This window comes from Paenisporosarcina sp. HGH0030, from assembly GCF_000411295.1.
In the GTDB taxonomy this organism is placed as follows: domain Bacteria; phylum Bacillota; class Bacilli; order Bacillales_A; family Planococcaceae; genus Paenisporosarcina.
In genome coordinates this window covers 1,035,645-1,093,315 of the sequence record NZ_KE150421.1, presented here as the reverse complement: position 1 = coordinate 1,093,315, position 57,671 = coordinate 1,035,645, and the positions used below count along the sequence as shown (strand labels likewise).

The window sequence follows — 57,671 nt, the reverse complement described above, 5'->3', positions numbered from 1 at the left end:
TCGAGAAAGTAGCTACTCCTGACCAAAAAACGATTGAGCAAGTAGCGAGCTTCCTGAATCTAGATGCTCAACAATGTATCAAAACGTTGGTGTTTAACGTGGATGGGGAATTAGTATTGGTTCTCGCTCGCGGAGATCACGAAATCAATGATATAAAAGTTAAAAATACATTGCAGGCAAAAGTGGTAGAGTTTGCATCTGAAGAAGAGGTGCAAAACTTGCTTCAATGTGAAGTTGGGTCTCTAGGTCCTGTAAAAATTCCATTAGGTGTAAAAGTCATTGCTGATCATGCTGTAGCGTCGATTCGTAATGGCGTATGTGGAGCAAATGTTGCTGGATTCCATTTAACGAATGTTAATCCAGAACGTGATTTTGCAGTAGACCAGTATGAAGATTTACGTTTCATCATGGAAGGCGACGCTTCTCCTGACGGCAATGGAACAATCGTTTTCGCTAAAGGAATTGAAGTAGGACACGTCTTTAAACTTGGTACAACCTACTCTGAACCGATGAACGGAACTTTCCTTGATGATAATGGCCGTTCACAGCCTTATATTATGGGGTGTTACGGTATTGGGGTTTCCCGTGTCATGGCTGCTGTTGCGGAACAGTTCCAAGATGATAAAGGATTTATCTGGCCAAGTGCAATCGCGCCATATAATGTACATTTAGTGCCTGTAAATACAAAGGACGAAGCACAAGTTGCTCTTTCTGATGAATTATATAATTTAATGAAATCATATCGCTACGATGTGTTATATGATGACCGTGCTGAACGTGCGGGTGTGAAATTTGCCGATTCAGATTTAATCGGTTTACCGATCCGAATAACAGTCGGTAAAAAAGCAGCCGAAGGTTTAGTCGAAGTGAAAATAAGAAAAACTGGCGAAGCATTTGAATGGAAAAAAGAAGAGGTAGTTGACCATCTTCAAGCTTTCTTTTCGTCATTAAACGATTAATCAAAAGGAAGACCTTGAAATCGGGTCTTCCTTTCTTTTTCTTATGAAAGAAAGGAGGCATAGAGTATGAGTAACGAACAAGATGCCAAAAAAAGGTTACAACTATTATTACAACAATTGGAACTTACCGCTGATGAATACATGACTCATTTTGAATCGGCTTCCCTAAGTCGTATGACGGTACATAAAAAAGAGCGTGTATGGCGTTTTACTATAGAAGTTGAGAAACTATTGCCTTATAACATGTTTCAACTATTCAATATGCGGTTACGTGAAAAGTTTGCTGGCATTGCGGATATAAAATTATCACTTACTTGTGAATCACCTCATGTCGATGCTGAGTTAATCGCTTCTTACTGGCCGTTTGTATTGCAGGAAATTGATGATATGTCGCCTCCTCTACGAAATCTTCTACATGCACAAATTCCATCTTTCAATGGTCAGACCGTCCATTTTACGTGTGCACAGGAAATTGAATTCCGTACACTGAAAGGCAAATATGCGTCTAAAATTGCTGATGTCTATGCTTCGTATGGTTTCCCAATCTTACCGATTGATTTTAAATTTATCGAACAAGAGGCAGAACTGGCAGAAGCACAGCAAGCGTTTATGGAGCAACGAAGAATCGAAGAAGAAGAGCTGGGCAAGAAAGCATTGGCTGATATGCAGAAACGTGAAAAAGATCGTGCATCAAATCCTGGGGTAACCTTGAATGGCCCCTTCCAACTGGGTACCCCGATTAAAGCGGACGAGCCAATTATGGAAATCAAGCAAATTCAGGATGAAGAAAGACGCATCACGATTGAAGGCTTTGTTTTTGATGTTGAGGTAAAAGAACTTCGAAGCGGCCGCTCATTATTAACAGTCAAAGTTACAGATTACACAGACTCGATTCTTGTTAAAATGTTTTCCCGGGACAAAGAAGATGCAGAGCTTATGGGTCTGCTGAAAAAAGGGACATGGCTAAAAGTCCGTGGTTCAGTACAGAACGATACATTCGTTCGAGACTTGATCATAATGGCACAGGATATTATGGAAATTAAAGTGGATTCCAGAAAAGATACTGCTCCAGAAGATGAAAAAAGGATTGAACTTCATTTACACACACCAATGAGTCAGATGGACGCGGTCTCTTCTGTAGATGCCTTGGTAAGTCAGGCAGCCAAATGGGGACACCCCGCTGTCGCAATTACGGATCATGCTGTTGTTCAATCCTTCCCGGATGCTTATGCAGCCGGAAAAAAACATGGTATTAAAATCATTTATGGATTGGAAATCTACATGGTCAATGACGGAGTAAACATTGCCTATGAAGAGGAGCATCGAGCACTAGCGGATGCAACCTATGTCGTATTCGACGTTGAAACGACAGGCCTTTCTGCGGTATACGATACCATTATTGAGCTTGCAGCTGTGAAAATCAAAGATGGTCAAGTCATCGACAAATTCGAAAGCTTTGCAAATCCGCATCATCCATTGTCTGCTACTACCATCGATTTGACGGGTATCACCGATGATATGGTGCGTGATGCACCGGATATTGAAGACGTCATCAAGCGCTTCCACGATTGGATCGGCGATAGCATCATGGTTGCACATAATGCGTCATTCGATATGGGTTTCCTGTACGTAGGCTATAAGAAAGTCGGTCTGGAACAAACGGTCCATCCTGTCATCGATACGTTGGAATTATCACGTTTCCTTCATCCGGAAATGAAAAACCATCGATTAAACACGATGGCCAAAAAGTTCAATATCGAGCTCACCCAGCATCATCGGGCAATCTATGATACGGAAGCCACGGGCTACTTACTGTTGAACTTGTTGAAAGAAGCTGAACAAAAAGGGATTCACTATCACGACGAGTTCAACCATCAAACAGGTAATGGAGAGTCGTACAAGAGAGCGCGTCCATCTCACTGCACGCTTCTTGCCACGGATGAAGACGGATTGAAAAACTTGTTTAAACTAGTCTCGTATTCCCATATGAACACATTTTTCCGGGTTCCGAGGATCCCGCGTTCCGTTCTAGTCAAGCATCGTAAAGGGCTGTTGATTGGTTCCGGGTGTGATAAAGGGGAAGTATTCGAAGGGTTAATGCAGAAATCTCCTGAAGAAGTCGAGGGAATTGCAAAATTCTATGATTACTTGGAAGTCCATCCGAAAGAAGTTTACGCACATTTAATTGAACTCGAGCTTGTGAGAGATGAATGGAATCTTGAAGACATCATTCGAAAAATGATTAAACTGGGCAAAAAAATTGCACGTCCGGTAGTCGCAACTGGAAATGTCCATTATGTAAACGAGAACGATGCGATTTTTAGACAGATTCTAATTGGAGGGCAAGGTGGAGCCAATCCACTGAACCGCCACAAGTTACCGAAAGTTCATTTCCGTACTACAAATGAAATGTTGGACGCTTTCGCCTTCCTGGGTGAAGAAACCGCGAAACAAATTGTTGTGGAGAACAGCCATAAAATTTCGGAGAGAATCGGAGACATCAAACCGATTAAAGATGATTTGTATACGCCGAAAATCGAAGGTTCTGATGAAGAAGTTCGAGAATTGAGCTATGCGATGGCAAGACAGATTTACGGAGATTCATTGCCGGAAATTGTGGAAGCCCGTATTGAAAAAGAACTTACTTCCATTATTGGACACGGATTTGCAGTTATTTATTTGATTTCTCATAAGCTAGTAAAGAAATCTTTGGATGACGGCTACTTAGTAGGTTCCCGTGGTTCCGTTGGATCTTCTCTTGTAGCGACGTTAATGGAAATTACGGAAGTGAATCCATTGCCGCCACATTATGTATGTCCTTCATGCCAGCATGCTGAATTCTTTGATGATGGATCTGTCAGTTCAGGCTTTGATTTGCCAAACAAAGTCTGCCCGCATTGTGAAATACCTTACAAAAAAGATGGTCAAGATATTCCTTTCGAAACGTTTCTTGGATTTAAAGGGGATAAAGTACCCGATATCGATTTGAACTTTAGTGGAGAATATCAGCCGATTGCACATAACTACACGAAAGTACTTTTTGGTGAAGACAATGTTTATCGTGCAGGTACGATTGGAACGGTTGCTGAGAAAACAGCATACGGCTACGTACGTGGTTATGCGAATGATCACAACTTAACAATACGTGGCGCTGAAATCGACCGACTTGTTCAAGGGTGTACTGGAGTTAAACGTTCGACAGGACAACATCCAGGGGGAATCATTGTTGTCCCGGATTACATGGATATTTTCGATTTTTCACCGATTCAGTTCCCTGCTGATGCACAGGACTCCGAGTGGAAAACAACTCACTTTGACTTCCATTCCATCCATGATAACTTATTGAAACTTGATATCCTGGGACACGATGATCCGACAGCTATCCGGATGTTACAGGACTTGTCTGGCATCGATCCAAAAACGATTCCAACGGATGACCCTGAAGTAATGAAGATTTTCAGTGGAACGGAGTCACTTGGAGTAACACAGGAACAAATTGGCTGTAAGACGGGTACACTCGGGATTCCTGAGTTTGGTACACGTTTTGTTCGTCAAATGTTGGAAGAAACGAAACCATCCACTTTCTCTGAACTTGTTCAAATCTCAGGACTATCTCATGGTACTGACGTGTGGCTTGGAAATGCACAGGAACTTATTCAAAATGGGACTTGTCAGCTTTCGGATGTAATTGGTTGCCGGGATGATATCATGGTGTATTTAATTTACCAGGGTCTTGAACCGTCTCTGGCATTTAAAATTATGGAATCTGTGCGTAAAGGGAAAGGGTTAACTCCGGAATTTGAAGAAGACATGAAGGCAAATGGCGTTCCTGCATGGTATATCGAAGCGTGTAAAAAGATTAAGTACATGTTCCCGAAAGCCCATGCAGCCGCTTATGTATTAATGGCTGTTCGAATTGCATATTTCAAAGTACATTTCCCGATCCTTTACTACGCAGCATATTTCACAGTACGCGCAGCAGATTTTGACTTGCACGCTATGACGAAAGGTTCTGCATCGATCCGTGCAAAAATTGATGAGATTAATGCCAAAGGATTGGATGCCGCTCCGAAAGAAAAAAGCTTGTTGACGGTTCTGGAAATTGCCTTGGAGATGTGTGAACGTGGTTACCACTTTAAAAAAGTGGATCTCTACGAATCAAAGGCGGCTGAATTTGTCATTGATGGCAAAGGATTGATTCCACCTTTCGATGCGATTCCTGGACTCGGAACAAACGTAGCCAAAACGATTGTGGAAGCACGGAAAAATGGCGAGTTCCTATCGAAAGAAGATTTAGGACAACGTGGACGTGTTTCCAAAACATTGATTGAATACATGGATCAACTTGGTTGTCTCGAAGGCATGCCAGATGCGAATCAATTGTCGCTATTCTAGGCCTGATTTGCACTGCGAGCATTCGTATGGTATCATTTGTATAACAAGTTGTTGATAGATTTACGGCAAAAGAGTGGGATTTCCCGCTCTTTTCTGTTTGTTATGTCGAAAATAAGTTGCAGCGGGAGGCATATATGAGCAAAATATTAACCGAAGTAGAAAAGCTTGTGACGCCCATTGTTGAAGAGTTGAATTTGGAGCTCGTTGATACGGAGTTCGTAAAAGAAGGTCGTAATTGGTTTTTACGTATTTATGTAGATACTCCTCAAGGTGGCATTGACATTGAGCATTGTGCGCTTGTAAGCGAACGTATCAGCGAAGTGTTGGATGCAAAGGATCCAATTGAGCAAAACTACTTTTTAGAAGTTTCTTCACCTGGGGCAGAACGTCCATTGAACAAAGAGAGTGACTTCGAACGTGCAGTTGGTCAATTCATTCATGTGAAAACATATGAACTGGTGAATGGCCTGAAAGAAAAAGAGTTTGAAGGCTTTTTGACTGCTTATAGCGAACAAGGCTTAGAAATGGAAGTTCGAATTAAAACTAGAAAAATTAAAGTTCAACTTACAAAAGAGAAAATTGCATTCGCGCGTTTAGCGATTAATTTCTCTGCATAATGTGAATGTAGGAGTGAAAAATAATGGCAAATGAGTTGCTGGATGCTTTAATAGCTCTTGAAAAACAAAAAGGAATTTCACGAGATGTACTAATTGAAGCGATTGAAGCGGCGCTTGTTACAGCGTATAAACGCAATTTTAATCAAGCACAAAACGTACGTGTTGATTTGAATCTGGATAATGGTTCGATGAAGGTTTACTCACGCAAGGATGTAATGGAAGAAGTGTTGGATGACCGACTACATATTTCATTAGAAGACGCGAAACAAGTAAATCCTGCGTTTGAACTGGGAGATATTGTAGAACAAGAAGTAACACCTAGAAACTTCGGACGTATCGCGGCACAGACTGCTAAACAAGTGGTTACACAACGTGTTCGTGAAGCAGAACGTGGATTGATTTATGAAGAGTATGTTGATCGCGAAGAAGATATCGTAAATGGTGTTGTTGAGCGTCTGGATGCTCGTAATATTTATGTAGGACTTGGTAAAGTTGAAGCGGTATTACCGGTGAATGAACAAATTCAAACTGAAACATACCGTCCGCATGAGCGCATTAAAGTGTATATCACGAAAGTAGAACGTACAACTCGTGGACCACAAGTATTTGTATCTCGTACACACCCTGGATTACTTCGTCGTCTATTTGAAATGGAAGTTCCTGAAATATACGATGGCATCGTAGAAATAAAATCAATCGCTCGTGAAGCTGGCGATCGATCGAAAATATCAGTTGTTGCCCATAATGATGATGTAGATCCAGTAGGTTCTTGCGTAGGTGCAAAAGGTTCTCGCGTTCAAACAATCGTTAATGAGTTGAATGGTGAAAAGATTGATATTGTGGAATGGTCTGAAGATCCAGTGGTATTTGTTGCCAATGCACTTAGCCCATCTAAAGTATTAGATGTTCAAGTCCATGAAGAAGAGAAATCTACAACAGTGGTAGTACCTGACTATCAATTATCTTTAGCCATTGGTAAACGTGGACAAAATGCACGTCTAGCAGCTAAATTGACTGGATGGAAAATCGATATCAAGAGTGAAACAGATGCTCGCGAATTAGGTATTTACCCATCTGCCCATGCTTCTGAAAACTTCGACCTTGAAGATGAAGAGTATGAAGAAAATATCGATGACAATTTTGATTTATATAAAGATGACGAAGAATAAGCGAAGAGGGTGAATTTTGATGTCTAGTCAAAAGAAAATACCTTTACGAAAATGCGTGGCAACAGGCGAAATGTTTCCTAAAAAAGAAATGATTCGAGTTGTACGATCAAAAGAAGGCGAAGTTTCAGTCGATCTAACTGGCAAAAAGTCTGGTCGTGGAGCGTATGTCTCCAAAACCAAGCAGGCAGTAGAAATCGCTAAAAAACGCAAAGTGCTGGATAGTCAATTGGAAGCAAAAATACCAGAAAGCATTTTTGAAGAATTGTTAACTGTGATTGAAAGAGAGCAAATTATATGAATACACAGCAACGAATCTTACAATTGATTGGTCTGGCAGTGCGTGCAAGAATGTTGATATCTGGAGAAGAGCTTGTAGTCAAAGATATTCGTACTAACCGTGCGAAACTCGTTATCATCTCTTCAGATGCATCAGACAATACGATGAAAAAAATTCAAGATAAATGCAACACATACAACGTTGAGTTACATGTTTTCGGTGATCGTTCTGATCTCGGACATGCTACAGGAAAAGAGGCCCGCGTGGTACTCGCAATTACTGACGACGGTTTCGCTAAAAAACTGTCCGGACTTCTCAACGAATTTAACCGGGGGTGACCAAATGACCAAATTACGCGTCCATGAATATGCAAAGCAAATAAATAAAACGAGTAAAGAAGTTATTGAGCAATTAAGTAAGTTGAACGTACAAGTGACGAATCATATGTCGACATTAGAAGGCGACGCAGTTTCGAAGTTGGACTCTGTCTACAAGAAACCGTCTGCTCCTGCTCATAAAACTGCACCACAAAGCAACAATCGTCCACAGGGTTCAGGTTCTCAAAACAGCCGTCCCCAAAGTTCTGGTTATCAAGGAAATCGCCCACAGGGTTCAGGTTCACAAGGCAGCCGTCCACAGGGTTCAGGTTCACAAGGCAACCGTCCACAAAGTGACCGTCCTCAAGGCAATCGTCCACAAGGGTCTGGTTCACAAGGCAGCCGCCCACAAGGTAGTGGATATCAAGGGAATCGCCCACAAGGGGATCGTCCAGCTGGAAGTGGTTATCAAGGAAATAAACCAAGTACACCAGCTAAACCATCATCTGGTCAAAGCCGTGGGATGACGAATACACCTTCTCGTGACAAGCAAAAACCTGCAGCAACTGCTACAGGGGACAGCCGTAAACAAGATCAAGGTGCACAATCAAAAGAAAAGAAAGTCTTCGGACAAAACCGTCCTGCAGGTTCAGGATTTGGTGGACGTCCAGGTGGCGGCGGAAATCACCGTCCAGGCACTGGTAATCGCGCTGGAAGAAACAAAGGGAAACAAAACCGTCAACCTGTTGCTCCTCCAGTACCAAGAAAAGAAAAAGAATTACCTGAAAAAATCACATTCTATGAATCATTGACAGTGGCTGAACTGGCAAAAAAATTAGGCAGAGAGCCATCTGAAATTATCAAAAAATTATTCTTGCTTGGCGTGATGGCAACAATCAACCAAGAATTGGATAAAGATGCAATTGAATTGATCTGTACCGATTATGGTGTTGAAGTAGAAGAAGAAATCCGCGTTGATATTTCGGATTTAGAAGGCTATTTCGAAGGTGAAGCAGAAGAACAAGGCGTTCAAAAAGAACGTCCACCAGTTGTAACAATTATGGGTCACGTTGACCATGGTAAAACAACACTTCTAGATTCTATCCGTAATACAAAAGTGACAGCTGGCGAAGCTGGCGGGATTACACAACATATTGGTGCATACCAAGTTGTTGAAAACGGCAAGAAAATCACTTTCCTGGATACTCCTGGTCACGCGGCTTTCACAACAATGCGTGCTCGTGGTGCCAAAGTAACCGATATTACCATTTTAGTAGTTGCAGCAGATGACGGTGTAATGCCTCAAACGATTGAAGCAATCAATCATGCCAAGGCGGCTGAAGTGCCAATTATCGTTGCTGTGAATAAAATGGATAAACCATCTGCTAATCCTGAACGTGTAATGCAAGAATTGACTGAACATGGTTTAGTATCTGAAGAATGGGGCGGCGATACAATTTTCGCACCAATCTCAGCACTAAAAGGTGAGGGAATTGACAACTTACTTGAAATGGTTTTATTAGTTTCAGAAGTTGCAGAACTAAAAGCGGATTCTAAACGTCGTGCAATTGGAACAGTAATTGAAGCTCAACTTGATAAAGGTCGCGGTTCAGTTGCTACACTTCTAGTGCAAGATGGAACGCTTAAAGTTGGAGACCCAATCGTAGTCGGTCATACTTTCGGTCGCGTACGTGCAATGGTCAATGATTTAGGTCGTCGTGTGAAAGAAGCAGGTCCAAGTACACCTGTTGAAATTACAGGATTGAATGATGTGCCTCAAGCTGGTGACCGTTTTGTAGTATTCGAAGATGAGAAAACAGCACGTCAAGTAGGGGAATCACGTGCATCCACTGCGCTTCAAGCTCAACGCTCTGAAAAAACACGTGTGACGCTTGATAACTTATTTGACCAAATGAAACAAGGTGAAATGAAAGAATTAAATCTGATTGTGAAAGCAGACGTACAAGGATCTGTTGAAGCAATGGCCGCATCTCTGATGAAGCTTGACGTTGAAGGCGTTAATGTTCGCATCATCCATACTGGTGCTGGTGCAATTACTGAATCAGATATTTCACTTGCTGCAGCTTCCAATGCAATTGTTATTGGTTTCAACGTACGACCTGATACCAATGCAAAACGTGCAGCTGAGGCTGAAGGCGTAGACATTCGTCTGCACCGTGTAATTTATAAAGTAATTGAGGAAATTGAAGCGGCAATGACTGGCTTACTTGATCCTGAATTCCAAGAAAAAATTATCGGTCAGGCTGAAGTTCGTGAAACGTTCAAAGTTACGAAAATCGGTACGATTGCCGGAAGTTATGTAACAGAAGGTAAAATCAGCCGAGATAGTGGCGTTCGTGTCATTCGTGACAGCATCGTTGTATTTGAAGGTGAGTTAGAGTCACTAAAACGCTTCAAAGATGATGTAAAAGAAGTCGCTCGTGGGTATGAATGTGGGATCACTGTGAAAAACTACAATGATGTTAAAGAAGGCGACATTATTGAAGCATTCGTAATGGAAGAAATTAAACGCAAATGATTGCCTACGCGGAATGCGAGTTCATCATTCCGACGTCGCACTCGTTAAAAGAGAAGCGCGCTGTTCTACAGCGCATGCTTACTCGAACGAAGCAAAAGTTTAACGTATCTATTTCTGAAGTAGATCATCAAGATAAATGGCAAAGAACGCGTATTGCGATTGTTTGTGTAGCTTCATCAATTGATGCAAGCGACCGTGAGTTGACCCACGCCATACATTACTTGGAGTCAAATCCAGAATGGGAACGAACGGAAACCATCCGTGAACATTTATAGATAGAACAGAGGTGAAGCCATCATGGCGAATCGCTCAAATCGAGTAGCAGAACAAATGAAGAAAGAATTAGGCGAAATTATTGCTCGTAGACTTAAAGATCCCCGCATTGGGTTTGTCACTGTAACTGATGTAGAAGTTACTGGTGATTTACAACAAGCGACGGTCTATATTACTGTTCTAGGTGACGATAGAAAACGTCAAGAAACATTAAAAGGTTTAGCTAAAGCTAAAGGATTTATCCGTACTGAAATTGGCCAACGAATTCGATTACGTAAGACACCTGAACTTATGTTTGAATTTGACGAGTCATCTGCTTACGGAAACAAAATTGACACTTTACTTAAACAGATTAATGATACAACTGAAGAAACTGAGTAACAAAAAGAAGTCTGCTTTTTATAAGCAGGCTTTTTCTAAATTACATAATTAAAGGAGTGGGAACGAATGCAAAACGGCATTCTTCCGCTATGGAAAGAACAAGGGATGACGTCACACGATTGCGTCTTTAAGTTACGAAAAATTTTAAAAATGAAACGCATCGGTCATACAGGAACTCTCGATCCAAGTGTGGAAGGAGTCTTGCCCATTTGTTTAGGGGAATCAACCAAAGTAGCGGAGTATCTTACAAATGCAGGGAAAATATACGAAGCAGAAGTGACAATTGGTACTGCAACAACCACAGAGGACGCAGACGGTGAAGTGGTAGAGGCGGATGAATCCAACAAGCATTTCTCACGACAGCAAATCCTTGATTCTTTACTTTCCTTGACTGGTACGATTGAGCAAACGCCACCGATGTACTCGGCAGTAAAAGTGAATGGAAAGAAACTATATGAATATGCTAGAGCCGGCCAATCCGTTGAACGACCTAGCAGACAAGTAAAGATTTATGAACTATCTCTGCTTAGTGAAGAGGATATTTTTTCTGGAGAACTTGTTACCTTCAATATTCGCGTATCATGCAGCAAAGGTACGTATATACGAACGCTGGCTGTACAAATTGGTGAAAAACTAGGCTATCCAGCACATATGTCAAAACTAGTTCGCACGGCTTCTGGTACATTCACCGCTGAAGATTGTCTGACGCTGAATCAAGTACAGGAACTGGTCGAAAATAACATATTGACTGAGAAATTGTATGACTTGGATTATGCACTTCAAGATATGCCGAAATTTGAAGTACCACCGTTTTTGATGAAATCGGTTCAGAATGGTCAGGTATTGGATGCCATTGATGCACTGAAGAATCATGACCGTATTGTCTTTACCGTGGAGGAAAAGGCTGTTGCTGTTTATGTCAACCATCCGACCAAAGAAGGCAAGATGAAACCAGAAAAAATGTTTAATCGATTAGGAGGAGATACAGAATGAACATTGTGCACTTATCATATCCACATCACCTCAATGATTCAGTAATATCTGGTCCTTTTTCTTTAGCGATTGGCTTTTTTGATGGCGTTCATTTAGGTCATCGAGAAGTGATTGGACATGCTCAGAAAATCGCAACTGAACGGGGACTTAAATTAGCGGTCATGACGTTCGACCCGCATCCTTCCATTGTTCTAGGTAAGCGTAATGAGAAAGTATTTTATATAACGCCCTTGGATCAAAAAATGGAATTGCTTGAATCCATGGGGGTCGATACAGCATTCGTTGTTCGTTTCACTTCAGATTTCGCTCAGCTGACTCCAGAAAAATTCGTTCAAACGTTCATTCGTCAATTGCATATAAAACACGTCACCGCAGGTTTTGATTTTACATTCGGTGCATTCGGAAAAGGTGATATGAATGTGATGACTCAATTGGCGAATGATGATTTTGACGTTTCGGTTGTGGAGAAAAAATCGGATGAACAGGAAAAAATCAGTTCCACACGAATTCGCCAAGCCTTGACCGAGGGAGATATGGAAAAAGTCCATGAATTACTTGGCAGACCATTCCAAATTCCAGGTGTCGTTGTTCATGGGGATAAACGAGGTCGTACAATCGGTTTTCCAACAGCGAATATACAGGCAAAAGAAGGGTCGTACATTCCAGCAACGGGTGTTTACGCCGTGCGCATGTTCATTCAAGACGAATGGGTGGATGGCGTTTGTAATGTAGGATATAAACCGACTTTTAAAAACCCGGATGAAAAAAAATTAACGATTGAAGTCCATTTGTTTAATTTTGATAAGAACATCTATGGAGAAGAAGTATCCTTGGATTGGTATCATCATATCCGGGATGAACGCAAATTTGATGGTATCGACTCCTTGAAACAACAAATTGAAAAGGATAAACAAACGGCCATTTCGTTTTTTCAAGAGTTGAAGTAACAGTTGCATATCCATCTAAACTGTGCTACTATTTTTAAGTGCATAGAGATATGCTTAACCGTTGCTTGGCAAGGCGATTCACCAACGCTTGCTCGGTAATTGGGGATATTATGAGAGTATTGGAGGTGAACCGGATGGCAATTACACAAGAACGTAAAAATGAACTTATCGCTGAGTATCGTACTCATGAAAGCGACACTGGTTCTGCAGACATTCAAATCGCTGTGTTAACAGAAGAGATTAATAACTTGAACGAGCATTTGCGTACACACAAGAAAGATCACCACTCACGTCGTGGCCTATTCAAAATGGTAGGACGTCGTCGTAACTTGTTAAAATACTTACGTGAAAACGAAGTATCACGTTACCGTGACTTGATCGCTAAACTTGGTTTACGTCGATAAGATGCATTTTAGTGAAAGCGGGATTCGTCCCGCTTTTTCTTTATGTTCAAAAAGATTTCTTTGTATAGAACCAACTCTCAATGACAATTTTATAATTTATCGCATGATAAACGCTTTTTTGATACACTACTAATGATACATACAACTAAATTTAATAGGATTTTTAGTACGAGAGGAGTTCATTCAATGACAGAAAAACAAATTTTTAATTTCGAATGGGCAGGTCGTCCATTGCAAGTAGAAGTAGGCAAATATGCAAAACAAGCTAACGGTGCTGTTATGGTCCGTTACGGAGATTCTACAGTTCTTTCAACAGCTACTGCTTCAAAACATCCTAAGCCATTAGATTTCTTCCCACTTACATGTAACTATGAAGAGCGTCTTTACGCAGCAGGGAAAATTCCAGGTGGTTTCATTAAACGTGAAGGACGCCCATCAGAAAACGCAGTATTGACGAGTCGCCTAATTGACCGTCCAATCCGTCCGTTATTCCCTGATGGATTCCGTAATGAAGTTCAAGTTATTTCAATCGTTATGTCTAAAGATCAAGATTGCACGACTGAAATGGCTGCGATGTTAGGATCTTCTTTAGCATTATCTGTTTCTGATATTCCTTTCGATGGCCCGATTGCAGGCGTACAAGTAGGATTGATTGAGGGTCAATTTATCATTAACCCTAATCAAGCACAATTGGCAGTTAGTACAATTGATTTAATTGTTGCTGGTACAAAAGAGGCAATCAACATGGTTGAGGCAGGGGCACTTGAAGTTCCTGAGGAAGTAATGTTGGAAGCGATTATGTTCGGTCATGAAGAAATCAAAAAATTAATCGCGTTCCAAGAAGAAGTAGTCGCGGTTATGGGTAAAGAGAAAACGGACATCAAACTTTACGAGCTTGATGCTGAACTTTCTGCCGAAATTAGTGAAATGTGCGAAACAAAATTAAACAGTGCCATTCAAGTTTATGAAAAACATGCTCGCGAATTAGCAATCACTGAAGTTAAAGAAGAAGTTGTAGCGATCTACGTTGAACGTGAAGCTGATGAAGCAACACTAAAACAAGTTCGCCAAATTTTAGATAAAATGGTGAAAGAAGAAGTTCGCCGTTTAATTACAGAAGATAAAGTTCGTCCCGATGGCCGTAAATTAGATGAGATCCGTCCATTATCATCTGAGACAGGGATTTTGCCTCGTACTCATGGTTCTGGATTGTTTACTCGTGGGCAAACGCAAGCACTTAGTATTGCTACTTTAGGTGCATTAGGCGATGTTCAAATCATCGATGGTTTAGGAATCGAAGAATCGAAACGTTTCATGCATCATTATAATTTCCCTCAATTCAGTGTTGGGGAAACAGGACCTATCCGTGGACCAGGTCGTCGCGAAATCGGTCATGGTGCTTTAGGTGAGCGTGCACTTGTTGCTGTTATTCCTGATGAAAAAGATTTCCCATACACAATTCGTTTAGTTTCTGAGGTATTGGAATCAAACGGTTCTACTTCTCAAGCAAGTATTTGTGCATCAACTCTTGCCATGATGGATGCGGGTGTTCCAATTAAAGCACCAGTTGCAGGTATTGCTATGGGTCTTATCAAGCGCGGTGAGCATTATTCTGTTCTTTCGGATATTCAAGGAATGGAAGATCACTTAGGTGATATGGACTTCAAAGTAGCCGGTACTGCTAAAGGTGTTACGGCACTTCAAATGGATATTAAAATTGATGGCTTGTCTCGCAGCATTTTAGAAGAGGCATTGACACAAGCAAAAATCGGCCGTATGCATATTTTAGATAGTATGATGGCAACAATCTCTGAACCACGCACGAATTTGTCTCAATATGCACCGAAAATTATCATGATAAAAATCAATCCTGATAAGATCCGTGACGTTATTGGACCGGGTGGTAAGCAAATCAACAAAATCATCGATGAAACTGGCGTGAAAATCGATACAGAGCAAGATGGTACGATTTACATTTCTTCAATTGACCAGGAAATGAATGCACGTGCAAAAGAAATCATTGAAAATATCGTGCGCGAAGCAGCTGTTGGTGAATACTATATGGCTAAAGTGAAACGTATTGAAAAATTCGGTGCATTCCTAGAAATCTTCCCTGGTAAAGATGGACTACTTCATATTTCTGAAATCCAGGAAGAACGTACGAAAGCAGTTGAAGATGTTTTAAAACTTGGCGATGAAATGTTCGTCAAAGTTATTGAAATTGATAACCAAGGTCGCGTGAACTTGTCGCGTAAAATTGTCGTAAAAGAAGAAAAAGAAGCGGCAGAAAAAGAGGAAGCATAATATAAGAATAGCGAGAAACGTCACGTAATCCTGACAGGCGTTTGGAGCTTATATATAGCTAAACTTGAAAAAAGAAAACAACTGAAAAAAAGTTTATTCTTTCTTAATAGTAAACAAAGAAAAAAGGTTGCCAATCAGTGAATGGCAACCTTTTTTCTAAAGTTTGGGGGCTTTTAGTGTGTTACAAAAAAGAACAAGTCAAAACGGTGTGCGTATTGTCTATGAACACATCCCACATGTCCGATCAGTTGCTGTCGGAGTATGGGTTGATGTTGGATCTAGACATGAAAAACCTGAAGAAAATGGCTTAACTCATTTTATCGAACATATGCTTTTTAAAGGAACTGCTACTCGGTCTGCTCGTCAGATTGCTGAAGAGTTCGATCGTATTGGTGGTCATGTCAATGCATTTACATCAAAAGAACAAACCTGCTATTATGCAAAAGTATTAGACCATCATGCGAAGCATGCCATTTCGGTATTGGCAGATATGTTTTTCCATTCTCAGTTTGATGAACAGGAATTAGAGAAAGAACGCCAAGTGGTATTAGAAGAAATACTGATGGTAGAAGATACACCTGATGATGATGTCCATGAACAATTATGGAATGTGATGTATCCCAACCAGACGCTAGGTGCATCGATTTTGGGGACTAAAGAATCACTCGAAACGTTCAACAAAGATTCAATCCATCAATTTATGGATCATCATTATCGACCTGAACATATTGTGATTTCTATCGCGGGGAATATTCCGGATGGCTTGATCGATTACACTGATTCCTTATTCGGTCAATTCAGATCAAGTACTGCAATGTCTGCTCGTCCATCGTTTGACACACCAGTTTTCCAACCGGGTGAATCACGTAAATCACGCGAAACGGAACAAGGGCATATATGTCTTGGCTATCCTGGACTAAGCGTGAAAGATAAGCATATTTATGATCTTGTTGTATTGAATAATATTCTGGGTGGAAATATGTCTTCCCGTCTGTTCCAGGAAGTCCGTGAAGAAAAAGCGTTGGCTTACTCCATCTATTCGTATCATTCTTCATATGAAGATGCAGGATCCGTTGCTATTTATGGAGGGACTTCCAGCAATCAATTGCAGAAACTCCAGGAAACCATTTATGAAACCATTCAAAAAGTGGTGGATGAAGGGGTTACCGATACAGAAGTGAACAATGCAAAAGAGCAATTAAAAGGAAATTTAATGCTCGGTTTAGAGAGCACGAACGCTCGAATGAATCGCAATGGGAAAAATGAATTAATTTTCAATGAACATAAAACGTATGATGAAGTATTGGAGTCGATTGATGAAGTGCATATCCATCAAGTACAGAAACTCGTAACGGATATTTTTACCATTCAACCAGCCATCTCAATCATTACACCAAAAGACTAATCCTTTGTAATTGTCTCAGACTGTAGACAAACTCTTATTTTTGAGTTTGTTTGCAGTCTTTTTAATTTGATTTAGATATGAAATATGTAGGGAATTTACTAAAACCCGTGCTCTACATTGCTGCACTGCTTCGTAGGAAAGATTAGACCCAATCAACCTTTGGTCCTAATCTTTCCTGCAGACTAACTCCCGAGCCGCTTCGAGCTTAAGCTCTCCAGGGTCTCGAAAGTCAGTTTTTCGGCGGGAGTGTCACAATTCCCTTTAGAGATGCTGATACAATTGACTGATTGCCAATCATTGAAACTTATCATTCATTAAGTACGTATCCATTTTTACACTACCTTCTTAAATTACTAAAACCAGTTAGTTTAACAAGGAATATGAGAGTGTATTTTCTTTTAGGGGTTGAGAACTTGTTAAAAAGGAAATATGGTGACCGTTCAGGATGGAAGAGAGTAACAAAAAGAGAATATATACAATCTTTTCTTGATACCGAAGAGTTTCAAGGATATGTTACTTTACTAAAAGTTCATCGTGTTTCAGAGCCGTTATTTGTTAAATACGGTGAAAGAAATGTTTGTATTGTTAATGACGGTTATAGTTGGCTACAACATTTCCCAAGTGGAAAAAGCCATTCATTAACAACGATGTTCGATTCTAAAGGCGAGGTTGTTCAGTGGTATATTGATATCTGTCAAAGCAATGGTTGTGAAAATGATATACCTTGGTTGGACGACTTATTTCTAGATATTGTTGTACTACCATCAGGAGAAATTATTCAGTTAGATGCTGATGAACTCGAAGATGCGTTAGCTGTCGGAATAATTGATAACACTTTATACAATAGTGCATGTTACGAAGCAGATAGAATTAATAATTTGATTAAGTCCAATAAATTTGTGTTGATGACCCTGGCAAAAGAACATAGAGCATTACTTCTTGAGAAAAGTAGCAAACCAGTTTGACTTAAAAAACTAAGGGTGCGTATCAAAAAACTGACATTAAAATTTAGGCTCTATTTAAGACTGAAATATCAACAATTGTTGAGGGGTGGACGAAGTGACTTAGTCACAGTCCACCCCTCTTTGTCCTTAACACCTTCCACGGTAGAAGTTGGTTTAACATGACCTTCTTCACATTTCTTGATGTCTAGCTCCGAAGGCCAGACCGCACCTAAGCTTGGGCCCACAGGATGTGGGTCATGAAGGCGTAGCGACACGATGTCGCGCTTTCGCCTTCCCTCCTAAACCTCTTTCGAAAGCAAGCTTTCGAATCGGCCCTTCCAGCGCCGGCGTCGGTCTAAATTGGCCATCTTCACATTTCGTGATGTCTAGCTCCAAGCGCCAGCTCGCACCTCCGCTTCAGAACCTCATTCGGAAACGGGTTTCCGATTCGTTTCTTCCACCGTCGGAGTCGAGCTAAAGTAGCGCTTTCTGCTTTTCGTGTGAACATGTGGTCTTTTTTTGCATATATTTAAGGAGATGAACATGGAGGAGGAGTCATATGTTGCTATCAGAATTGGCGGTAAAAGAATTAATCCAAGTTGAAGACGGCAAACGATTTGGATTGCTTGCTGATACTGAATTACTATTTGAGCCAACGAGTGGAAAAATCATTGGATTTCTCGTATTAAAAGAACAAGGCAATCGGCCCTTTAAATCGAAATCAACCAGTCAAAATGTCTACATTGCTTGGGAAGATATCGTCCTTATCGGTGAACATCGGATACTCTTCACTAAGACGTCTCATCTACATGCGGATCAATCCATATGACGAACCGAAAATGGTGTGTCATAGGTACGGATCCTCGCATGGAAAAGCTTGCTACTTTGTTGAAAAACATTGACGAGCAAGTATTATATATCCCATCCAAAGCATGGAGTTATCAAGTGGAACGGGATTTGTTGTCTTTTCAACCAGAAATCATGGTCTTACCTATTCAGCCACTTGAAATTGTAACCGATACAATTGGAATGGAATTTTTTCAAAACGTAAAAAAATGTTTCATCGGAAAATTATCTCCAGAGTGGACACGCTTTTTTGAAGCAAGTGAACTGAATACAGTAGCCTACCTTGAAGATGAACAATTTATTTGGTTGAATGCAAAGTTAACGGCAGAAGGATTTATTGCTGCCTATTATCTAGAAGAACATGAAACCGTTGCAGGCAAACAATTTATGATATCCGGTTTCGGGCGAGTAGCAAAATTGCTGGCGACACAGCTTAAACGGATGGATGCACATCCACTGATAGTCGTACGCTCACCAGTCCAATTGGCTGAAGCTCAGGCGATGGGCTACGAAGTGAAAAAATTAGAAAAAGGAATTTCCTGTGATCAGGCAATATTCATCAACACAATTCCTGCGAAATGGTTAACAGAAGATTATCAATCGTTACTAAAAACCAGCAAACGGTTTTATGATATTGCTTCCGCTCCTGGCTGCTTAGAATTGGAGGGCGATTATGCTGAATGCTATCGCCTCTGTACTTCTTTGCCAGGGCAATTTTTGAAAGAAGATGCATCAAAAATATTGTTTAAATGTTTGACAGAATCAGCTAAAGATATCTAAGGAGGAACGGTGTGCTAACAGGTAAAAGAATAGGGTTCGGTATAACAGCATCACATTGTACGTATGAAGAAGTAGTTCCGAAAATCACTATTTTGAGAGAACAGGGTGCAGTGGTTGTACCAGTCGTTTCACATTCCGTGCTAGTAGCTGCCACTCGCTTTGGCACAGGGGATGAATGGGTAAGAAAAATAGAGGATGCTGCTGGGGCAAAAGTAATTTCCACTATTGCCGATGCAGAACCACTCGGACCAAAAGCGCCACTTGATTGCATGGTCATTGCACCAATAACGGGCAATTCAATCAGTCGCTTAGCTAATGCAATAACGGATTCACCTGTTTTGATGGCTGCCAAAGCAACCATGCGAATCGGTCGACCTGTCGTCCTTGGCATTTCAACTAATGATGCACTTGGATTAAATGGCGTAAACGTCATGAGATTAATAAATGCCAAACACATTTACTTCATTCCATTCGGTCAGGATGATCCATATAAAAAACCAAACTCCCTCATCTCCGATTTCAATCAGATTCTACCAACGATTGTCAAAGCTCTAGAACATCAACAACTTCAACCCTTATTAATCCAACACGGGCAATCGGATTAATTTTCATGCACAATCACGCAAGTTTATGATACAATACCGTCATTATGACCAATTAGTTGGCTAGAGGGAGTGAGTGTCATGGCTAAAAGCTACACAGTAGCTGTTGTCGGTGCAACCGGTGCAGTTGGAGAGAAAATGATGGAACAACTCGTAAAACGAAATTTTCCAATTCAACATATAAAGTTCCTGGCTTCAAAACGTTCAGCCGGAAAAAACATTGAATTCAAAGGGAAATCTTATACGATTGAAGAAGCGACACCTGAGGCATTTGAGGGTGTTGATATTGCATTATTCAGCGCAGGAGGATCAGTTTCGAAAGTCCTTGCGCCAGAAGCGGCTAAACGTGGGGCAGTCGTTATCGACAACACAAGTGCATTCCGAATGGATAAAGATATTCCACTCGTCGTGCCTGAAGTGAATCGTCAAGATCTTAAATTGCACAATGGCATCATAGCCAATCCAAACTGTTCGACGATTCAAATGGTTTGTGCATTGCAACCAATTAAAGAAGCGTTTGGTTTGAATAATGTGATCGTTTCCACGTATCAAGCTGTTTCAGGTGCTGGAGCTGTTGCAATTAATGAGCTCGAAGCCCAAAGTGCTACATTTGGGGAAACTAAAAATGCAGTGGCTCAAGTATTGCCAGTTAAAAGTGCTGAGACACATTATCCAATCGCGTTCAATGCTATTCCTCAAATTGATACATTTGATGATAATGGCTTTACACTGGAAGAAATGAAAATGATTAATGAAACGAAGAAAATCATGCATGCTCCGGATTTATCGGTTGCAGCTACATGTGTACGATTGCCGGTTGTATCTGGCCACTCTGAGTCTGTCTTTATTGAAGTCGATAAAGAGGGCGTAAGCGTTGCTGATATAAGGTCCATTTTAGAAGCTGCAAAAGGTATTGAAGTACTTGATAATCCTGCGAAACAACAATACCCTATGCCTTTGTTTGCAGAAGGTCAAGATGCAGTTTTCGTTGGTCGCATTCGAAAAGATCTGTCAAATGACAAAGGGTTCCACATGTGGATTGTTGCAGATAATTTATTAAAAGGTGCAGCATTGAACTCAATCCAAATAGCTGAAGCAATGATTGAAGACGGAATTATTTAAAAGGGGAGATTCTTATGAATATCGGTCGCGTATCTACTGCGATGGTCACACCATTCTTACCAGATGGCTCCATACATTTTGAAATGGTCGCAAAACTTATCGAATATTTAATCGCAACTGGCACAGACTCGATTGTGGTCTGTGGAACAACGGGAGAATCTCCTACATTAACGAATCAAGAAAAAGCAGACTTAATCCGTTTTACTGTAGAATCAGTTAACAAACGAATCCCAGTCTATGCAGGTACTGGTAGCAATAGCACGAGAGCATCAATCGAACTGACCAAAATAGCTGAAGAAGCCGGAGTGGATGGCATTATGCTCGTTACTCCGTATTACAATAAGCCGGATCAACGAGGGATGTATGAGCATTTTAAAACGATCGCGAATGAAACGAAATTGCCTGTACTTCTTTATAATATACCGGGTCGTTCAGTAGTTAATATGTTGCCAGATACGGTTCTGGCATTAAGTAAGATTTCAAACATCCAAGCAATCAAAGAGGCTGGCGGGAATTTGGAGCAAATGTCTGATATTATTTCAGAATGCCAGGCAGATTTCGCAGTTTATAGTGGGGATGATGGATTAACTTTGCCATTGCTTTCAATCGGAGGTGCAGGTGTAGTGTCTGTAGCTTCTCATATTGTAGGCGAAGATATGCAAAAGTTAATTCGTGCTTTTGAAGAAGGCAGACACACTGATGCAGCGGAAATACACCATGCGATGTTACCACTCATTCGTGCACTCTTTGCAAAACCGAATCCCGTGCCAGTGAAATATGCATTATCTAAACTGGGTTTAGATGTTGGATCAGTTCGACTTCCGCTTGTTGAAATGACGAGTGATGAGAAGCAAGATTTCGATCAAGCTTGGGCGAAATATGAGGCAAAAAGAAAAAGTTTTAAATAAATTTTGAAAGGTCAGTGTTCAGCTGACCTTTTTTTGTTTGTACTGTTGTCATACGTCCCGTATAATGATTACTAGTGGATGTTGATCGGGTAATTTTTAGGAGGAAAGCAAGTGACTAAAACAATAAATGAAACCATCCGTATTATCCCCCTCGGTGGAGTTGGGGAAATCGGAAAAGCAATGTACGTAGTAGAAATAGATGAAGAAATCTTTGTCGTAGACAGTGGACTCATGTTCCCTGAAGACGAAATGCTTGGAATTGATATTGTCATTCCGGACGTAACATACTTAGAAGAAAATAAAGCGCGCGTAAAAGGAATCTTTTTAACACACGGGCATGAAGATGCAATCGGCTCAATTTCGTATTTGTTGAACAAGATCCATGCACCAGTCTACGGTTCTCGTTTGACGATTGCCTTAGCAAAAGAGCATCTGAAAGAATTGCCGGCCGCACAGCCTGTAAAATTCTTTGAAGTGACTAACAAAAGTCGCATGAACTTCAAATCGACTCATGTTACATTTTTCCATACAACACATAGTATTCCCGATTCTTTAGGGATTGTCTTCCATACATCTGAGGGCGCGATTGTGCATACGGGAGAATTTAAATTCGACCAATCTGCTAAAGGGAGTTACCGTCCAGACATCGCTAAAATGGCTGGTCTTGGTGAAGAAGGGGTATTTATTTTAATGTCTGATTCTACTGAAGCGGAGCGACCTGGATACACAACTCCTGAATCGGTGATTGAAGAACAACTTTCGGAAACTTTCCACGGTGCAAAAGGCCGTATTCTAGTTTCCTTGTATTCTTCTAACTTCATTCGTATCCAACAAGTGTTTGACACAGCAATTGAGTCAAAACGCAAAGTAGCGGTTGTAGGTAAAACATTGGAAAACGTCTTTGATGTTGGAAAACGTCTCGAATACTTGAAAATTGATGAAGAAACATTAATTTCAATCAAAGAAATCGGCAATTATGCAGATGATGAAGTAGTTATTATCGTTTCGGGTAACCAAGGGGAACCTCTTGAAGCGCTTGAAAAAATGGTTAGAAAACATCATAAAGATGTGAAAATCAAAGATACAGACACAGTGTTAATTACATTCACTCCGTCACCAGGTATGGAAGTTGCGATGTTTAAAACAATGAATCACTTAGCAAAAACTGGTGCAAAAGTTTTAACTGCCAGTAAAAAAGTGCATGTTTCCGGACATGGCAGCCAAGAAGATTTAAAAATGATGCTGAACTTGATGAAACCTAAATTCTTTATCCCGATTCAAGGTGAATACCGCATGCTGATGGCTCACTCAAAACTTGCCCAGGCTACTGGTTTGGCCAAGTCACAAATCTTTATTGCAGATAAAGGGGATATTGTCGAATATAAAGCTGGTAAAATGCGTATGAGCGGCCGCGTTCAGGCAGGTAACGTGTTAATCGATGGTATTGGAATAGGAGACGTTGGGAACATCGTTCTGCGTGACCGTAAACTTCTGTCACAAGACGGTATCTTTATCGTAGTCGTTACCTTAAACCGCGCACAAAAGAAAATTGCATCTGGTCCAGAAATCTTATCCCGTGGATTTGTCTACGTACGTGAGTCTGAACAGCTTATGGATGAATCAGCTGAGTTAGTGAAGAAAATCGTTGAGAAATATGTCAGCAAAGAAACGTTCGAATGGACAAACATAAAACAAGAAATACGTGATACCTTAAATTCGTACTTATACCAAAAAACGAAAAGACGTCCGATGATCATCCCGATTATTATGGAATATTAAGGTGAAAAACGGAAGGATTTCCTCGCTATTTGTAGCGGCAGGAAATCCTTTTTCTTTCACATAAAGATGAAAGCACTTAAGACGACCGAGCTTTGAACAGTGGAGTAGTCTTCATATGTATATCGCTTTAAATGCTTTTCACTAATTAACTAACCAAAGAAGGTGATCGAAGTGACAAGAAGAAAGAAAAAGGTTGTTAAAAAGAAAAAGCCCACTTCTATACATCCACTCATGTATGAAATTGCTGGCTTACTGATAATCGGACTCGGCATCATTACTTTTTTTGAATTAGGAGCTGTTGGCTTCATTTTTTCGTCAATCGCCAGGTTTTTCTTTGGAAATTGGCATTTTGCAGTTCCATTATTATGTATTGTCATTGCACTCATGATGATGATTAACCGAGCCGTACCTGGAATGAATAATCGAATTGTTTTAGGACTATTCAGTATCTTAGGCAGCTTGACACTTTTCAGCCACTTAGCATTATTTGAACAATTGTTTCAAGGTGGCGCACTTATAAGCGATTCTGTTCTTCGTGAAACATGGCGAATATTGATTGAAAGCGAAGGAATTGTTAACCGTGACCAATCGTTGGGGGGCGGGATATTGGGGGCATTTCTTTTTGCCACATTCCATGTCCTGTTTGATTCTGGCGGGGCGACTATTGCCGCATGGCTGCTAGTTATGATTGGCTTTATTCTGCTGTCTGGTAAAGCACTCGTTCCTTATTTAGCCAGCCAGGTACCGATTTGGAAAAAGAATTGGTCGGCCATGATGACACAAAAGAGAAAAACAAAAGCTGCTGCTCCAAAAGTGCAACGAAGAAGTGACAAACGGAAAAAATCCGAGAGTTCGCCTCCAGTTGCACAAGATCTAGAAGTCGCTACAACCCTCAGAGAACCTGAACCCGTTCATACTTCGCCAATTATATCTGCCTTTTCCGAACGTGCAGAGAAAGTTGTTGAAATAAAGCCGGAGCCAGAAATAGAGAAAAATGAAGAATTAAATGAAAAAGTATTCGATTCTGTATCAGAAGCAGTGATGGAAAATAAAGATTACCAACTTCCTGCTGCTTCTCTTTTAAATGCACCACCACATAGTGATCAAAGCGGTGAATATTCAATCATTCAAGCCAATGCAAAAAAACTGGAGAAGACGTTTAACAGCTTTGGTGTCAAAGCTCGTGTGACGCAAGTGCATTTAGGTCCTGCAGTTACAAAATATGAAGTTTTGCCTGACACTGGTGTGAAAGTAAGTAAGATTGTCAGTCTCAGTGATGACCTGGCATTAGCTCTTGCAGCTCGGGATATCCGAATTGAGGCCCCGATTCCTGGAAAATCCGCAATCGGAATAGAAGTACCGAATCAGGAAGTAGCCATCGTAAGTTTACGTGAAGTGCTGGAAGCAAAAGAAAACAATAAACCAGATGCGAAATTGATGATCGGACTTGGTCGTGATATTACCGGACAAGCTGTTCTTGCGGAATTAAATAAAATGCCTCATCTACTGGTTGCCGGTTCGACCGGAAGCGGGAAAAGTGTATGTATTAACGGCATTATTGTTAGTATCATTATGCGTGCGAAACCTCACGAAGTGAAAATGATGATGATTGACCCGAAAATGGTCGAGTTGAATGTTTACAACGGAATTCCTCATTTGTTGGCACCTGTCGTAACAGATCCTCGAAAAGCATCTCAGGCACTTAAAAAAGTGGTGTCAGAAATGGAACGTCGATATGATCTATTTTCTCATACAGGTACACGCAATATAGAAGGATATAACGATCACATTCGTAAGTGGAATGAAGAGAACGATGAAAAACATCCCCAGTTACCTTATATTGTAGTCATTGTAGACGAATTGGCAGATTTGATGATGGTCGCATCCAACGACGTGGAAGATTCAATTACAAGACTTGCACAAATGGCTCGGGCGGCTGGGATACATTTAATTATTGCGACGCAACGTCCAAGTGTGGATGTTATTACAGGGGTAATTAAAGCGAATATTCCTTCACGAATTGCGTTTGCTGTTTCGTCTTCCATTGATTCCCGTACGATTTTGGATATGGGGGGAGCAGAGAAACTACTTGGCCGTGGAGATATGTTATTTTTAGCAGCCGGTGCATCGAAACCAGTCCGCGTACAGGGAGCTTTCTTATCGGATCAGGAAGTAGAAAAAGTAGTTGATTTTGCAATTGCTCAGCAAAAAGCACAATATCAAGAAGAAATGATTCCAACCGAAATTGAAGAAGTATCAGTGGATGAACAGACGGATGATTTATATGATGAAGCTGTGCAACTCGTTACGGATATGCAAACAGCATCGGTTTCTTTATTGCAACGAAGATTCCGAGTCGGCTATTCAAGAGCGGCACGAATTATCGATCAGATGGAAATGCGCGGAGTGATTGGACCTTATGAAGGTAGCAAGCCAAGACAAGTTCTTCAATCCAAGCAAGATGACATAACATAAGATCTTTTATATGACAAAAGCATTACAAAAAAATTAAGTTTTTTACGAAACTTTTCGTAAATACCCAAAAATCTATTTATTTACACAAATAAAAGTGGTATAGTATGTCTGATTAGTAGGAAAGTTTTACATCAGATGTCTGATCTCTGCTGTTGGTGGTGATATGTATGTCAATAAAAACAGATCATCGTCATTTGTATCTTCAAGTGATCGATCGTCTTAAAGACGATATTGCAAACGGTGTATTCGAAGAGAAGGAAAAATTGCCTTCAGAATTTGAACTGGCCAAATCACTTGGAATCAGTCGTGCGACACTTCGTGAAGCACTTAGACTGTTGGAAGAAGAAAATGTTATCGTAAGACGTCATGGTGTAGGTACATTTGTTAATTCGAAACCAGTTTTCACTTCTGGTATCGAACATTTAACAAGTATCTCCTCTATGATACGGAAAGTGGGCATGGAACCAGGTACTATTTATTTGAGTTCTATGGAAGCGCTTCCGTCTGAAGATGATATAAAACGCTTTCATTGCGAAATTGACGAATCAGTCATTACAATTGAACGTGTAAGGACAGCAAATGGTGAACCAGTTGTGTATTGTGTGGACAAAGTTCCCGCAAAGTATTTGCCTTCTGATTTTTTAAGTAGGCAAGAAGGATCGATTTTCACAGCAATTGAAGAATCCGGGGAAATCCGGGTAACTTATGCTGTTACTTTTATCGACCCAACAGGCTACCACGAAGTGGCATCTCCGATTTTAGAGTGTGAACCTGAAACGGCGTTACTAGTTCTGAAGCAATTACATTATAATGACAAAGATCAAGTAGTATTATATTCAAAAAACTATTTTAGAGCTGACAAATTCAGTTTCCATGTAGTCCGTAAAAGGGTGTAAAACATCAAACTTCCTGCTAATAAGAAAAAACATTTTTTGGGGGGTCTCAAATTGACAAAGCGTAAATTTGGTTTAGCTTTATCGATGGTATTAGCTGCTAGTACAATTCTAGGAGCATGTGGTACTGACAAAGATAAGAATGAAGGTAACGGTTCTGCTGGAGAAAAAGAAGCAATTGATTTCTCAGTAGCAATGGTAACTGACGTTGGTGGAGTAGACGATAAATCATTCAACCAATCTGCTTGGGAAGGTTTAGAAGCATTTGGTGCAGACAATGGTCTTGAAAAAGGCGATGGTGGAATTGATTACTTACAATCACAATCGGACGCTGACTACAACACAAACTTAAATCTCTTAGTACGTCGTAACTTTGATTTAGTATTCGGAATTGGTTTCTTAATGGAGAAATCAGTAAATGAAATCGCAACTCAAAAACCTGATAATCATCTTGCTATTATTGATGCAGTAGTAGATCAACCAAATGTTGCTTCAGTATTATTCAAAGAGCAAGAAGGTTCTTACCTTGCAGGTGTTGCTGCAGCATTAATGACTAAATCGAAAAAAATCGGTTTCGTTGGTGGTATGGATATCCCTGTAATCGAACGTTTTGAAGCTGGATTCCTTGAAGGCGTAAAAGCTGTCGATCCAAGCATCGAAGTTGATGTTCAGTACACAGGTGCATTTGACAAAGCTGAACTTGGTAAAACAACTGCTAACCGCATGTATTCTTCAGGCGTAGATATTATTTTCCACGCTGCAGGTGGTACTGGTAACGGTGTATTCGCAGAAGCTAAAGAATTGAAAACTAAAGATCCAGATGCTTATGTTTGGGTAATTGGTGTTGACTCTGACCAATATGACGAAGGTGCTGTTGGCGACGATAACATAACATTAACTTCAATGTTAAAACGCGTTGACGTAGCTGTACAAAACATTTCTAAATTGGCTGCAGAAGATAAATTCCCAGGTGGCGAAACAACAGTTTACGGTTTAGCTGAAGATGGCGTTGGCTTAGCGGATTCTCGTGGAGCAATTCCAGATGATGTTTTAGCTCAAATCGATGAGTATGCTAAGAAAATCGCTGATGGCGAAGTAACAGTTCCTGAAACTGTAGAGTAATTTAACACTTGAATAAGTCATCATAAAGACCGGATTTCCGGTCTTTATGATGTTTTTATTGCCCTTAATAAATTAATAGATGAAAGGTTTTATAGATAAAGCCTTTCCTGTGTTAATTTAATTTTCATTTAAAAAGTGCCTAAGGGAGTGAATATATTGGAACACGTTATTGAAATGCTGAATATCCGAAAAGAGTTCGGAAATTTCGTTGCAAATGACAACATTACCCTTCAACTTAAACAAGGCGAAATTCATGCTCTTCTCGGTGAGAATGGTGCAGGGAAATCGACGTTGATGAACGTACTCTTCGGCCTTTACCAGCCAGAAGGCGGAGAAATCCGTGTTCGTGGTCAAGAAGTTAAGATTACGGATCCAAATGTTGCGAATAACCTCGGAATCGGGATGGTTCACCAACATTTCATGTTAGTTGAAGATTTTTCTGTTACAGAAAACATCATTTTAGGTAGTGAGCCAACTAAGTTTGGTATGATTTCTGTGAAAACTGCTGCTAAAAAAGTACAAGAGCTGTCTGAACTTTATGGATTAGACGTCGACCCGTATGCAAAAATTGAAGACATTTCAGTTGGTATGCAACAACGTGTTGAGATTTTGAAAACATTGTATCGTGGCGCTGAAATATTAATTTTTGATGAACCGACTGCATCTCTGACTCCACAAGAAATTACGGAATTAATTCAGATTATGCGTCGCTTAATTGAAGAAGGAAAATCTATTATCTTAATTACTCATAAATTAAAAGAGATTATGGATGTTTCGGACCGTGTGACGGTTATTCGAAAAGGGCAAGGCATCGGTACAGTGGTGACTGCTGAGACAAACCCCAATGAACTTGCTTCCTTGATGGTTGGACGTCAAGTGGAATTTAAAACAGTCAAAGGTCCTGCTAACCCTACGACAGATGTTCTGGACGTGAAAGATTTAGTGGTTACTGATTACCGGGGGATTGAAAAAGTAAGAGGCCTTAACCTAAATGTTCGTAAAGGTGAAATTGTCGGAATTGCCGGTATTGACGGAAATGGTCAATCGGAATTGATTGAAGCAATTACTGGTCTGCGTAAAGTGAAAAGCGGACAAGTTTTCATGAATGGTCAAGATATTACAGGTAAACGACCACGCAAGATTACGGAATCTGGTGTTGGTCATATTCCTCAAGATCGTCATAAACATGGTCTTGTCCTTGATTTCCCAATAGGTCATAACATTGCTTTACAAACGTATTATACAAGCCCAAATTCAAAAAATGGCTTTATGAATTATTCGACCATTTCGAAAAAAGCGAATGAAATCATTCAAAAATACGATGTGCGTACTCAGGGAGATCATGAACCTGCACGTGCATTATCAGGTGGTAATCAACAAAAAGCCATTATCGGCCGTGAAATTGATAGGGATCCGGATTTACTGATTGCCGCTCTGCCTACCCGCGGATTGGACGTCGGTGCGATTGAATTTATTCATCAGCGTTTAATCGAACAACGCGATAAAGGAAAAGCTGTCTTGTTAATTTCATTTGAATTAGATGAAGTCATGAACGTATCTGATCGTATTGCGGTCATATATGATGGGCAAATCGTGGATACTTTGGATCCTCTTCAAACAAACGAACAAGAACTTGGATTGTTAATGGCGGGTCAATCGAAAAAAGGCGCTATGACAAATCAAGTGAAAGAGGAGGGCAGCTCCCATGTCTAATCGTTTAGTTAATATTCTTGTTCCTGTCATTTCCGTTATTCTGGGATTACTTGTAGGGGCAATTGTTATGTTAGTTAGTGGATACGATCCAGTCGCTGGCTATGCAGCATTATGGAACGGAATTTTTGGTGATGTTTATACGATGGGTGAAACCGTCCGACAAATTACACCATACATTCTTGCTGGTTTAGCGGTTGCATTTGCATTCCGTACAGGACTATTTAACATTGGCGTTGAAGGACAATTAATCGTTGGCTGGTTTGCAGCGGCGTATGTAGGAGTTGCCTTTGATTTTCCAAAATACATTCACTTGCCACTTGCGTTAATTGCGGCAGCTGGAGCGGGAGCGTTATGGGGCTTCATTCCTGGACTTCTTAAAGCTCGCTTTAAAGTCCATGAAGTAATTGTCACAATCATGATGAACTATATAGCACTTCACACAACAAACGCATTAGTGAAAACGTTTTCTAATGGAGGAGACAATACGGGGGCAATTCACCCAACGGCGTCACTTCGTTCAGAATTCCTTGAAAACATGACAGATTTCTCACGTCTTCATTACGGAATTCTAATAGCACTTGCCATGGTTTTAGTAATGTGGTTAATTTTAGAGAAAACAACTCGCGGATTTGAATTGAAAGCAGTTGGTTTAAACCAAAATGCTTCAGAATATGCGGGAATGAACGTCAATAAAAATATCATTCTAGCAATGGTCATTTCTGGTGCCTTTGCTGGTCTAGGTGGAGCGATGGAAGCATTGGGTACGTTTGAATATGCTTCTGTTAAAGGCGGCTTTACAGGTATTGGTTTTGATGGTATTGCGGTTGCACTACTTGGTGCTAACACGCCACTTGGTGTTATTTTCGGGGCAGCATTATTTGGTTCATTAAAATATGGAGCTTTAAATATGCCAAATGAAGCGGGTATTCCTACCGAAATCGTATCTATTGTCATTGCGATTATCATTTTCTTCGTAGCTTCAGGCTACGTCATTCGATTATTTGTTGAACGCTTCAGCAAGAAAAAGGAGGCGAAGTAACATGAGTTTCTTGGAAGTATTATATTTTCTAATCCCTGCAGCCATTGCTTATGCAGCGCCTCTAATTTTAACCGCTATCGGTGGGGTTTTCTCTGAGCGTTCTGGTGTAGTAAACATTGGATTGGAAGGACTCATGGTCATGGGTGCTTTCATTGGTATTCTATTTAACTTATCTTTCGTTCATATATTTGGACAAGGTACAGAGTGGATGGCTCTTCTTGCTGCTATGGTTGTCGCTTCATTATTTTCATTACTGCATGCCGTGGCTTCTGTATCATTCCGTGCGGATCAAGTCGTTTCTGGTGTAGCAATTAACTTATTGGCAGTGGCGCTTTGTTTGTTCCTAGTAAAAATGATTTACGGAAAAGGACAAACAGACTTTGTTCAAGAACGATTCTTGCGTGACGATATTCCGTTCTTAAAAGATATTCCAATTTTAGGCCCGATGTTTTTCCAGAACGTCTATTGGACTTCTGTTTTAGCAATTGGGATTGCTATTCTAGCATGGGTTGTCCTGTATTACACTCCATTCGGTCTGCGTCTTCGTGCTGTAGGCGAACATCCAATGGCCGCTGATACAATGGGAATAAATGTAACACGTATGCGTTATATTGCTGTCATGATTTCAGGTGGTTTAGCCGGTATCGGTGGCGCGATTTATTCACAGTCGATTTCATTGGACTTCAGTCATTCAACAATCAATGGACAAGGATTTATGGCACTTGCTGCAATGATCTTTGGTAAGTGGCATCCCCTGGGTGCGATGGGGGCAGCTTTGTTCTTTGGGTTTGCTCAAGCGTTAAGTATTGTCGGTGGATCATTGCCGATAATCAGCGAAATTCCAAGTGTTTTCTTACTGATTTTACCTTATGTCTTAACAATCCTTGCCTTAGCAGGATTCATTGGTAAAGCAAATGCACCAAAGGCTATAGGAACACCTTATATAAAAGGGAAACGATAAAATCGATCTTAAAAGGACCGGGCATTTTGCCTGGTCCTTTCATTTTTTGTTTACACATTTAGTTAATGGTAATTTACTGAGTTGTTTTATCAATTTGTACATTTGGCGCACGTTTCTCTAATTCGAAAATGAAAAGGTCAATGTCTTTAGGTGAAATCTTCACACTTCCTAAAGTTGCTGATTTATAAAATAATTCAATACCTTGTTTTGATGATAACAAGCGGTAACCAGTAAAGATTTCAGTTGTGGGAGAAATCCTTGTTATATCTTCATATGGGATTCGACTTTTAAATAACCCACCTTTTACAAACAAGTGGTCATTATATAGGACGTATTTAATAGAAAAAGCAGACCACAATAGTACCCCAATTGATAACACACATAAGGAAAGTACAGTAATGGTATCAATACTCGTTCTATCATAATCTAAAAGCAGAGGAAACAAAAATACGCCAAGGATAATAAATACTGTGATTGATATGATTCCAACGAAAAATTTATCTATTTTTGAACTAAACTCCAAAAAATATCACCTCCTAATTTAACTACGAATAGCTAATAGGAAAGTTTCACTGGATTTACATTTTTTTCAATGAACAATTCTTTTGTTCACCGGTGATTAAGATTCAGGAATTAATTGACAACAGATATTTGGATCCCTAGCAAGAGGTATTTATGGGACGTAAGACTTATATTTTTTCACGAGCTATTTGCAATCATTTACCAGCACAATGTATAGTGAAAGATATGGTATGGCATATTAATGAAATAGGAGGGATTTCGATGTTTCAAACAATCGAGTTACAACCAGGCATCCATCTACATATTAGGCCTACAGATCAATTTAAAACTGTAAACTTTTCATTTAAATTCAAACAATTATTGACTAATCAATCTGCTTCAGAACGTTCAGTACTTTCAAATGTATTGTTGCATAGTAATGAGCTTTTCCCATCCAATTCAGCTTTCCGGAGCCATTTAGATGAGCTTTACGGGACGATTATGTATTTAGACTCAAGCAAAAAGGGGAGTGATCATTCTGTCACTTTGCTTGCTGAGTCTGTCAATGATCAATATTTGTCTACTGGTGGAGTGTTGGATCAAGTAATTAATCTTATGCAAACGGTTCTTTTCAGCCCAAATCTGGAGCAGGGAACATTCAAAGAATCGATTGTAAAACGTGAAAAAGATACAGTCATTCAACGTATTGAGTCAATATACGATGATAAAACCCGATATGCACAACAGCGACTGGTTGAATTAATGCGACCAAATAACCCAGCTTCTATTGGTGCAAACGGGACCATCAAAGATGTTAATGCGATTACCAAGGAATCCTTATTTAAAGCCTACAAGAAAATGCTAGAAGAAGATGAGTTGGATATTTATGTTGTGGGTGACGTGGATGTAGAAGAAATGACTGCCAAGCTGAAACAAGCATTTCCTTTCAAAGCACGATCGAAAAAGCAAAAAAATGTTCATGAAAATATTGAGCATAAAACCGCTGAGAAAAATAAAGTTAACGAACAACAAGAAATGAAGCAAGGGAAATTGCATATTGGGTACAATACACCCGTTACGTTTACGCATCCTGATTTTCCAAAAATGCAAATTACGAATGGCATTTTCGGTGGATATCCTCATGCGAAGTTGTTCCTGAACGTTCGTGAAAAAGAAAGCATGGCTTATTATGTGTCAAGTTCATTCTCTTCAGCATATGGATTAGTATTTGTTCTTGCTGGAATTGATGCGAGTAAACAAGAAAAAGCAGTGCGTTTAATTGATGAACAATTGGAGGCAATGAAAAATGGGGAGATTTCAAAAAATGAAATCGATCAAACTGTTGCCATGTTGAAGAATCAATTAAAAGAAGCGCTTGATTCTGCTCGAGGACAAATCGAGATTTATGATCAATACAAAGACCTTGATGAAAAATTCTCAGTTGATTCATGGGTTGAAAAGTGGACATCAGTCACGAAAGAAGATATTCAGGAAATGGCAAAATCAATTAATAAAGAACTTGTTTATTTCTTGTCTGGAAAGGAGGAGCTGTCGCATGAAGGAGCTTCACTTTAAACAATTGGATGAAAAAATGTACCATGAAAAAATGAATAATGGTCTGGAAGTATATATCTTGCCTAAAAAAGGCTTCTCGAAAACATTTGTGACCTTTACAACAAAGTATGGGGCAATTGATCGTACTTTCGTGCCGTTAGGTGAGTCAGAGCAAATTACTGTCCCGGATGGAATTGCTCATTTCCTGGAACATAAAATGTTTGAAAAAGAAGACGGCGACGTATTTCAGAAATTTAGTGGATATGGGGCATCTGCCAATGCATTTACTTCCTTTACCCGTACAGCGTATTTATTTTCCTCAACGGATCACTTGTATGAAAACACGGAAACGCTCTTGAATTTTGTGCAGGAGCCTTACTTCACACAAGCAACTGTTGAAAAAGAAAAAGGGATTATCGGTCAAGAAATCACGATGTATGATGATCAACCTGACTGGCGATTGTATTTTGGCACTATTGAAAATATGTACAGAGATCATCCCGTGAAAATCGATATTGCAGGAACAATCGATTCGATTGATAAAATTACTGCTGAGCATTTATATACTTGTTATGAAACGTTCTACCATCCGTCAAATATGTTATTGTTCGTTGTTGGCGCAGTAGATCCGGAAAAAATGATGACTTATATCCGAGAAAATCAGTCTAAAAAAGAATTTGCCGAACCACAACCGATCCAACGCGCTTTTCCTGAAGAACCATTGGAAGTTGCAAAACATGAAAATAAATTGTTAATGGATGTTCAGAAACCAAAAGTATATATTGGACTAAAAGCGAAAGAAACTTCTCTGCAAGGCGATGCCATGATGAAACACGAGCTGGGAATTCAACTTGCATTGGAATTGATTTTTGGCCGATCTTCGGACTTCTATGTGGAAGCCTATGAAAAAGGCTGGATCGATGAATCGTATGCTTTTGATTTCACATTGGAAAAAGGCTATGGCTTTGCTTTGATTGGTTCTGACACTTCAATGCCGAAAGAATTAATTGAAGCAATTAAAAAAGAACTGAAAAAAGTTGAAGAGAAATGGCCATTTGGACAAAGCGATTTAGACCGTGTCCGCAAGAAGAAAATTGGATATTTCCTTCGTGCCTTAAATTCAGTGGAATTTATTGCGAACCAATTTACTCGTTACGCATTTAATGATATGGATTTATTTGATGCTGTTCCTTCTCTTGAGAAGATGACTGTTGAGGACTTGCAACAAGCTTTCAAATCCATACAAGGTGAAGAACAACAGACTGTATTTTCTGTTCTTCCGAAGAAAGAGCAATCGGCATCATGAAGAAATTTGCCTGCATTTTTGGGGCATCGGGTGAAATAGGGCAAGCCATTGCATATGACATGTCCAAACATGGCTGGAGTTTGTATTTACATTTCAATGAAAACAAACAGTCCATTGATCAATTAATATCACATTTACAAGATCTTTATCCGAACCAAGAATTTCATGTCATTCAAGGAGACCTTGCTGACAATAAAGCAATCCATTTTATTTGTACACAACTTTTTGAAGTTCAAACGATTGTCTTTGCATCTGGTCAGGCTTTGTATAAATTACTTGAAGAGACCACACCTCAAGAAATGGAAATGGTGTGGCGAACGCATGTGCAAGCACCTATGACAATCATCGGTCAGCTAGCTCCTAAATTAAGACGGCACGACCGGTCTTATATAAACTTTATCGGCTCGATATGGGGAGAAACTGGAGCGGCTGGAGAAACTGTTTATTCAGCAGTCAAAGGTGCGCAGCATGCTTTCGTAAAAGCTTATGCGAAGGAATCAGGGGCATCTGGAGTTCGAGTCAATGTTATTGCCCCAGGAATCATTGATACGAAAATGAATGAAGCATTCGATGCGGGAGAAAGAATAGCGCTTGAAGATGAGATTCCTCTTCAAACATTCGGTAAACCTCAGGACGTAGCTAATCTTGTAACTTTTTTAACCAGTGGAAATGCGGATTATATAACGGGTCAAGTGCTCCGGGTAAATGGCGGTTGGTACATATAAATTCTTTTTTTGCACATACTGTTTGTGAAAAGGAGGAATGGACATGGCCTTACTTGAAAACTGGCAAAAATGGACACACTTTCTGGGTGTAAATGTAATGAACGCCGAATCAACTGGGATGACTAAAAAAGCCATCCAATCAACAGCTTATGAAATCGGCGATTACTTAGCCAAAAATGTGGATCCTAAGAACGAACAAGAGCGTGTTTTGTCGGATTTATGGTCAGTTGCTACTGAAGATGAACAACATGCATTGGCGAACATGGTCGTCAAATTAGTTCAACAAAAAACTGTACAGTAAAAGAAAAGAAGGACATTGTTCCTTCTTTTCTTTTTTCCTTTTCTTACGTACATAAATCAGCTATGATAGAACCTAGAGTAGTTTGGAAACGTCATCTATTGAGAAAGACTTGAAAGGTGTCGCATTAGGAGGATTTTTGTTGAAAAATACTTGCTCCTTCAATAAGTTAGGCGGAAAGGTCGTTACATTATGCGCGAATGGTATTTTGAATATGAAATACAAATAAACCGTCCAGGATTGCTTGGGGATATTGCCTCTTTACTTGGTATGCTTCGTGTTAACATTGTGACAATTAACGGTGTAGACCAGGGCAGACGAGGGTTGTTGCTTCGTGCAGAGAATGATGAGCAAATTGAACGTTTTGAATTGATTGTTTCAACGATGGAAACGATAAAAGTTACAAAGTTCCGGGAACCGAAACTACGTGACATTTTAGCAGTCAGACACGGTCGATACATACAACGAGATGCGGATGATCGAAAAACATTTCGTTTTGTTCGGGATGAATTAGGTCTACTCGTCGATTTTATGGCAGAATTGTTTAAGCAAGAAGGACATAAATTAATCGGGATTCGTGGAATGCCTCGAGTAGGAAAAACCGAATCAGTTGTTGCTGCTAGCGTCAGTGCAAATAAAAAATGGGTGTTTTTATCTTCAACCATGATTAAACAAACCGTCCGTAGCCAATTGGCAGGAGACGAATTCAGTGATAACAATATATTTATCCTGGACGGAATCGTGACGAGACAATCTACAGATGAACGTCATTTACAGTTGGTGCGTGAAATGATGCGCCTCCCGTCAATTAAAGTAGTTGAACATCCTGATATGTTCGTTCAACAATCAGATTACACGATTGAAGACTTTGATTACATTATTGAATTGCGACACGAACCAGATGAAGAAATAACATACGAAATGATGGAAAAAAACCAGATGATGTCTGAAAGAGGTAACTTGGACGGCTTCGGTGGTTTTAACTTTTAACAGGCAGGTGTTTTAGTTGACTGAATTAGGAACTCGTCTTAAAGAGGCGAGAACGGCAAAAGGATATAGTTTGGATGACTTGCAGGAAATGACGAAAATACAAAAACGTTATCTTGCCGGTATCGAAGAAGGCAACTACAGCATGATGCCGGGTCCGTTTTATGTTCGAGCATTTATTAAGCAATATGCTGATGCAGTTGGATTGAATTCTGATGAATTGCTAGAGTCGTATAAGCAGGAAGTACCTTCTTCCACGAGTGAAGAAGTGCGTCAAACGATGACGTCTGCCCCTTCTAGACGCCGACCGATTGGAAGATCATCGAATAGTATGAACGAGATGATCCCGATGATCGTAGTGGCACTATTCATTATTATTGGTATCGTGATTTTTTGGTTTTCCTATCAAAATTTAGCGAAAAATGATGACCCATCTGAGGACGCTGTCGAGGACGAAGTGTCTATTGAACCTCCGACCGGAGATGAAACTCCGACCGAAGATGAACCTCCGGTTGAAGAAGAGCCGGAAGTACCAGAAGATGTAGAGCCAGTACCGACTCAGAAAATTGAAATGGGTGCAATTGATGGTGATGGTGAAACAACTAATTATACGCTTACAGGAGCCGAAACATTTTCAGTGAAAATTGTTGCACGAGGCAGAACATGGGTTGGTGTTAAAAATCCATCCGGTGTAGAAATGCTGGGTCGTGAATTAGCCGTGGGAGAAACGGTTAACCTAGATCTAAGTGATTTACCTTCGGCGCGTATTCGAGTTGGATCAGCATCGCAAATAGATGTCTTTGTCAATGACGAAAAAGTGGAGTATGGAATTTCACCAGCAGAAAAAGTTGTTCAAAATATGATGATTCAATTTTCAAAACAGCAATAGTCATCTCTAACAAGATGGCTATTTTCTTTGAATCGAGAGGAGACAAAAATGAATATACCAAATCAAATTACGGTTTCAAGAATCATCATGATCCCAATATTTGTTGTTTTCATGTTAGTTGATTTTGGCTGGGGTGATGTTACATTTTTAGGATCAACTATACCAGTTGAACATTTAATTGGCGCAATCATTTTTATTTTTGCATCAGTAACGGACTTTATTGATGGATATTATGCGCGTAAACATAACCTGGTAACGAATATGGGTAAGTTCCTGGATCCACTAGCTGATAAATTATTGGTTTCAGCAGCCTTGATCATCCTTGTAGAACTTGGATTCGCACCTGCTTGGATTGTTATCATAATAATCAGCCGCGAATTTGCTGTTACGGGACTTCGTTTAATTCTTGCAGAAGAAGGTGAAGTTGTGGCAGCGAAACAATTGGGGAAAATCAAGATGTGGACTCAAATTGTCGCGATTTCCGCATTGCTACTTCACAATATTATTTTTGAAATGTTCTCTATTCCATTCGCTTCAATCATGTTGTATGTGTCATTGTTCTTTACGGTTTGGTCTGGATGGGATTACTTCTATGCAAACCGCCGTGTGTTACTCGACTCAAAATAGGGGCGTGAATGTAGATGAATGCTGAAATTATTGCAGTAGGATCTGAACTGTTGCTTGGACAAATCACAAATACAAATGCACGCTATATTTCGAGTCAACTGGCTGAACTGGGTGTCAATGTCTATTATCATACGGTAGTTGGTGATAACGCGGAGCGTTTAAAACAAGCGATTGAATTGGCTGAAACACGAGCGGATCTAATTGTATTCTCTGGAGGACTTGGTCCAACCAAGGACGACTTGACGAAAGAAACTATTGCAAGGCACGTAGGAACGGACCTCGTTATGGACGAGACCGCACTGATTTCCATTGAAGCATTCTTTAACCGTATAAACCTTCCGATGACTGAAAACAACAAGAAGCAGGCTCTTGTACTTGATGGCTGTGAAGTGTTGGCTAATCATAACGGTATGGCTCCGGGGATGTTCTATTCAAAAGGAAACCATGTGTATATCCTTCTGCCTGGACCACCTAAAGAAATGGAACCAATGTTTCAATTAGAAGCAAAGCCCGTTTTGGCGAAATGGCTGAATCAAGGAGAAGTGATTATTTCACACGTCCTTCGTTTTTATGGAATCGGTGAAGCGGAGCTTGAAACACGGATTATGGATTTACTGGATGCCCAAACTAATCCAACTATTGCGCCACTAGCTTCCGATGGGGAAGTCACTTTGCGGATTACCGCCAAAACTTCTACAGAAGAAGAAGCCCTAAAATTGATTCAAGAAACTGAACAAGTATTACTTTCACGCGTAGGAGATTATTTATACGGTTACAACGATGACTCGCTTGCATCAAGTGCAAGCAAATTATTAATAGAGCAAGGATTGACGATATCGGCAGCTGAAAGTTTGACTGCTGGATTATTCCAATCAGAACTGGCTGCCATCCCTGGTGTAAGTCAAACATTGGTTGGTGGTGTGGTTACATACACAGCGGAGTCGAAAATGAATCAGCTCGGAGTCTCAAAAGACATCATCGACCAATATGGAGTTGTGAGTGCTGAATGTGCGACTGCCATGGCCAGTAGGGTGAAAGCAATGTTCCAAACGGATATAGGCGTCGGACTGACAGGTGCAGCTGGTCCTAACTCTCATGATAATAAGCCAGCAGGCACTGTGTGGATCGCAATCAGCCTTCCTAATGATGATGTGGTGACTCACGAACTGCATTTAAGCGATATGCGTAATACCAATCGTCTGAGAGCAGTGATGAGGACGTTCCATTATTTGATTCAATTGCTATCAAACAATCAAGCACAATAATAGATTTGTAAAGGAGCAATCATTCTCATAAAGATTGCTCCTTTTTTGATAGGCACTGTAAAAAGAATGTTCCTCACTAGCCAACAAGAATGAACACCACATACTTGTGGGTCTCCAGCTTCATGCGATTGCGGCATTGTGGACTGTTCTACTTTTCGAAAAGGGGATTAACTCTCACTGGTTTTGGAGCAACTTTTTCAAATTTGAAATCAACTTTCGCGATTTGGGAGCAACTAACCAATCTGCTCGTACACGGAAAGGGAACCGATTCCTTCTATATTTTTTAATAATCTACAATAATAGTTTTATAGAGCCTTTTGAATAATGATGAGCTTGTCATTAAATATGATAAAAAAATAAACCGAATAAACGTTCGCTTTTTTCTTGTATATTTCTCATAAACCAAGTATAGTAGAGACAGAAGTTAAATTAGTGTTTAAATCAAAGGAGGAACCATTCTTGAGCGATCGTAAAGCAGCGTTAGACATGGCGTTAAAACAAATTGAGAAACAATTCGGTAAAGGTTCTATTATGAAACTTGGCGAAAAAACTGATCGTGAAGTATTGACTACTTCCAGCGGATCTCTTGCACTTGACGTGGCACTTGGTGTGGGCGGATATCCAAGAGGACGTATTATTGAAATTTATGGACCTGAAAGCTCAGGTAAAACAACTGTGGCACTTCATGCGATTGCAGAAGCACAAGCAGCTGGTGGACAAGCAGCTTTCATCGATGCTGAACATGCGCTTGATCCAATTTATGCACAAAATTTAGGCGTAAACATAGATGAATTATTATTATCACAACCAGATACAGGTGAACAGGCATTAGAAATTTGTGAAGCACTTGTACGTAGTGGTGCAGTTGATATCGTTGTTATTGACTCAGTTGCTGCACTTGTACCTAAAGCTGAAATTGAAGGCGATATGGGTGACTCTCACGTAGGTCTTCAAGCGCGCTTGATGTCACAAGCTTTACGTAAATTGTCTGGTGCAATCAGCAAGTCAAAAACTACGGCAATCTTCATCAACCAAATTCGTGAAAAAGTCGGCGTTATGTTCGGTAACCCGGAGGTAACACCTGGTGGGCGCGCACTTAAATTCTATAGTTCAGTGCGTCTAGAAGTCCGTCGTGCAGAAGCCATCAAGTCGGGTAACGATTTCATGGGGAACAAAACGAAAATTAAAGTCGTTAAAAACAAAGTAGCACCTCCATTCCGTACTGCGGAAGTCGATGTTATGTATGGACAAGGGATTTCACGTGAAGGTGAAATCGTTGATTTAGGAGTCGAAATGGACATCGTGAACAAGAGCGGTTCTTGGTATGCATATAACGATGATCGTTTAGGCCAAGGACGCGAAAATGCAAAACAATTCCTTAAAGATAATCCTTCAACACGTAATGAGATTGCTCAAAAAATCCGTGCAGCTTATGGCATGATGGCCACAGCTTACACAATTGCAGCTCATGAGGAAGAAGAAGATGAAGAGTTTGAGTTATTACTAGATGAAAAATAAGATTTAAGTAGTAGCCTGCCGTAAAAATCGGCAGGCTATTTTCCTTTAAGGACACTCGTGAATCCTTGACAGAGTATTTTTACATCTATACAATTAAACTTGTATAATCTCTTAAATGAAACCATTTGGCAGTATTGTGGATGACTCCATATATGAGCCGACTGAACATGAAAATGAAATAGCAAGAGGAGGTGTTCAAATGATTGAAACAGTACTCATCTCCGCTTTGCTTGGTCTTATCGTCGGTGCCGTTGTTAGCTATATTTTAATTAAAAATGTGAACGATTCAAAAGTGACTGGTGCGAAGCAGTCTGCGGTGCTTATCGTAGACGAAGCGAAGCGAGAAGCGGAAGCTCTTAAAAAAGAAGCATTACTAGAAGCAAAAGATGAAACTCACAAATTGAGATCTGAAGCAGAATCTGACATCCGTGAACGCCGATCTGAACTGCAAAAACAGGAAAATCGGTACTTGCAAAGAGAAGAAAACCTTGACCGTAAGGATGATGCTCTTAACAAAAGAGAAGCGGGTCTAGAGCGTAAAGATGACGCTCTGACTGAGAGACAACAGCATATCGAGCAGATGGAAAGCAGAGTGGCAGAATTAGTTGCCAAACAACAAACAGAACTTGAACGCATTTCTGCATTAACACGTGAAGAAGCGAAAGGCATCATTCTACAGCAAGTAGAAAATGAATTAGCAACGGACATCGCAGTTATGACGAAAGAATCCGAAACGCGTGCGAAAGAAGAGTCAGACAAGAAAGCACGTGAAATCTTGTCAATAGCTCTACAACGCTTCGCGGCAGACCATGTAGCAGAAACGACTGTATCAGTCGTAAACTTGCCAAATGATGAAATGAAAGGCCGCATCATTGGACGAGAAGGTCGAAATATTCGAACTCTCGAAACATTGACAGGTATCGATTTAATAATCGATGATACACCTGAAGCAGTTATTCTTTCTGGTTTTGATCCGATTCGTCGTGAAACAGCACGTCTCGCACTTGAAAAATTAGTGCAAGATGGACGTATTCACCCGGCACGTATTGAAGAAATGGTCGAAAAATCAAGACGAGAAGTTGATGAACAAATTCGTGAAATCGGTGAACAAACGACATTTGATATTGGCATTCATAATTTACATCCAGATTTAATTAAAATCATGGGTCGGATGCGTTACCGCACGAGTTATGGTCAAAACGTCCTGAAGCACTCAAAAGAAGTGGCATTTTTAGCTGGATTGCTTGCAGCTGAACTTGGCGAGGATGTAACACTTGCACGTCGTGCAGGACTTCTACACGATATCGGGAAAGCAATCGACCACGAAGTGGAAGGTAGCCACGTTGAAATTGGTGTGGAACTTGCTACGAAGTATAAAGAGCATCCAGTCGTCATTAACAGTATCGCTTCCCATCATGGGGATACAGAAGCAACATCTGTTATTGCAGTGTTAGTAGCCGCAGCCGATGCATTGTCAGCAGCACGTCCTGGTGCACGTAGTGAAACGTTAGAAAATTACATTCGTCGTCTTGAGAAGCTGGAAGAAATTTCAGAGTCATATGATGGTGTTGAGAAATCATTTGCCATTCAAGCAGGTCGCGAAATTCGCATTATGGTTCGTCCGGAACAAATTGATGATATTACAGCACATCGTTTGGCACGTGATATCCGTAAACGAATTGAAGAAGAACTGGATTACCCTGGTCATATTAAAGTAACGGTCATTCGAGAAACTCGCGCCGTTGAATACGCTAAATAAGTAAAAAGGGCTTCGATCTGAGGCCTTTTTTTACTTTTTATGATAGTAAAAGTTTTTTAGGATATTCTTACATTAAAGAAATATTCACCAATAAGGTGATAGCCGTTTTGCGGAATATCAACAACCAACAGCAGAGCCAACGGAAATGAAAGAAGGAATGAAAATGAAAGTATTATTTATTGGAGACATCGTTGGATCGATTGGTCGCGATGCAGTAGAAGATTATTTACCAAGATTGAAAAGAAAATATCAACCAGACGTGGTCATTGCAAATGGCGAAAATGCTGCAGCAGGTCGAGGCATAACTCAAAAGATATTTCAAGATTTGCTTTATATGGGAGTCGACGTTGTGACGATGGGGAACCATACATGGGATCAAAAAGAAATTTTTGATTTCATTGATGATACTGATTATTTAATTCGTCCGGCAAACTTTTCAGATGAAGCACCGGGTAAGGGCATGACGACTATTACAAAAAACGGTCATACGTTATCCGTGATTAATTTGCATGGCCGTACATTTTTACCGCCACATGATGATCCATTCAAAAAAGCGACTGAGCTTGTAAATGAAGCAAAGCAAATATCTCCACTGATTTTTGTTGATTTTCATGCAGAAGCAACGAGTGAAAAAATAGCGATGGGTTGGCATTTAGATGGGGAAGTATCCGCCGTTGTTGGTACGCATACACATGTCCAGACAGCAGATGCCCGCATTTATCCAAATGGAACAGCGTACATCACGGACGTCGGGATGACAGGTCCTTACGACGGCGTACTTGGGATGAAGAAAGAAGATGTACTGTATCGTTTCCAGACGAATATGCCCGCTCGTTTTGAGGTACCAAAGTCAGGAAGATCTGTACTCAGCGCATTTTTCGTAGAGTTGGATAACCAAACAGGAAAAGCCACTTCGTTTGAACGTATTTATATCAACGAAGATTATCCTTTCAGAGGATAATTTCTTCTATCTTTCTCTTATCTTGCATACAGTGACTTAAGGACATCTTAATCGTCCAACGGTCAGCAAGGACAAGGAGGAATCGTAGTGGAATCATTAAAAGTATCTTCAAGATCTAATCCAAACTCAGTTGCAGGTGCATTAGTTGCAGTCATCCGTGAAAAAGGGTATGCAGAAATGCAAGCAGTTGGAGCAGGAGCACTTAATCAAGCGGTAAAAGCAGTTGCAATTGCACGTGGCTTTGTCGCGCCGAGTGGCACCGATTTAATTTGTTCTCCGGCATTTACAGATATTGTGATCTCTGGGGAAGACCGGACAGCTATTAAGCTTTTAGTTGAAAAACGTACAAGAGCACAATAAGAAAAGCGTAAAGCGCTATTCTTACTTAATTGTAAACTAACCCAATCTCAAAAGAGGTTGGGTTTTTACGTATTTTCAGCACAAATTACTAATTTGGCTTCCTCCAAAGGTCTGAATTTCAAAAAACTACCGCTATTTTATAGTGAATGAAGCAATTAAGTGATAAACTTATGTAGGAAAATAGAGGTTATTACCTGATCTGTTAAGGAGTTGTTTGCATATGTTACATCAGCTTTCATGGAAAGTCGGTGGGCAACAAGGGGAAGGAATCGAAAGTACCGGAGAAATTTTCTCAATGGCGATGAATCGCTTAGGGTATTTCTTGTACGGCTATCGTCACTTTTCTTCACGTATTAAAGGTGGACACACGAATAATAAAATCTGTGTACGAACGACAGAAGTTCGCACAATACCAGATGATTTAGATATTTTAGTTGCATTTGACCAAGAAACAATTGATGTAAACTATAAAGAACTGACAGCTTCAAGCGTCATTTTGGCTGATACGAAATTTAATCCCGAACACCCAGAAGATTGTGTTGCGACCATGTACAGCGTTCCGTTTACGGAAATTGCATCTGAACTCGGCACGTCTTTAATGAAAAACATGGTGGCAATTGGTGCTACATCCGCTTTGTTAAATTTGGATAAAACTGTTTTCCAAAGCGTAGTCGATGAAATTTTCGGCCGCAAAGGCGAGACAATTGTTGAAAAAAACATGCAAGCGATCCAACAAGGTTATGAAGTGATGGCGCAACATTTGGGCGATCGGATTGGTGAGTGGGAACTTGAGCCTGCAGATGGGAAACATCGTTTGTTTATGATTGGAAACGATGCTATCGCTTTAGGTGCACTTGCAGCTGGTGTTAGATTTATGGCAGCCTATCCTATTACTCCTGCATCTGAAATAATGGAATACTTGATTAAGAAATTGCCGAAATTTGGTGGGGCTGTAATTCAAACTGAGGATGAAATTGCCGCTGCAACCATGGCGATTGGCGCAAACTACGGTGGGGTTCGTTCATTTACTGCTTCTGCGGGTCCTGGTTTATCTTTAATGATGGAAGCAATCGGTTTGTCAGGTATGACCGAGCAACCGCTCGTCATTGTTGATACACAACGTGGTGGCCCATCAACAGGTTTGCCGACGAAACAAGAACAATCCGATTTAATGCAGATGATTTATGGTACACACGGGGAGATCCCAAAAGTGGTCATCGCTCCAAGTACGGGCAAAGAAGCATTTTTCGATACAATTGAAGCGTTTAATATTGCGGAAGAATTACAACTGCCTGTTATTATTTTATCCGATTTACAGCTATCGTTAGGTAAACAAACGGTGGAACCATTTGATTACAGCAAAGTGGCACTTCGCAGAGGCCGTCTAAAAGTGGAAGAAGAATTAGTAGCTGCCGAAGATAAATCATACTTTAAACGCTACGAAGTGACGGAAGATGGTGTGTCTCCTCGTGTCATTCCTGGAATGAAAAATGGAATTCACCACGTTACTGGTGTTGAACACGACGAAACTGGCAAGCCTTCTGAATCGGCTGCAAATCGTCAACTGCAAATGGACAAGCGTATGAGAAAAATGGAGCATGTCAATTTCCCGAACCCTGTTCATGTATATGCACCTCATGAAGAAGCGGATGTCCTGTTAGTGGGCTTCAATTCGACTCGAGGGGTACTAGAAGAAGTTCAGGCGAATTTAAATGCACAAGGTATTCGTGCTAATCATGCACATATCCGTTTAATCCAGCCTTTCCCGACTGCACATGTTTCACCACTTATTGAGGCTGCGAAAAAAGTACTGGTCGTTGAAAATAATGCAACTGGTCAACTGGCAAATATTATTAAAATGAATGTTGGCGCTCATGACAAAATCGTGAACGTATTAAAATATGATGGAACACCTTTCTTGCCAAGAGAATTAACGAATCGCGTAAAGGAGTTGCTCTCAGATGGTAACATTTAAAGATTTTCGCAATAATGTAAAACCCAACTGGTGTCCAGGCTGTGGCGACTTTTCCGTACAGGCAGCTATTCAACGTGCAGCAGCTAATGTAGGGATCGAACCAACAGATTTAGCGGTTATTTCCGGAATTGGTTGCTCAGGTCGAATTTCTGGATATATACATTCATACGGATTCCACGGGATTCACGGTCGTGCACTTCCGATTGCTCAAGGTTTGAAAATGGCTAATCGTGATTTGAACGTAATTGCTTCAGGTGGAGATGGAGATGGTTTTGCGATCGGGATGGGACATACAATCCACGCGATTCGCCGAAATATCGATATCACATATATCGTCATGGATAATCAGATTTACGGTCTGACAAAAGGGCAAACATCGCCTCGTTCAGCAGCAGGTTTCAAAACGAAATCTACGCCTGGAGGTGCGATTGAACCTTCTCTTGCTCCACTGGAAATGGCTTTAACGTCTGGTGCAACATTTGTAGCACAAGGATTCTCTTCCGATTTAAAAGAATTGACAAGTATCATTGAAGCTGGAATTAACCATAAAGGATTTTCGTTCATCAACGTATTCAGTCCATGTGTTACTTACAACAAAATAAACACATATGATTGGTTCAAGGAACGCATCACAAAACTTTCAACTGTCGAAGGATACGATTCATCCAACCGTCCACAAGCAATGGCAACGTTAATGGAACATGAAAGCCTTGTAACAGGCATCATCTATCAAAACAACGAACAACCTTCTTATCAGGAAATGGTGTCAGGCTACGCTGAAACGCCATTATCAACAGAAGATTTAATGATGAGCCAAAGAGATTTCGATGAACTTGTAAAAGAATTTTTGTAAGAATTGAACTGCCGGTGAAAATCGGCAGTTTTTTTGTCGAAACACCGACAATTGCAGCTGACATCTTGTAGGAACACATGCCGTATCAGTATAATAGAGGAATGAAGTTTTCGTCTGATGGGTGTACAGGATGAAAGGAGCAATTTTATGAACGAAGAGCAACGCTTACATAATTCACAAGTAAAAGAAACGAATAAAACGGAAAAAGACTACAGTAAGTATTTCCAATCAGTTTATGTGGCACCATCTTTGAAAGAAGCAAAGAAACGTGGTAAAGAAGAAGTAGCTTACCATAAAGATTTTGCGATTCAACCTGAATTTTTGGGAATGGGACAAGGTCGTAAGTTTTTCATTCGGACATTCGGATGTCAAATGAATGAACACGATACAGAAGTAATGGCAGGTATATTCCTGCAACTGGGCTATACGCCAACTCAGAGTGTACAAGAAGCAAATGTCATCTTGCTGAACACATGTGCCATCCGTGAGAATGCCGAGAATAAGGTGTTTGGTGAACTTGGCCACTACAAAAAGATTAAACGTGATAATCCAGATGTGTTGATCGGTGTTTGTGGTTGCATGTCTCAAGAGGAATCAGTTGTCAATAAAATATTAAAAACTTATAATCAAGTCGACATGATTTTCGGTACTCACAATATTCATCGTTTGCCTCACATTTTAAATGAAGCCTATCTGTCAAAAGAAATGGTCATTGAGGTGTGGTCAAAAGAAGGAGACGTCATCGAAAGTTTGCCTAAAGTCCGACGTGGCGAAATCAAAGCGTGGGTCAATATTATGTATGGATGCGACAAATTCTGTACGTACTGTATTGTTCCATATACAAGAGGAAAAGAACGGAGCCGCAGACCTGAAGATATCATACAGGAAATCAGACAGCTAGCGGCACAAGGATATAAAGAAGTCACTTTACTTGGGCAAAATGTGAATGCATATGGGAAAGATTTCGACGATCTTACATATCGACTGGGTGATTTGATGAATGATCTTCGTCAAATCGATATGCCACGCATTCGTTTTACAACAAGCCATCCACGAGATTTTGACGATCACTTGATTGAAGTGCTCGCGAAGCGTGGAAATCTAGTGGAACATATTCATTTACCTGTCCAATCAGGTTCCTCCAGTATGCTAAAACTAATGGCCCGTAAATATAACCGTGAACAATATTTGGAATTGGTCAGCAAAATTAAAGTTGCGATTCCTGATGCGGCATTGACTACGGATATTATTGTCGGATTCCCGAACGAAACGGACGAGCAGTTTGAGGAAACCATGTCTTTATATGAAGAAGTTGGGTTTGAACATGCCTATACGTATATCTATTCACCTCGTGAAGGGACACCGGCTGCCAAAATGGAAGATAATGTTCCGATGGATGTGAAGAAACAACGTTTGCAAAGGTTAAACAATCTTGTCAACAAATTATCAGCAGAGACAATGCAGGCTTATGATGGCCAAATTGTTGAAGTATTGGTTGAAGGTGAAAGTAAGAAAAATTCAGCGGTACTTGCGGGTTATACAAGAACAAGCAAGCTAGTGAATTTTGAAGGTCCGAATGATATTATCGGTAAATTGGTTCACGTGAAGATTACAAATACAAAAACATGGTCTCTAGAAGGCGAATTAATCGAAGTTCTATCAGGCCAAGAAGTGGGTGTCTTATGACAACGAAATATACAAAAGATGATATTATTGCAAAAGCTAAAGAAATCGCAGATATGATTGCACAAACAGAAGAAGTGGATTTCTTTAAACGTGCGGAAGCGCAAATTAATGAAAATCAAAAAATCCGTGAAAAAATTGCGAGTTTGAAGAGTCTTCAAAAACAAGCAGTTAATTTCCAACATTACGGTAAAGAAAAAGCATTAACATTAATTGAAGGTAAAATCGAGAAAATCGAAGAAGAAATTGATGAAATCCCGATTGTTCAAGAATTCAAGCAATCACAAGGGGATGTAAATGATTTACTTCAATTAGTAGCAAATACTATTGCCAACAATGTAACAAACCAAATCATCGAATCAACGGAAGGCGATTTACTTCGCGGAGAAACAGGTTCAAGAGTACAAAATACTAAACCAGGCAGTTGCTCATAAAACGCAAATAAAACTGTTCCTTCTATATAAGAGGGAGCAGTTTTTCTTTTCCATCGATGGTTTCAATCATTATTAAATCATCCTTTCATAATGTCTAGTTCCAAGCGCCAGCACGCTCATAAGCTTCAAGCCCTCAAGCGGAAACAAGCGGTGTCGAGAAAATTGGCGCTTTCCACAATTCCTATCACCTAATGGGCACAGCCTGCATATGATGAAAAGGAATCGAACGAAGGAGGATGGCTTTGAAATATACCCGTCAAATCGTGACGAAAGCAGTCGTGGCGAAAGGTAAAAAGAGAGCAGAAGCTAGTGAAACGTTACGTCCACCAAATAACCCTTCTAGCATTTTAGGGTGTTGGGTTATTAATCACACTCACCAAGCGAAGAAACATGGTAAATTTGTGGAAGTGTCTGGAAAGTACGACATCAATGTGTGGTATGCACATCACGACCATTCTAAAACCTCTGTATTTTCAGAAACAGTACCATACAGAGAGCGTATTAAACTTCATTATCGTGAAGATGATTCACAAGGTGTTGAGGACATACATGTACGTGTCATACAACAACCGAATTGCACGGAAGCCATCATTACACCGGATGGCGAGCAATTTAAAGTAACAGTAGAAAGAGAATTGCATGCAGAAGTTGTTGGTGAAACAACAGTTGTTATTCAAGTTCAACCAGGTGATTACGAGGAAGAATGGTCATATAAAGACGAAAGTTCATCTTCATCGTCAACTTCAACATTTAGTGATGCTAAAGAGTCCTCATCATTCTCTTAAGCCGGGGCACGAAATCCGGCTTTTTTTTATGACCATTGGACTTCATCTACTTTCCGATGAACATAAGAAATAAAACATTAGCGAGGTGACGCAGTCACTTCGCTATTAATTTTAAATTCACAACTTGGTTGCAGTTTTTAGAGATTGCCGATAATTTTTTCTTCACTTTATACATATGCACGTTCCTTTGTAAGATCATGGTTGTTTAACCACTGTGAAAGTTAAGTTATAATGAAAGAATCGCTAGTATTTGAAAGAGGTTTTGACATGAACACCTATACACCTATGATTCAACAATACTTACAAGTTAAATCCGAATATACAGACGCCTTTTTGTTTTTCCGATTGGGCGATTTTTATGAATTATTTTTCGATGATGCCATCAATGCATCACAAATACTTGAAATCACACTGACGAGTCGTGATGGAGGAAGTAAAGACCGCATTCCTATGTGTGGTGTGCCACATCACGCAGCGCAAAATTATATAGAAACACTCATTCAAAAAGGTCACCGCGTGGCAATTTGTGAGCAAACGGAAGATCCTAAACAAGCAAAAGGAGTCGTTAAGCGTGAAGTTGTTCGTTTAATTACACCTGGTACGATTATTGAAGGTAAAAATATGGATGGCAAAAGCAATCATTTTATCGCTTCGGCAGAAGAACTGGATGAAAATCGCTTTGCTTATGCTTATTTGGATTTATCGACAGGCGAAGGTACTAGCGCGATATTAACAGGCACTGAAAAGAATTTAATTCAAGAATTGCAAACGTTATCCATCCGGGAACTCGTTGTACCTGAGCAACTGTTTGTGCTACTGTCAGATTTGGCTGACGTGCATTCCATTTTACTATCCATCGAAGAGACCCAACTCGAAGCACAAGCTGATGAATCCTTTACGGAACATAATCCAGTCGAGGTGCGTGGAGCTTGTCGACGATTGGTGAACTATTTACACCGCACACAAAAACGTTCACTTGAGCATATTCAAGCATTCCAATTCCAGGAACGCGAGGAGCTTTTGACGATAGATTTTCATTCCAAACGCAATTTAGAGCTGGTTCAATCCATTCGTGGTGGTGATCAAAAAGGTTCACTATACTGGTTGCTCGATGAAACAATGACCGCTATGGGTGGACGCAAATTAAAGCAGTGGTTGCATCAACCTTTAGCAAATCGTATGAAAATTGAAGAGCGCTTGGAAATCGTCACTGAAATGCTGGAAGCCTATTTCTCCCGAGCGGATATTCGAGAAAGCTTAAAAGAAGTATATGATTTGGAACGTTTGATTGGTCGCATTTCTTTTGGCACTGCTAGTGGCCGGGACTTAAGTCAATTAAGACAATCGATTCTTCAAATTCCATTGATTAAAACCCAATTGATTGAAAGTGGTAAACCTGCGCTTAAAAAAGCGGCTGACCAGTTAGATGAGTGTGAAGAGCTTTTGAGTTTGCTGCAAGAAGCAATCGCCGATCATCCACCTCTTTCAGTTAAAGAAGGGGATATCATCCGTGACGGTTTTCACGAACGCTTGGACGAGCTCCGCTATGCGAAGAAGAACGGCAAAGACTGGATTGCTGCTCTCGAGTTGAAGGAACGGGAACGGACTGGCATCAAAGGGCTTAAAATAGGCTATAACCGTATCTTTGGGTATTTCATTGAAATCACAAAATCAAATATTCACTTGGCTGATATGGCACGCTACGAAAGAAAACAAACGTTAGCTAATGCGGAACGATATATTACGGATGAACTGAAAGAAAAAGAGTCTTTGATTTTAACAGCAGAAGAAGAAAGTTTAGCATTGGAGTATTCTCTTTTCGTCGACATACGTGAACAAGTGAAACAATACATTCCACAAGTTCAGCAACTGGCAGCCAAGGTAAGTGAACTCGATGTATTTACGAGTTTTGCTGAAGTGTCTGACCAATATCGACTGACTAAACCAAAGTTTCATGACGGTTTGGAACTGAATATCGTTAACGGACGTCATCCTGTAGTTGAAAAAATGATGAACAAACAGCATTATGTACCGAATGATTGTGCCCTGACATCCGAAGAGAATATGTTGCTCATTACAGGACCCAATATGTCTGGTAAAAGTACATTCATGCGACAAGTGGCTATTACGGTCATTATGGGGCAAATGGGTTGCTACGTGCCGGCAGAACAAGCATTGCTGCCTGTGACCGATCAAATTTTTACACGTATTGGTGCAGCGGATGATTTAGCAGCTGGTCAAAGTACCTTCATGGTCGAAATGCTGGAATCCACATACGCAATAACGCATGCGACTGAACGCAGCCTCTTGCTGTTCGATGAAATTGGTAGGGGTACGTCCACTTACGATGGGATGGCTCTCGCTCAAGCAATGATGGAATACATTCATCATGAAATTCGTGCAAATACCTTATTTTCAACACACTACCATGAATTAACGCAGCTCGAAAAACAGCTGGATAAATTACGCAATGTTCATGTAGCTGCGGTCGAGCAGAGTGGCAAAGTGGTCTTTTTACACAAAGTGAAAAATGGTCCAGCTGATAAGAGTTACGGGATCCATGTGGCGGAACTGGCTCAGTTACCTGAACCGATTCTTGCTAGGGCAAGAGACATTCTTCAAGAGCTTGAAACTGGTAAGGAACATAATCTTAAAGATACACAGTCTTCTGTAAATGAACAATTAACATTCTTCCAAGAAACGAAGAAAGATGCTGAGAATATTTCAAAAGAACCTCAGCAAGAGGATGTCCTGACAACCATAAGAGATTTGGATATTTCCGGAACAACACCGATGAAGGCACTTCAGTTCTTATATGAATTGCAACAAAAAATCGGTAAATAAACGATTCAGAAAGGAGCGGACCCTATGGGACAAATACGATTAATGGACGAACCTTTATCAAATAAAATCGCTGCGGGAGAAGTGGTGGAACGACCTGCTTCCGTCGTGAAAGAACTCGTTGAGAACGCAATTGATGCTGGCAGCACTTCCATTGATGTGTATTTGGAAGAAGCGGGACTGCAGACCATTCAAATAACGGATAACGGAAGCGGGATGGATGGAGAGGATGCAATTCTTTCATTCTCACGACATGCGACGAGCAAAATCTCAAATGAACATGATCTGTTCCGAATTCGAACACTCGGATTCCGTGGAGAAGCACTGGCCAGTATTTCATCGGTATCCAAAGTTTCTTTATGGACTTCAGACGGTGTTTCCACAGGGACAAGCATCGAGATAGAAGGGGGTCACTTAAAAAAACAACAGGCAGGCGCACTTCGTAAAGGTACAGATATCAAAGTGTCGCAGTTGTTTTTTAATACTCCGGCCCGTTTGAAATATATGAAAACGATCCAGACGGAACTTGGGCATATCATTGATTTACTTAATCGACTTGCACTATGCTATCCGTCTATCGCTTTTAAACTGACACATGGAGAACAAGTGCTTCTTCATACAAATGGTCGGGGTGATTTGCAACAAGTCGTTGCAGCTATTTATGGCATGGCCATCGCAAAAAAAATGATTCCTTTTGAAGGGGAATCAGCAGATTACCGAATCCATGGCTATGCGTCATTACCGGAAATCACACGCGCTTCGAAAAATTACCTGACTCTATTTGTCAATGGACGTTGGGTAAAACATTATAGTGTCCAGCAATCAATCGTCAATGCTTACCACACGTTTTTGCCGATTGAACGCTTTCCACTGGTTATCCTTCATATAGAAGGCGATCCATATTTAACAGATGTTAACGTTCATCCTTCGAAACAACAAATTCGTTTGAGCAAAGAAAAAGAGTTGCAACAGTTGGTCGAGGAAACGATTCGGAAGAGTTTGAGATCCGTTATGCGGGCACCTGAAATTGCAGAAAAACCGAAAAAGATGGTTGCGCCAAGCGAACAAATGGATTTGTGGAAATCAAGACCAACACCAACACCAACAACATCTGCTCCATTCCAGCCGATGCAGACTTTCAATAAAAGTCCAGAATCGTTAATGGTGAAAGAGCAGATGGAACCGGTCCAATCTTCACCTGAGCCATCAATCGACCATCTGGTACCAGTATCGTCCAAGGAACCTTTTCCGGAGTTGGATATCGTCGGACAAATCCACGGAACGTATATCGTAGCCCAAAGTGCTGATGGTTTTTACTTAATCGATCAACATGCGGCACAGGAACGGATTAAATATGAATTTTTCCGTGAGAAGGTAGGAGATGTGCAGTCGAATGAAAGACAATCTCTGCTCATCCCTCTGTCCATGCATTATTCTGCTGACGAAGCACTTCGATTAAAAGAATCGGCAAATGAACTTGAAGAAGTTGGGATTTTTCTCGAAGAGTTCGGCCCGACAACGTTTATTGTGCGGGAGTACCCCGTATGGTTTCCGAAAGGGTTCGAAGAAGAGATTGTAAAAGAACTCGTTGAACAAGTACTGACAACCCGTAAAACGGACATCAAGAAATTACGCGAAGATGCAGCCATTATGATGAGTTGCAAACGTTCCATTAAAGCCAATCACTATTTGACGAGAGAAGATATGGTCAAACTGATGGAAGATCTTAAACATGCCGAGCATCCATTTACATGTCCGCACGGCCGCCCTGTAATTGTTCATTTCTCCACATACGAAATTGAAAAAATGTTCAAACGCGTTATGTAGTGATATAGATCGATTTACAAATGATATTGTTTAAACGAACACTAAATAATGAAGAATCAGAAAGCGACCGAATTTACATATTCGGTCGCTTTTTAAATGAGAATATTAAAAGAAAAGGTTTATCTATCGTGAATTAATAACAGGTTTACACCACGACAAATTCTTGGAGCTCATTTATTACTACTGCGTTTTATCAATGCTACTCTTTCTTTGTTGTGTATAGGATGGATGTGTTTTTACCTCTTAACGCTCGGGTACCTATTTCTGCAAATTCACTAGCGAGTTCTGCTCTAATACGATCTGGTGCAATTTTTTGATGAGTGGATGTGTTTAAAACTTTCAACGCTTTGGAACCTATTTCTGCAAATTCACTAGCTGTTTCTTCTTTGATAAGACTTTGTGGGATTTTTAAGCTTTTTGGCGTTTGAGGTAAACTGTTTTTGTTATTACTTGTAGCTTTATTATCATCTCTGCCCACATTCCATCTTCCTTTCTTAATTTAGTTTCGTATTAGTTTGTCTTTCGAAGTCATATTCATGTAAACGAATTCTAAAAATTATTTTCCGCTGTTTTTTACACTTTTAAAAAACATTTCACAAAGGACAAGTTTGGAAAAAATGGATAATTCAGAGTCCTTTTGGAAAAGTGTAAAAAATTATACCGAATAAATAATTATTATGTGGAATCAAACGGATGCTTTAGTTAAAGATAGTTGGGCTGTAATGAAAGCTCTTCATTCTTATTCAACTAACGAGGCAGGTTAGTTCAATTAGAAAAAATGGATTTTTTTTCAAATGGAAAATTTATTTAAAATTGGAACCTCTATTCATTTCAAACGTATTAAAGAAAAAGCAGGTAAGTTTTAGAAGATTTTCATCAGCGTAGCTTGGAGGGAGTGAAATTGTGAGGAGATTATTATTTATGTCTATTATAATAATTGTATTTTTAATTGTAAGCGGATGTAATAATAACTCTGTAAAACAAATTAGAGCAGATTACTTTGATATTGGCTTTGGACAGAGTTTGTACCAGGGATATAACAAAGTAGATAAAGAAACTGTTCAGTCACTTGTGAAGGCTTACAATCAAATAGATTATAGTGGACAAACAAACCAACAAATTAATTATGAAAAGGCGATAACGATAACATTTATCTATAATGACCAAATTTCAGGTACTTTAGTGATAGATGAAAGGGGATTTTTCATCTAAGTGATAGTGCTGAAAATTATCAAATCGACCCAAATGATGATATTTATGAACAAGCAATAGAAATATATAACGATGTGAAGTATAAATTGGAAAGTAATTTGAGTTTAGAGGTGATTTAATTGTTGTGGGAAAAACCCAAATGTACTATTTGTGATAAAGAGATTAAGGAAGACGACGTTGTTTTTGTGAAAATGCGTTATCCTAAGCGAAAAGGTTTTACTGAAATAAAAGCATATTTAAGCAACGAAGGTAGGTTCATTTGTGAAGATTGTTTTAACAATAAATCCTAATAAATACTTTTTAACAAAAGGATACATTAGTTGAATAAGGACTACTAAAAAATGCTCAAACTTTTTTTAAAAAACGAAATAACTAATAACAAATTAAAATGCCATGATCAATCTTTTTTCAAAATGGCTTCTTTCTATCGTGAAATATGGGTTTGCGAACTGTTTTTGATCAAACTTTTTTTGAAAGAAGCATAGGAGGAAGTAAAAGCTCCATAAAGAAAATCGGCTGTATCTCATGGGGATTGCTGGTTTTATAAATATTTAGAAAACCCAGTTGACAGTCCATCTACTACGTGTTACGATATACCTGTAGTAGGTCACACTGGATACCGACATCACTGAATAGTGAGGTTGCAAAAATATTATTAAGGAAAATAGTTGACACCTCCGCTACTCGGTGTTACGATATACATGTAATAAGCAATACTGAATAGCGTGATTTCGCAAAAGCTATTCAGTAAAAATCTCCCCTTAGTACTAAGTTATACTGAATATAAGTCAGACGAAATAGAGGAGGAACTGAACATGGAAAATTTAACTGAAATGCTGAAGGGTTCGCTGGAAGGCTGCGTGCTGGAAATCATCAGCCGCCATGAAACCTATGGCTACGAGATTACCCGCCGCCTGAACGATCTTGGATTTACTGAAGTCGTGGAAGGGACGGTCTACACCATCCTTGTGCGATTAGAAAAGAAAAAACTGGTGAGCATAGAAAAGAAACCGTCAGATATGGGGCCGCCCCGAAAGTTTTACTCACTTAATGAGTCTGGCCGACAGGAACTTGAATTATTTTGGAGAAAATGGGATTTTGTATCATCAAAAATCAACGTCTTAAAGTCAATCTAGCTTCATAAGAT

Annotated in this window: 51 protein-coding genes (1 of these 51 only partly in view); 49 read left to right on the top strand and 2 right to left on the bottom strand. The window is 40.1% G+C overall.

The genetic code is table 11. The features are described from left to right. The 27 genes from HMPREF1210_RS05385 to HMPREF1210_RS05255 all read left to right on the top strand — a co-directional run. Window positions 1-959, top strand: the 3' portion of a protein-coding gene (locus HMPREF1210_RS05385; RefSeq protein WP_016427604.1) for a proline--tRNA ligase. The gene continues 754 nt to the left of window position 1, outside the view; the window shows 959 of its 1,713 coding nt (coding positions 755-1,713); its start codon lies off the left edge, out of view; it ends in the stop codon at window positions 957-959. 66 nt (window positions 960-1,025) lie between these two features. Then, window positions 1,026-5,354, top strand: a complete 4,329-nt coding sequence (locus HMPREF1210_RS05380; protein ID WP_016427603.1) for a PolC-type DNA polymerase III — start codon at window positions 1,026-1,028, stop codon at window positions 5,352-5,354. 134 nt (window positions 5,355-5,488) lie between these two features. Further along, window positions 5,489-5,971: a ribosome maturation factor RimP gene (rimP, locus tag HMPREF1210_RS05375; protein WP_016427602.1), complete on the top strand. Its 483-nt coding sequence runs from the start codon at window positions 5,489-5,491 to the stop codon at window positions 5,969-5,971. 23 nt (window positions 5,972-5,994) lie between these two features. Continuing rightward, window positions 5,995-7,140 carry a transcription termination factor NusA gene (gene nusA, locus HMPREF1210_RS05370; protein ID WP_016427601.1) on the top strand — a complete coding sequence of 382 codons (1,146 nt, stop codon included), beginning with the start codon at window positions 5,995-5,997 and terminating at the stop codon, window positions 7,138-7,140. A 19-nt stretch (window positions 7,141-7,159) separates the two neighbouring features. Next, complete coding sequence (gene rnpM / locus HMPREF1210_RS05365) at window positions 7,160-7,438, top strand: RNase P modulator RnpM (protein ID WP_016427600.1); 279 nt, start codon at window positions 7,160-7,162, stop codon at window positions 7,436-7,438. Next, complete coding sequence (locus HMPREF1210_RS05360) at window positions 7,435-7,755, top strand: YlxQ family RNA-binding protein (RefSeq protein WP_016427599.1); 321 nt, start codon at window positions 7,435-7,437, stop codon at window positions 7,753-7,755. The genes rnpM and HMPREF1210_RS05360 overlap by 4 nt, the downstream gene beginning before the upstream one ends. A gap of 4 nt (window positions 7,756-7,759) precedes the next feature. Next, a complete protein-coding gene (infB, locus tag HMPREF1210_RS05355; RefSeq protein WP_016427598.1) occupies window positions 7,760-10,273 on the top strand; it encodes a translation initiation factor IF-2 in 2,514 nt (837 codons plus the stop codon). Then, entirely contained in the window at window positions 10,270-10,548 is a 279-nt protein-coding gene (locus tag HMPREF1210_RS05350) for a DUF503 domain-containing protein (RefSeq protein ID WP_016427597.1), read from the top strand. Before infB ends, HMPREF1210_RS05350 begins: the two co-directional genes overlap by 4 nt. A 22-nt stretch (window positions 10,549-10,570) precedes the next feature. Beyond that, the gene (gene rbfA, locus HMPREF1210_RS05345; RefSeq protein WP_016427596.1) at window positions 10,571-10,927 is read left to right on the top strand and encodes a 30S ribosome-binding factor RbfA; all 357 of its coding nucleotides are present in this window, start codon (window positions 10,571-10,573) and stop codon (window positions 10,925-10,927) included. Window positions 10,928-10,993: 66 nt separating this feature from the next. Beyond that, entirely contained in the window at window positions 10,994-11,920 is a 927-nt protein-coding gene (gene truB, locus HMPREF1210_RS05340) for a tRNA pseudouridine(55) synthase TruB (RefSeq protein ID WP_016427595.1), read from the top strand. After that, the gene (gene ribF / locus HMPREF1210_RS05335; RefSeq protein WP_016427594.1) at window positions 11,917-12,867 is read left to right on the top strand and encodes a riboflavin biosynthesis protein RibF; all 951 of its coding nucleotides are present in this window, start codon (window positions 11,917-11,919) and stop codon (window positions 12,865-12,867) included. Before truB ends, ribF begins: the two co-directional genes overlap by 4 nt. A 134-nt stretch (window positions 12,868-13,001) precedes the next feature. Next, on the top strand, window positions 13,002-13,271 hold the full coding sequence (gene rpsO / locus HMPREF1210_RS05330; RefSeq protein ID WP_016427593.1) for a 30S ribosomal protein S15: 270 nt from the start codon (window positions 13,002-13,004) through the stop codon (window positions 13,269-13,271). Window positions 13,272-13,457: 186 nt separating this feature from the next. Further along, window positions 13,458-15,575, top strand: coding sequence for a polyribonucleotide nucleotidyltransferase (gene pnp / locus HMPREF1210_RS05325; protein WP_016427592.1), 2,118 nt, complete (start codon window positions 13,458-13,460; stop codon window positions 15,573-15,575). 178 nt (window positions 15,576-15,753) lie between these two features. Then, window positions 15,754-16,980: a pitrilysin family protein gene (locus HMPREF1210_RS05320; RefSeq protein ID WP_016427591.1), complete on the top strand. Its 1,227-nt coding sequence runs from the start codon at window positions 15,754-15,756 to the stop codon at window positions 16,978-16,980. 413 nt (window positions 16,981-17,393) lie between these two features. Beyond that, window positions 17,394-17,945, top strand: a complete 552-nt coding sequence (locus tag HMPREF1210_RS05315) for a DUF402 domain-containing protein (protein WP_036659390.1) — start codon at window positions 17,394-17,396, stop codon at window positions 17,943-17,945. A gap of 538 nt (window positions 17,946-18,483) precedes the next feature. After that, on the top strand, window positions 18,484-18,753 hold the full coding sequence (locus HMPREF1210_RS05310; RefSeq protein WP_016427589.1) for a YlmC/YmxH family sporulation protein: 270 nt from the start codon (window positions 18,484-18,486) through the stop codon (window positions 18,751-18,753). Next, the gene (locus HMPREF1210_RS05305) at window positions 18,750-19,550 is read left to right on the top strand and encodes a hypothetical protein (protein ID WP_016427588.1); all 801 of its coding nucleotides are present in this window, start codon (window positions 18,750-18,752) and stop codon (window positions 19,548-19,550) included. The genes HMPREF1210_RS05310 and HMPREF1210_RS05305 overlap by 4 nt, the downstream gene beginning before the upstream one ends. An 11-nt stretch (window positions 19,551-19,561) precedes the next feature. Continuing rightward, entirely contained in the window at window positions 19,562-20,155 is a 594-nt protein-coding gene (locus HMPREF1210_RS05300; protein WP_016427587.1) for a dipicolinate synthase subunit B, read from the top strand. 78 nt (window positions 20,156-20,233) lie between these two features. After that, on the top strand, window positions 20,234-21,274 hold the full coding sequence (locus HMPREF1210_RS05295) for an aspartate-semialdehyde dehydrogenase (protein WP_016427586.1): 1,041 nt from the start codon (window positions 20,234-20,236) through the stop codon (window positions 21,272-21,274). 14 nt (window positions 21,275-21,288) lie between these two features. After that, window positions 21,289-22,182 carry a 4-hydroxy-tetrahydrodipicolinate synthase gene (gene dapA / locus HMPREF1210_RS05290; RefSeq protein WP_016427585.1) on the top strand — a complete coding sequence of 298 codons (894 nt, stop codon included), beginning with the start codon at window positions 21,289-21,291 and terminating at the stop codon, window positions 22,180-22,182. A gap of 111 nt (window positions 22,183-22,293) precedes the next feature. Further along, window positions 22,294-23,961 carry a ribonuclease J gene (locus HMPREF1210_RS05285; RefSeq protein WP_016427584.1) on the top strand — a complete coding sequence of 556 codons (1,668 nt, stop codon included), beginning with the start codon at window positions 22,294-22,296 and terminating at the stop codon, window positions 23,959-23,961. A 171-nt stretch (window positions 23,962-24,132) separates the two neighbouring features. Next, the gene (locus tag HMPREF1210_RS05280) at window positions 24,133-26,436 is read left to right on the top strand and encodes a DNA translocase FtsK (RefSeq protein ID WP_016427583.1); all 2,304 of its coding nucleotides are present in this window, start codon (window positions 24,133-24,135) and stop codon (window positions 26,434-26,436) included. 167 nt (window positions 26,437-26,603) lie between these two features. Beyond that, entirely contained in the window at window positions 26,604-27,332 is a 729-nt protein-coding gene (locus tag HMPREF1210_RS05275) for a GntR family transcriptional regulator (RefSeq protein ID WP_016427582.1), read from the top strand. A gap of 51 nt (window positions 27,333-27,383) precedes the next feature. Then, entirely contained in the window at window positions 27,384-28,451 is a 1,068-nt protein-coding gene (locus HMPREF1210_RS05270) for a BMP family protein (RefSeq protein ID WP_016427581.1), read from the top strand. A gap of 156 nt (window positions 28,452-28,607) precedes the next feature. Continuing rightward, window positions 28,608-30,164, top strand: a complete 1,557-nt coding sequence (locus tag HMPREF1210_RS05265) for an ABC transporter ATP-binding protein (RefSeq protein WP_016427580.1) — start codon at window positions 28,608-28,610, stop codon at window positions 30,162-30,164. After that, window positions 30,157-31,203: an ABC transporter permease gene (locus HMPREF1210_RS05260; RefSeq protein ID WP_016427579.1), complete on the top strand. Its 1,047-nt coding sequence runs from the start codon at window positions 30,157-30,159 to the stop codon at window positions 31,201-31,203. The genes HMPREF1210_RS05265 and HMPREF1210_RS05260 overlap by 8 nt, the downstream gene beginning before the upstream one ends. A gap of 1 nt (window position 31,204) precedes the next feature. Continuing rightward, entirely contained in the window at window positions 31,205-32,164 is a 960-nt protein-coding gene (locus HMPREF1210_RS05255) for an ABC transporter permease (RefSeq protein WP_016427578.1), read from the top strand. Between the two features lie 73 nt (window positions 32,165-32,237). On the opposite strand, the gene HMPREF1210_RS05250 is transcribed toward HMPREF1210_RS05255, so the two are convergent. Beyond that, window positions 32,238-32,687 carry a PH domain-containing protein gene (locus HMPREF1210_RS05250; RefSeq protein WP_016427577.1) on the bottom strand — a complete coding sequence of 150 codons (450 nt, stop codon included), beginning with the start codon at window positions 32,685-32,687 and terminating at the stop codon, window positions 32,238-32,240. Between the two features lie 260 nt (window positions 32,688-32,947). Here HMPREF1210_RS05250 and yfmF point away from each other — a divergent pair, with 260 nt between their 5' ends. The 19 genes from yfmF to mutL all read left to right on the top strand — a co-directional run bounded on the left by yfmF (window position 32,948) and on the right by mutL (window position 55,312). Then, window positions 32,948-34,240 (top strand): EF-P 5-aminopentanol modification-associated protein YfmF, encoded by a 1,293-nt coding sequence (yfmF, locus tag HMPREF1210_RS05245; protein ID WP_036659389.1) that lies wholly within the window; start codon window positions 32,948-32,950, stop codon window positions 34,238-34,240. Beyond that, the gene (yfmH, locus tag HMPREF1210_RS05240) at window positions 34,221-35,525 is read left to right on the top strand and encodes an EF-P 5-aminopentanol modification-associated protein YfmH (RefSeq protein ID WP_016427575.1); all 1,305 of its coding nucleotides are present in this window, start codon (window positions 34,221-34,223) and stop codon (window positions 35,523-35,525) included. Before yfmF ends, yfmH begins: the two co-directional genes overlap by 20 nt. After that, window positions 35,522-36,250 (top strand): elongation factor P 5-aminopentanone reductase, encoded by a 729-nt coding sequence (ymfI, locus tag HMPREF1210_RS05235; RefSeq protein WP_016427574.1) that lies wholly within the window; start codon window positions 35,522-35,524, stop codon window positions 36,248-36,250. Before yfmH ends, ymfI begins: the two co-directional genes overlap by 4 nt. A gap of 43 nt (window positions 36,251-36,293) precedes the next feature. Then, entirely contained in the window at window positions 36,294-36,551 is a 258-nt protein-coding gene (locus tag HMPREF1210_RS05230; RefSeq protein WP_016427573.1) for a DUF3243 domain-containing protein, read from the top strand. Between the two features lie 189 nt (window positions 36,552-36,740). Beyond that, window positions 36,741-37,538: a DUF3388 domain-containing protein gene (locus tag HMPREF1210_RS05225; protein ID WP_016427572.1), complete on the top strand. Its 798-nt coding sequence runs from the start codon at window positions 36,741-36,743 to the stop codon at window positions 37,536-37,538. A gap of 16 nt (window positions 37,539-37,554) precedes the next feature. Then, on the top strand, window positions 37,555-38,424 hold the full coding sequence (locus HMPREF1210_RS05220) for a helix-turn-helix domain-containing protein (RefSeq protein WP_016427571.1): 870 nt from the start codon (window positions 37,555-37,557) through the stop codon (window positions 38,422-38,424). Window positions 38,425-38,472: 48 nt separating this feature from the next. Beyond that, window positions 38,473-39,051 (top strand): CDP-diacylglycerol--glycerol-3-phosphate 3-phosphatidyltransferase, encoded by a 579-nt coding sequence (gene pgsA / locus HMPREF1210_RS05215; RefSeq protein ID WP_016427570.1) that lies wholly within the window; start codon window positions 38,473-38,475, stop codon window positions 39,049-39,051. Window positions 39,052-39,065: 14 nt separating this feature from the next. After that, window positions 39,066-40,316, top strand: coding sequence for a competence/damage-inducible protein A (locus HMPREF1210_RS05210; protein WP_016427569.1), 1,251 nt, complete (start codon window positions 39,066-39,068; stop codon window positions 40,314-40,316). Between the two features lie 459 nt (window positions 40,317-40,775). Beyond that, window positions 40,776-41,834 carry a recombinase RecA gene (gene recA, locus HMPREF1210_RS05205; RefSeq protein WP_016427568.1) on the top strand — a complete coding sequence of 353 codons (1,059 nt, stop codon included), beginning with the start codon at window positions 40,776-40,778 and terminating at the stop codon, window positions 41,832-41,834. A gap of 199 nt (window positions 41,835-42,033) precedes the next feature. Beyond that, a complete protein-coding gene (gene rny / locus HMPREF1210_RS05200) occupies window positions 42,034-43,593 on the top strand; it encodes a ribonuclease Y (protein ID WP_016427567.1) in 1,560 nt (519 codons plus the stop codon). Window positions 43,594-43,756: 163 nt separating this feature from the next. Further along, on the top strand, window positions 43,757-44,554 hold the full coding sequence (locus HMPREF1210_RS05195; RefSeq protein WP_016427566.1) for a TIGR00282 family metallophosphoesterase: 798 nt from the start codon (window positions 43,757-43,759) through the stop codon (window positions 44,552-44,554). An 87-nt stretch (window positions 44,555-44,641) separates the two neighbouring features. Further along, window positions 44,642-44,914 (top strand): stage V sporulation protein S, encoded by a 273-nt coding sequence (locus HMPREF1210_RS05190; RefSeq protein WP_016427565.1) that lies wholly within the window; start codon window positions 44,642-44,644, stop codon window positions 44,912-44,914. A 220-nt stretch (window positions 44,915-45,134) separates the two neighbouring features. After that, the gene (locus HMPREF1210_RS05185; RefSeq protein ID WP_016427564.1) at window positions 45,135-46,889 is read left to right on the top strand and encodes a 2-oxoacid:acceptor oxidoreductase subunit alpha; all 1,755 of its coding nucleotides are present in this window, start codon (window positions 45,135-45,137) and stop codon (window positions 46,887-46,889) included. Continuing rightward, on the top strand, window positions 46,876-47,742 hold the full coding sequence (locus HMPREF1210_RS05180; protein WP_016427563.1) for a 2-oxoacid:ferredoxin oxidoreductase subunit beta: 867 nt from the start codon (window positions 46,876-46,878) through the stop codon (window positions 47,740-47,742). Before HMPREF1210_RS05185 ends, HMPREF1210_RS05180 begins: the two co-directional genes overlap by 14 nt. A 147-nt stretch (window positions 47,743-47,889) precedes the next feature. After that, window positions 47,890-49,428: a tRNA (N6-isopentenyl adenosine(37)-C2)-methylthiotransferase MiaB gene (gene miaB, locus HMPREF1210_RS05175; protein ID WP_016427562.1), complete on the top strand. Its 1,539-nt coding sequence runs from the start codon at window positions 47,890-47,892 to the stop codon at window positions 49,426-49,428. Continuing rightward, window positions 49,425-49,859: a RicAFT regulatory complex protein RicA family protein gene (locus tag HMPREF1210_RS05170; protein WP_016427561.1), complete on the top strand. Its 435-nt coding sequence runs from the start codon at window positions 49,425-49,427 to the stop codon at window positions 49,857-49,859. Before miaB ends, HMPREF1210_RS05170 begins: the two co-directional genes overlap by 4 nt. A 242-nt stretch (window positions 49,860-50,101) precedes the next feature. Further along, a complete protein-coding gene (gene cotE / locus HMPREF1210_RS05165; protein ID WP_016427560.1) occupies window positions 50,102-50,644 on the top strand; it encodes an outer spore coat protein CotE in 543 nt (180 codons plus the stop codon). Window positions 50,645-50,911: 267 nt separating this feature from the next. Then, window positions 50,912-53,488: a DNA mismatch repair protein MutS gene (gene mutS / locus HMPREF1210_RS05160; RefSeq protein ID WP_016427559.1), complete on the top strand. Its 2,577-nt coding sequence runs from the start codon at window positions 50,912-50,914 to the stop codon at window positions 53,486-53,488. 24 nt (window positions 53,489-53,512) lie between these two features. Further along, complete coding sequence (mutL, locus tag HMPREF1210_RS05155; protein WP_016427558.1) at window positions 53,513-55,312, top strand: DNA mismatch repair endonuclease MutL; 1,800 nt, start codon at window positions 53,513-53,515, stop codon at window positions 55,310-55,312. Window positions 55,313-55,511: 199 nt separating this feature from the next. On the opposite strand, the gene HMPREF1210_RS05150 is transcribed toward mutL, so the two are convergent. Further along, the gene (locus HMPREF1210_RS05150) at window positions 55,512-55,790 is read right to left on the bottom strand and encodes a hypothetical protein (protein WP_016427557.1); all 279 of its coding nucleotides are present in this window, start codon (window positions 55,788-55,790) and stop codon (window positions 55,512-55,514) included. A gap of 443 nt (window positions 55,791-56,233) precedes the next feature. On the opposite strand from HMPREF1210_RS05150, the gene HMPREF1210_RS05145 reads away from it, so the two are divergent. The 3 genes from HMPREF1210_RS05145 to HMPREF1210_RS05135 all read left to right on the top strand — a co-directional run bounded on the left by HMPREF1210_RS05145 (window position 56,234) and on the right by HMPREF1210_RS05135 (window position 57,660). Beyond that, the gene (locus HMPREF1210_RS05145) at window positions 56,234-56,524 is read left to right on the top strand and encodes a hypothetical protein (protein ID WP_016427556.1); all 291 of its coding nucleotides are present in this window, start codon (window positions 56,234-56,236) and stop codon (window positions 56,522-56,524) included. A 122-nt stretch (window positions 56,525-56,646) separates the two neighbouring features. Further along, window positions 56,647-56,814 carry a hypothetical protein gene (locus HMPREF1210_RS18350; protein WP_036659740.1) on the top strand — a complete coding sequence of 56 codons (168 nt, stop codon included), beginning with the start codon at window positions 56,647-56,649 and terminating at the stop codon, window positions 56,812-56,814. Window positions 56,815-57,339: 525 nt separating this feature from the next. After that, window positions 57,340-57,660, top strand: coding sequence for a PadR family transcriptional regulator (locus tag HMPREF1210_RS05135; protein ID WP_016427555.1), 321 nt, complete (start codon window positions 57,340-57,342; stop codon window positions 57,658-57,660). Window positions 57,661-57,671 lie beyond the last annotated feature (11 nt).

Excerpts from the sequence above, each read along its gene's own strand:
- HMPREF1210_RS05225 (WP_016427572.1), top strand. The coding sequence starts at position 36,741 with ATGCGCGAATGGTATTTTGAATATGAAATACAAATAAACCGTCCAGGA.
- rnpM (WP_016427600.1), top strand. The coding sequence starts at position 7,160 with ATGTCTAGTCAAAAGAAAATACCTTTACGAAAATGCGTGGCAACAGGC.
- HMPREF1210_RS05180 (WP_016427563.1), top strand. The coding sequence starts at position 46,876 with ATGGTAACATTTAAAGATTTTCGCAATAATGTAAAACCCAACTGGTGT.
- HMPREF1210_RS05135 (WP_016427555.1), top strand. The coding sequence starts at position 57,340 with ATGGAAAATTTAACTGAAATGCTGAAGGGTTCGCTGGAAGGCTGCGTG.
- dapA (WP_016427585.1), top strand. The coding sequence starts at position 21,289 with ATGAATATCGGTCGCGTATCTACTGCGATGGTCACACCATTCTTACCA.
- ribF (WP_016427594.1), top strand. The coding sequence starts at position 11,917 with ATGAACATTGTGCACTTATCATATCCACATCACCTCAATGATTCAGTA.
- yfmH (WP_016427575.1), top strand. The coding sequence starts at position 34,221 with ATGAAGGAGCTTCACTTTAAACAATTGGATGAAAAAATGTACCATGAA.
- yfmF (WP_036659389.1), top strand. The coding sequence starts at position 32,948 with ATGTTTCAAACAATCGAGTTACAACCAGGCATCCATCTACATATTAGG.
- HMPREF1210_RS05185 (WP_016427564.1), top strand. The coding sequence starts at position 45,135 with ATGTTACATCAGCTTTCATGGAAAGTCGGTGGGCAACAAGGGGAAGGA.
- HMPREF1210_RS05295 (WP_016427586.1), top strand. The coding sequence starts at position 20,234 with ATGGCTAAAAGCTACACAGTAGCTGTTGTCGGTGCAACCGGTGCAGTT.
- rbfA (WP_016427596.1), top strand. The coding sequence starts at position 10,571 with ATGGCGAATCGCTCAAATCGAGTAGCAGAACAAATGAAGAAAGAATTA.
- HMPREF1210_RS05170 (WP_016427561.1), top strand. The coding sequence starts at position 49,425 with ATGACAACGAAATATACAAAAGATGATATTATTGCAAAAGCTAAAGAA.
- truB (WP_016427595.1), top strand. The coding sequence starts at position 10,994 with ATGCAAAACGGCATTCTTCCGCTATGGAAAGAACAAGGGATGACGTCA.
- miaB (WP_016427562.1), top strand. The coding sequence starts at position 47,890 with ATGAACGAAGAGCAACGCTTACATAATTCACAAGTAAAAGAAACGAAT.
- HMPREF1210_RS05305 (WP_016427588.1), top strand. The coding sequence starts at position 18,750 with ATGACGAACCGAAAATGGTGTGTCATAGGTACGGATCCTCGCATGGAA.
- pgsA (WP_016427570.1), top strand. The coding sequence starts at position 38,473 with ATGAATATACCAAATCAAATTACGGTTTCAAGAATCATCATGATCCCA.
- HMPREF1210_RS05260 (WP_016427579.1), top strand. The coding sequence starts at position 30,157 with ATGTCTAATCGTTTAGTTAATATTCTTGTTCCTGTCATTTCCGTTATT.
- HMPREF1210_RS05230 (WP_016427573.1), top strand. The coding sequence starts at position 36,294 with ATGGCCTTACTTGAAAACTGGCAAAAATGGACACACTTTCTGGGTGTA.
- HMPREF1210_RS05360 (WP_016427599.1), top strand. The coding sequence starts at position 7,435 with ATGAATACACAGCAACGAATCTTACAATTGATTGGTCTGGCAGTGCGT.
- mutL (WP_016427558.1), top strand. The coding sequence starts at position 53,513 with ATGGGACAAATACGATTAATGGACGAACCTTTATCAAATAAAATCGCT.
- rimP (WP_016427602.1), top strand. The coding sequence starts at position 5,489 with ATGAGCAAAATATTAACCGAAGTAGAAAAGCTTGTGACGCCCATTGTT.
- HMPREF1210_RS05145 (WP_016427556.1), top strand. The coding sequence starts at position 56,234 with ATGTCTATTATAATAATTGTATTTTTAATTGTAAGCGGATGTAATAAT.
- HMPREF1210_RS05350 (WP_016427597.1), top strand. The coding sequence starts at position 10,270 with ATGATTGCCTACGCGGAATGCGAGTTCATCATTCCGACGTCGCACTCG.
- HMPREF1210_RS05210 (WP_016427569.1), top strand. The coding sequence starts at position 39,066 with ATGAATGCTGAAATTATTGCAGTAGGATCTGAACTGTTGCTTGGACAA.
- nusA (WP_016427601.1), top strand. The coding sequence starts at position 5,995 with ATGGCAAATGAGTTGCTGGATGCTTTAATAGCTCTTGAAAAACAAAAA.
- HMPREF1210_RS05275 (WP_016427582.1), top strand. The coding sequence starts at position 26,604 with ATGTCAATAAAAACAGATCATCGTCATTTGTATCTTCAAGTGATCGAT.
- ymfI (WP_016427574.1), top strand. The coding sequence starts at position 35,522 with ATGAAGAAATTTGCCTGCATTTTTGGGGCATCGGGTGAAATAGGGCAA.
- mutS (WP_016427559.1), top strand. The coding sequence starts at position 50,912 with ATGAACACCTATACACCTATGATTCAACAATACTTACAAGTTAAATCC.
- HMPREF1210_RS05255 (WP_016427578.1), top strand. The coding sequence starts at position 31,205 with ATGAGTTTCTTGGAAGTATTATATTTTCTAATCCCTGCAGCCATTGCT.
- rpsO (WP_016427593.1), top strand. The coding sequence starts at position 13,002 with ATGGCAATTACACAAGAACGTAAAAATGAACTTATCGCTGAGTATCGT.
- HMPREF1210_RS05195 (WP_016427566.1), top strand. The coding sequence starts at position 43,757 with ATGAAAGTATTATTTATTGGAGACATCGTTGGATCGATTGGTCGCGAT.
- rny (WP_016427567.1), top strand. The coding sequence starts at position 42,034 with ATGATTGAAACAGTACTCATCTCCGCTTTGCTTGGTCTTATCGTCGGT.
- HMPREF1210_RS05380 (WP_016427603.1), top strand. The coding sequence starts at position 1,026 with ATGAGTAACGAACAAGATGCCAAAAAAAGGTTACAACTATTATTACAA.
- pnp (WP_016427592.1), top strand. The coding sequence starts at position 13,458 with ATGACAGAAAAACAAATTTTTAATTTCGAATGGGCAGGTCGTCCATTG.
- infB (WP_016427598.1), top strand. The coding sequence starts at position 7,760 with ATGACCAAATTACGCGTCCATGAATATGCAAAGCAAATAAATAAAACG.
- HMPREF1210_RS05310 (WP_016427589.1), top strand. The coding sequence starts at position 18,484 with ATGTTGCTATCAGAATTGGCGGTAAAAGAATTAATCCAAGTTGAAGAC.